57 protein-coding genes, 3 pseudogenes and 1 riboswitch (2 of these 61 running past the window's edge) are annotated in these 55,202 nt (G+C 71.3%); of the genes and pseudogenes, 33 read left to right on the top strand and 27 right to left on the bottom strand.

What is annotated here, in order from left to right; all coding sequences use genetic code 11:
- The 8 genes from ACIA8E_RS23540 to ACIA8E_RS23505 form a co-directional block, all read right to left on the bottom strand.
- Positions 1-827, bottom strand: the 5' portion of a protein-coding gene (locus tag ACIA8E_RS23540) for a zinc-dependent alcohol dehydrogenase family protein (RefSeq protein WP_399301278.1). 217 nt of this gene lie to the left of the window's left edge; the window shows 827 of its 1,044 coding nt (coding positions 1-827); the start codon lies at positions 825-827; the stop codon falls past the left edge of the window.
- A 21-nt stretch (positions 828-848) separates the two neighbouring features.
- Positions 849-1,538 (bottom strand): lysoplasmalogenase, encoded by a 690-nt coding sequence (locus ACIA8E_RS23535; protein WP_399301277.1) that lies wholly within the window; start codon positions 1,536-1,538, stop codon positions 849-851.
- Positions 1,535-2,431, bottom strand: a complete 897-nt coding sequence (locus tag ACIA8E_RS23530; RefSeq protein WP_399301276.1) for a sterol desaturase family protein — start codon at positions 2,429-2,431, stop codon at positions 1,535-1,537. Before ACIA8E_RS23530 ends, ACIA8E_RS23535 begins: the two co-directional genes overlap by 4 nt.
- Before the next feature lie 108 nt (positions 2,432-2,539).
- Positions 2,540-3,253, bottom strand: a complete 714-nt coding sequence (locus ACIA8E_RS23525; protein WP_399301275.1) for a VIT family protein — start codon at positions 3,251-3,253, stop codon at positions 2,540-2,542.
- Positions 3,254-3,284: 31 nt separating this feature from the next.
- Positions 3,285-4,514, bottom strand: a complete 1,230-nt coding sequence (locus tag ACIA8E_RS23520; RefSeq protein WP_399301274.1) for an amidohydrolase family protein — start codon at positions 4,512-4,514, stop codon at positions 3,285-3,287.
- Positions 4,514-5,788, bottom strand: coding sequence for an amidohydrolase family protein (locus tag ACIA8E_RS23515; protein ID WP_399301273.1), 1,275 nt, complete (start codon positions 5,786-5,788; stop codon positions 4,514-4,516). Before ACIA8E_RS23515 ends, ACIA8E_RS23520 begins: the two co-directional genes overlap by 1 nt.
- Before the next feature lie 10 nt (positions 5,789-5,798).
- Positions 5,799-6,683, bottom strand: a complete 885-nt coding sequence (locus tag ACIA8E_RS23510) for an SDR family NAD(P)-dependent oxidoreductase (protein WP_399301272.1) — start codon at positions 6,681-6,683, stop codon at positions 5,799-5,801.
- Positions 6,680-7,480, bottom strand: a complete 801-nt coding sequence (locus ACIA8E_RS23505; protein ID WP_399301271.1) for an acetoacetate decarboxylase family protein — start codon at positions 7,478-7,480, stop codon at positions 6,680-6,682. The genes ACIA8E_RS23510 and ACIA8E_RS23505 overlap by 4 nt, the downstream gene beginning before the upstream one ends.
- Before the next feature lie 114 nt (positions 7,481-7,594).
- Between ACIA8E_RS23505 and ACIA8E_RS23500 the strand changes: the two genes are divergently transcribed.
- The 6 genes from ACIA8E_RS23500 (at position 7,595) to ACIA8E_RS23475 (ending at position 13,182) form a co-directional block, all read left to right on the top strand.
- Complete coding sequence (locus ACIA8E_RS23500) at positions 7,595-8,221, top strand: TetR/AcrR family transcriptional regulator (protein WP_399301270.1); 627 nt, start codon at positions 7,595-7,597, stop codon at positions 8,219-8,221.
- Positions 8,222-8,292: 71 nt separating this feature from the next.
- Positions 8,293-9,318 (top strand): DEDDh family exonuclease, encoded by a 1,026-nt coding sequence (locus ACIA8E_RS23495; RefSeq protein WP_399301269.1) that lies wholly within the window; start codon positions 8,293-8,295, stop codon positions 9,316-9,318.
- 64 nt (positions 9,319-9,382) lie between these two features.
- A complete protein-coding gene (locus ACIA8E_RS23490; RefSeq protein ID WP_078852816.1) occupies positions 9,383-9,616 on the top strand; it encodes a hypothetical protein in 234 nt (77 codons plus the stop codon).
- A 71-nt stretch (positions 9,617-9,687) separates the two neighbouring features.
- Positions 9,688-10,503 carry an SURF1 family protein gene (locus ACIA8E_RS23485; RefSeq protein ID WP_399301315.1) on the top strand — a complete coding sequence of 272 codons (816 nt, stop codon included), beginning with the start codon at positions 9,688-9,690 and terminating at the stop codon, positions 10,501-10,503.
- A gap of 118 nt (positions 10,504-10,621) precedes the next feature.
- On the top strand, positions 10,622-12,421 hold the full coding sequence (locus tag ACIA8E_RS23480) for a glycoside hydrolase family 15 protein (RefSeq protein ID WP_399301268.1): 1,800 nt from the start codon (positions 10,622-10,624) through the stop codon (positions 12,419-12,421).
- A 5-nt stretch (positions 12,422-12,426) separates the two neighbouring features.
- Positions 12,427-13,182: an SDR family oxidoreductase gene (locus ACIA8E_RS23475; RefSeq protein WP_399301267.1), complete on the top strand. Its 756-nt coding sequence runs from the start codon at positions 12,427-12,429 to the stop codon at positions 13,180-13,182.
- A 117-nt stretch (positions 13,183-13,299) separates the two neighbouring features.
- Here the strand turns inward: ACIA8E_RS23475 and amaP are convergent, their stop codons facing one another.
- From amaP to ACIA8E_RS23450, 5 genes are read right to left on the bottom strand one after another with little or no spacing between them, the layout of a single operon-like run.
- Positions 13,300-13,878: an alkaline shock response membrane anchor protein AmaP gene (amaP, locus tag ACIA8E_RS23470; protein ID WP_399301266.1), complete on the bottom strand. Its 579-nt coding sequence runs from the start codon at positions 13,876-13,878 to the stop codon at positions 13,300-13,302.
- A 5-nt stretch (positions 13,879-13,883) separates the two neighbouring features.
- Positions 13,884-14,567 carry a DUF6286 domain-containing protein gene (locus ACIA8E_RS23465; protein ID WP_399301265.1) on the bottom strand — a complete coding sequence of 228 codons (684 nt, stop codon included), beginning with the start codon at positions 14,565-14,567 and terminating at the stop codon, positions 13,884-13,886.
- The gene (locus ACIA8E_RS23460; RefSeq protein ID WP_399301264.1) at positions 14,564-14,917 is read right to left on the bottom strand and encodes a hypothetical protein; all 354 of its coding nucleotides are present in this window, start codon (positions 14,915-14,917) and stop codon (positions 14,564-14,566) included. Before ACIA8E_RS23460 ends, ACIA8E_RS23465 begins: the two co-directional genes overlap by 4 nt.
- Positions 14,918-14,922: 5 nt before the next feature.
- Positions 14,923-15,114 (bottom strand): hypothetical protein, encoded by a 192-nt coding sequence (locus ACIA8E_RS23455; RefSeq protein WP_030920082.1) that lies wholly within the window; start codon positions 15,112-15,114, stop codon positions 14,923-14,925.
- 32 nt (positions 15,115-15,146) lie between these two features.
- The gene (locus ACIA8E_RS23450) at positions 15,147-15,635 is read right to left on the bottom strand and encodes an Asp23/Gls24 family envelope stress response protein (RefSeq protein WP_399301263.1); all 489 of its coding nucleotides are present in this window, start codon (positions 15,633-15,635) and stop codon (positions 15,147-15,149) included.
- A gap of 93 nt (positions 15,636-15,728) precedes the next feature.
- On the opposite strand from ACIA8E_RS23450, the gene ACIA8E_RS23445 reads away from it, so the two are divergent.
- Entirely contained in the window at positions 15,729-16,430 is a 702-nt protein-coding gene (locus ACIA8E_RS23445) for a hypothetical protein (protein WP_399301262.1), read from the top strand.
- 42 nt (positions 16,431-16,472) lie between these two features.
- On the opposite strand, the gene ACIA8E_RS23440 is transcribed toward ACIA8E_RS23445, so the two are convergent.
- From ACIA8E_RS23440 to ACIA8E_RS23430, 3 genes are all read right to left on the bottom strand, one after another.
- Positions 16,473-17,264, bottom strand: a complete 792-nt coding sequence (locus tag ACIA8E_RS23440) for an enoyl-CoA hydratase/isomerase family protein (protein WP_399301261.1) — start codon at positions 17,262-17,264, stop codon at positions 16,473-16,475.
- 158 nt (positions 17,265-17,422) lie between these two features.
- A complete protein-coding gene (locus tag ACIA8E_RS23435) occupies positions 17,423-17,644 on the bottom strand; it encodes a helix-turn-helix domain-containing protein (RefSeq protein WP_007263382.1) in 222 nt (73 codons plus the stop codon).
- 320 nt (positions 17,645-17,964) lie between these two features.
- A complete protein-coding gene (locus ACIA8E_RS23430) occupies positions 17,965-19,563 on the bottom strand; it encodes an ABC-F family ATP-binding cassette domain-containing protein (RefSeq protein ID WP_399301260.1) in 1,599 nt (532 codons plus the stop codon).
- Positions 19,564-19,848: 285 nt separating this feature from the next.
- On the opposite strand from ACIA8E_RS23430, the gene ACIA8E_RS23425 reads away from it, so the two are divergent.
- Both ACIA8E_RS23425 and ACIA8E_RS23420 read left to right on the top strand, forming a co-directional pair.
- Entirely contained in the window at positions 19,849-20,739 is an 891-nt protein-coding gene (locus ACIA8E_RS23425) for a neutral zinc metallopeptidase (protein ID WP_399301259.1), read from the top strand.
- A gap of 500 nt (positions 20,740-21,239) precedes the next feature.
- Positions 21,240-21,349, top strand: a pseudogene (locus ACIA8E_RS23420) (extradiol dioxygenase); the annotation flags it as partial.
- 31 nt (positions 21,350-21,380) lie between these two features.
- Here the strand turns inward: ACIA8E_RS23420 and ACIA8E_RS23415 are convergent.
- The 3 genes from ACIA8E_RS23415 to ACIA8E_RS23405 form a co-directional block, all read right to left on the bottom strand.
- Positions 21,381-22,691 carry a hypothetical protein gene (locus tag ACIA8E_RS23415; RefSeq protein WP_399301314.1) on the bottom strand — a complete coding sequence of 437 codons (1,311 nt, stop codon included), beginning with the start codon at positions 22,689-22,691 and terminating at the stop codon, positions 21,381-21,383.
- Between the two features lie 182 nt (positions 22,692-22,873).
- Positions 22,874-24,001, bottom strand: a complete 1,128-nt coding sequence (locus ACIA8E_RS23410) for an alpha/beta hydrolase (protein ID WP_399301258.1) — start codon at positions 23,999-24,001, stop codon at positions 22,874-22,876.
- An 81-nt stretch (positions 24,002-24,082) separates the two neighbouring features.
- Entirely contained in the window at positions 24,083-24,805 is a 723-nt protein-coding gene (locus ACIA8E_RS23405; RefSeq protein WP_399301257.1) for a class II aldolase/adducin family protein, read from the bottom strand.
- Between the two features lie 292 nt (positions 24,806-25,097).
- Here ACIA8E_RS23405 and ACIA8E_RS23400 point away from each other — a divergent pair, with 292 nt between their 5' ends.
- The 10 genes and pseudogenes from ACIA8E_RS23400 (at position 25,098) to ACIA8E_RS23355 (ending at position 37,194) form a co-directional block, all read left to right on the top strand.
- Positions 25,098-26,378, top strand: coding sequence for an anion permease (locus ACIA8E_RS23400; RefSeq protein ID WP_399301256.1), 1,281 nt, complete (start codon positions 25,098-25,100; stop codon positions 26,376-26,378).
- 12 nt (positions 26,379-26,390) lie between these two features.
- On the top strand, positions 26,391-26,624 hold the full coding sequence (locus tag ACIA8E_RS23395; RefSeq protein ID WP_267005848.1) for a hypothetical protein: 234 nt from the start codon (positions 26,391-26,393) through the stop codon (positions 26,622-26,624).
- Between the two features lie 163 nt (positions 26,625-26,787).
- Positions 26,788-26,919, top strand: a riboswitch (cobalamin riboswitch).
- A 150-nt stretch (positions 26,920-27,069) separates the two neighbouring features.
- Positions 27,070-28,050, top strand: a complete 981-nt coding sequence (locus ACIA8E_RS23390) for a cobalamin biosynthesis protein (protein ID WP_399301255.1) — start codon at positions 27,070-27,072, stop codon at positions 28,048-28,050.
- Positions 28,047-29,746, top strand: a pseudogene (locus ACIA8E_RS23385) (cobyric acid synthase). Before ACIA8E_RS23390 ends, ACIA8E_RS23385 begins: the two are co-directional and overlap by 4 nt.
- On the top strand, positions 29,743-31,767 hold the full coding sequence (locus ACIA8E_RS23380; protein ID WP_399301254.1) for a putative cobaltochelatase: 2,025 nt from the start codon (positions 29,743-29,745) through the stop codon (positions 31,765-31,767). Before ACIA8E_RS23385 ends, ACIA8E_RS23380 begins: the two are co-directional and overlap by 4 nt.
- The gene (gene cobO, locus ACIA8E_RS23375; RefSeq protein ID WP_030920034.1) at positions 31,767-32,375 is read left to right on the top strand and encodes a cob(I)yrinic acid a,c-diamide adenosyltransferase; all 609 of its coding nucleotides are present in this window, start codon (positions 31,767-31,769) and stop codon (positions 32,373-32,375) included. Before ACIA8E_RS23380 ends, cobO begins: the two co-directional genes overlap by 1 nt.
- The gene (locus ACIA8E_RS23370; protein ID WP_399301253.1) at positions 32,369-33,853 is read left to right on the top strand and encodes a cobyrinate a,c-diamide synthase; all 1,485 of its coding nucleotides are present in this window, start codon (positions 32,369-32,371) and stop codon (positions 33,851-33,853) included. Before cobO ends, ACIA8E_RS23370 begins: the two co-directional genes overlap by 7 nt.
- Before the next feature lie 189 nt (positions 33,854-34,042).
- A pseudogene (gene cobC, locus ACIA8E_RS23365) lies at positions 34,043-35,621 on the top strand (Rv2231c family pyridoxal phosphate-dependent protein CobC).
- A 143-nt stretch (positions 35,622-35,764) separates the two neighbouring features.
- Positions 35,765-36,202 carry a DUF302 domain-containing protein gene (locus tag ACIA8E_RS23360; RefSeq protein ID WP_399301252.1) on the top strand — a complete coding sequence of 146 codons (438 nt, stop codon included), beginning with the start codon at positions 35,765-35,767 and terminating at the stop codon, positions 36,200-36,202.
- A 107-nt stretch (positions 36,203-36,309) separates the two neighbouring features.
- Positions 36,310-37,194: a phosphatidylinositol-specific phospholipase C gene (locus ACIA8E_RS23355; protein ID WP_399301251.1), complete on the top strand. Its 885-nt coding sequence runs from the start codon at positions 36,310-36,312 to the stop codon at positions 37,192-37,194.
- Positions 37,195-37,211: 17 nt separating this feature from the next.
- Here ACIA8E_RS23355 and ACIA8E_RS23350 read toward each other — a convergent pair whose 3' ends face one another.
- From ACIA8E_RS23350 to ACIA8E_RS23325, 6 genes are all read right to left on the bottom strand, one after another.
- On the bottom strand, positions 37,212-38,567 hold the full coding sequence (locus ACIA8E_RS23350) for a sensor histidine kinase (RefSeq protein WP_399301313.1): 1,356 nt from the start codon (positions 38,565-38,567) through the stop codon (positions 37,212-37,214).
- Positions 38,568-38,617: 50 nt separating this feature from the next.
- Entirely contained in the window at positions 38,618-39,349 is a 732-nt protein-coding gene (locus ACIA8E_RS23345; protein ID WP_399301250.1) for a response regulator transcription factor, read from the bottom strand.
- A 39-nt stretch (positions 39,350-39,388) separates the two neighbouring features.
- Positions 39,389-39,565 carry a hypothetical protein gene (locus ACIA8E_RS23340; RefSeq protein ID WP_399301249.1) on the bottom strand — a complete coding sequence of 59 codons (177 nt, stop codon included), beginning with the start codon at positions 39,563-39,565 and terminating at the stop codon, positions 39,389-39,391.
- An 11-nt stretch (positions 39,566-39,576) separates the two neighbouring features.
- On the bottom strand, positions 39,577-40,701 hold the full coding sequence (locus ACIA8E_RS23335; RefSeq protein WP_399301248.1) for a S1C family serine protease: 1,125 nt from the start codon (positions 40,699-40,701) through the stop codon (positions 39,577-39,579).
- A 117-nt stretch (positions 40,702-40,818) separates the two neighbouring features.
- Positions 40,819-41,865 (bottom strand): LacI family DNA-binding transcriptional regulator, encoded by a 1,047-nt coding sequence (locus tag ACIA8E_RS23330; protein WP_030925025.1) that lies wholly within the window; start codon positions 41,863-41,865, stop codon positions 40,819-40,821.
- 24 nt (positions 41,866-41,889) lie between these two features.
- Positions 41,890-42,705 carry a response regulator transcription factor gene (locus ACIA8E_RS23325; protein WP_399301247.1) on the bottom strand — a complete coding sequence of 272 codons (816 nt, stop codon included), beginning with the start codon at positions 42,703-42,705 and terminating at the stop codon, positions 41,890-41,892.
- A gap of 306 nt (positions 42,706-43,011) precedes the next feature.
- Between ACIA8E_RS23325 and ACIA8E_RS23320 the strand changes: the two genes are divergently transcribed.
- The 7 genes from ACIA8E_RS23320 to ACIA8E_RS23290 all read left to right on the top strand — a co-directional run bounded on the left by ACIA8E_RS23320 (position 43,012) and on the right by ACIA8E_RS23290 (position 48,433).
- Positions 43,012-43,905, top strand: coding sequence for an alpha/beta hydrolase family protein (locus ACIA8E_RS23320; RefSeq protein ID WP_399301245.1), 894 nt, complete (start codon positions 43,012-43,014; stop codon positions 43,903-43,905).
- A 41-nt stretch (positions 43,906-43,946) separates the two neighbouring features.
- Positions 43,947-44,201, top strand: a complete 255-nt coding sequence (locus tag ACIA8E_RS23315) for a MoaD/ThiS family protein (protein WP_399301243.1) — start codon at positions 43,947-43,949, stop codon at positions 44,199-44,201.
- A 10-nt stretch (positions 44,202-44,211) separates the two neighbouring features.
- Positions 44,212-45,480 carry a hypothetical protein gene (locus ACIA8E_RS23310; RefSeq protein WP_399301241.1) on the top strand — a complete coding sequence of 423 codons (1,269 nt, stop codon included), beginning with the start codon at positions 44,212-44,214 and terminating at the stop codon, positions 45,478-45,480.
- Positions 45,481-45,664: 184 nt separating this feature from the next.
- Positions 45,665-46,354, top strand: a complete 690-nt coding sequence (locus ACIA8E_RS23305) for a DUF2993 domain-containing protein (protein WP_399301239.1) — start codon at positions 45,665-45,667, stop codon at positions 46,352-46,354.
- Positions 46,355-46,806: 452 nt separating this feature from the next.
- Positions 46,807-47,652: a sulfurtransferase gene (locus tag ACIA8E_RS23300; protein ID WP_399301237.1), complete on the top strand. Its 846-nt coding sequence runs from the start codon at positions 46,807-46,809 to the stop codon at positions 47,650-47,652.
- Between the two features lie 50 nt (positions 47,653-47,702).
- Entirely contained in the window at positions 47,703-47,990 is a 288-nt protein-coding gene (locus tag ACIA8E_RS23295) for a DUF1416 domain-containing protein (protein ID WP_399301235.1), read from the top strand.
- Between the two features lie 185 nt (positions 47,991-48,175).
- Entirely contained in the window at positions 48,176-48,433 is a 258-nt protein-coding gene (locus ACIA8E_RS23290; RefSeq protein WP_030925042.1) for a DUF3099 domain-containing protein, read from the top strand.
- A 9-nt stretch (positions 48,434-48,442) separates the two neighbouring features.
- Here ACIA8E_RS23290 and ACIA8E_RS23285 read toward each other — a convergent pair whose 3' ends face one another.
- Positions 48,443-48,805 carry a DsrE family protein gene (locus tag ACIA8E_RS23285; RefSeq protein ID WP_327125699.1) on the bottom strand — a complete coding sequence of 121 codons (363 nt, stop codon included), beginning with the start codon at positions 48,803-48,805 and terminating at the stop codon, positions 48,443-48,445.
- A 105-nt stretch (positions 48,806-48,910) separates the two neighbouring features.
- On the opposite strand from ACIA8E_RS23285, the gene ACIA8E_RS23280 reads away from it, so the two are divergent.
- The 6 genes from ACIA8E_RS23280 to ACIA8E_RS23255 all read left to right on the top strand — a co-directional run bounded on the left by ACIA8E_RS23280 (position 48,911) and on the right by ACIA8E_RS23255 (position 54,015).
- Positions 48,911-49,819, top strand: a complete 909-nt coding sequence (locus ACIA8E_RS23280) for a hypothetical protein (RefSeq protein WP_399301232.1) — start codon at positions 48,911-48,913, stop codon at positions 49,817-49,819.
- Positions 49,816-50,631 (top strand): hypothetical protein, encoded by an 816-nt coding sequence (locus ACIA8E_RS23275; protein ID WP_399301230.1) that lies wholly within the window; start codon positions 49,816-49,818, stop codon positions 50,629-50,631. The genes ACIA8E_RS23280 and ACIA8E_RS23275 overlap by 4 nt, the downstream gene beginning before the upstream one ends.
- Positions 50,628-51,632: a hypothetical protein gene (locus ACIA8E_RS23270; RefSeq protein ID WP_399301229.1), complete on the top strand. Its 1,005-nt coding sequence runs from the start codon at positions 50,628-50,630 to the stop codon at positions 51,630-51,632. The genes ACIA8E_RS23275 and ACIA8E_RS23270 overlap by 4 nt, the downstream gene beginning before the upstream one ends.
- Before the next feature lie 280 nt (positions 51,633-51,912).
- Positions 51,913-52,485 carry an FABP family protein gene (locus tag ACIA8E_RS23265; RefSeq protein ID WP_399301227.1) on the top strand — a complete coding sequence of 191 codons (573 nt, stop codon included), beginning with the start codon at positions 51,913-51,915 and terminating at the stop codon, positions 52,483-52,485.
- 81 nt (positions 52,486-52,566) lie between these two features.
- A complete protein-coding gene (locus tag ACIA8E_RS23260; protein WP_399301225.1) occupies positions 52,567-53,028 on the top strand; it encodes a Fur family transcriptional regulator in 462 nt (153 codons plus the stop codon).
- 21 nt (positions 53,029-53,049) lie between these two features.
- Positions 53,050-54,015 carry a YgfZ/GcvT domain-containing protein gene (locus ACIA8E_RS23255; RefSeq protein ID WP_399301223.1) on the top strand — a complete coding sequence of 322 codons (966 nt, stop codon included), beginning with the start codon at positions 53,050-53,052 and terminating at the stop codon, positions 54,013-54,015.
- Positions 54,016-54,064: 49 nt separating this feature from the next.
- On the opposite strand, the gene dtd is transcribed toward ACIA8E_RS23255, so the two are convergent.
- Positions 54,065-54,514, bottom strand: coding sequence for a D-aminoacyl-tRNA deacylase (gene dtd, locus ACIA8E_RS23250; RefSeq protein ID WP_399301221.1), 450 nt, complete (start codon positions 54,512-54,514; stop codon positions 54,065-54,067).
- Between the two features lie 116 nt (positions 54,515-54,630).
- On the opposite strand from dtd, the gene ACIA8E_RS23245 reads away from it, so the two are divergent.
- Positions 54,631-55,202 carry the 5' portion of an ABC transporter substrate-binding protein gene (locus ACIA8E_RS23245; protein WP_399301219.1) on the top strand. Its footprint extends 49 nt past the window's final position, so the window shows 572 of its 621 coding nt (coding positions 1-572); its start codon is at positions 54,631-54,633; its stop codon lies beyond the right edge, outside the window.

Below are 55,202 nucleotides of genomic sequence, written 5' to 3'. Positions count from 1 at the left end.
GTGCCGCTGCCGTGCGGCACGCCGACGTAGCCGATCGAGCCGCCGTCGCGGGTGATCCCGACCGCCGTACGCATCGACTGCTCGGTGCCGACGGCCTCGATCACGGCATGGGCGCCCGCGCCGCCGGTCAGTTCCCGTACGGCGGCGACGGCTGCTTCGCCGCGCTCGGCGACGACGTCCGTGGCGCCGAAGGTGCGGGCGATGTCCGTGCGCACCTGGTGGCGGCCGAGCGCGATGATCCGCTCGGCGCCGAGCCGCTTCGCGGCCATGACGCCGCACAGGCCGACCGCCCCGTCACCGACGACCGCGACCGTGGTGCCCGGCTTCACGCCCGCGCCGATGGCGGCGTGGTGCCCCGTGCCGAGCACGTCGGACAGCGCCAGGAGCGCCGTGAGCAGGTGGTCGTCGGACGCGGCGGCAGCCGGGAGCTTGACCAGCGTGCCGTCGGCGAACGGGACACGCACAGCCTCGCCCTGCCCGCCGTCGGAGCCGACCGAGCCCCAGAAGCCGCCCTGCGGGCAGGACGTCGTCAGGCCCTCGGCGCAGTACTCGCAGGTGCCGTCGGACCAGACGAAGGGGGCGACGACGAGGTCACCGGGCGCGAAGCCGCTGACCTCCGGTCCCGCCTCCTCGACGATCCCGATGAACTCGTGGCCGATGCGCTGGCCGGGCCGGCGGGCGGCCTCGCCGCGGTACGCCCACAGGTCGCTGCCGCAGATACAGGCCCGCAGGACCCGCAGCACCACATCGGTGGGCTGCTGGATCGTCGGGTCCGGCACCTCCTGGACACGGATGTCGTGGGGGGCGTGGATGACAGTGGCGCGCATGCGTGGGGGTCCTTGCTGATCTCAGATTCTGATAATCCGCTCACCGTACGCCCCAGGGGTGACAGCGGTCCGTTCCGGGCCCGGTGTGAGCACCCCGACGGTCAGCAGGAACTGCGCCACGATGTACGTGAGCATGACCCAGAAGTCCGGCGCGGGCAGCTGCGGCCAGTCGGCGATGCCGGTGGCGATGAGCGCGTCGGACAGCAGGAAGAGCGCCCCGCCCAGCGCGGCGTACCGACCGCGGGTGCTGGACCGGTAGGCCATCGCGGTGAGCAGCAGGCTGTAGCCGGCCATCGGGATCCGCAGGTCCGCCGGGAGTCCGCCCCAGATGAGGACGACGAAGCCGACGAGGACCGTGGCGTACCCCGTGCCGAGCAGCAGGGAGCTGCGGGCCCGCCCGAAGAGCCACAGATAGCAGACATGGCCTGCGGCGAAGGAACCCATGCCGATGAGGAAGGCGGCATCGGCGCCGGGCAGCAGGAATGTGTCGCCGCCCCAGCCGAAGAGCAGCGCGGCGACGAGCAGCCGGGGTCCGCGGCGGGCGGCGGCGTACCCGGCGAGCAGCGGCATCAGCAGCGGCTTGGCGACGAGGTGGGCGAGACGCACATCGGCGAGGACGCCGACGAGGTCGACGGCGGAGGCGACGAGGAACGCGATGAGCAGGGGGCGTACGAACCGTGCCCGGGCGTCCGTGACGGCTCCGGCGCTCATCCGGTGCTCTCCGGGATGGGAACGGCGGTGGAGGCGGAGGCGGTGGCCGAGGCGGCCGTCGACGCCGGCTGCCAGCCCGGCCCGCGGAAGATCCGGCCGGCCCGCTCGCCCCAGCTGTCCGCCGCCCGCACGTCCCGGGCGATCGCGGCGTACTCGTGCGTCGCGACGCGCAGCGGGTTGTGGGTGGCGATGTTCTTGGTGAGTCCGTAGACGGGTCGCTCCGTCTCTGCGGCGAAGGAGCCGAAGAGCCGGTCCCACAGGATCAGGATGCCGCCGAAGTTCCGGTCGAGATAGCCGCCCTGGGAGGCATGGTGCACCCGGTGGTGGGAGGGCGTGTTCAGTACGTACTCGAAGGGCCTGGGCAGTTTGTCGATCCGTTCGGTGTGCACCCAGAACTGGTAGACGAGATTGGCCGACGAGCAGAACGCCAGCGCCGCCGGGTGGACACCGCAGGCGATGAGCGGAACGTAGAACGGCCAGACGGTCAGCGAGGTCCAGGGCTGGCGCAGCGCGGTGGTGAGGTTGAACTTCCGGCTGGAGTGGTGGACCACATGGCAGGCCCAGAGGATCCGGATGACGTGGTGGCCGCGGTGGGACCAGTAGTAGAAGAAGTCCTGCGCGAGCAGCATCAGCAGGATCGTCCACCACAGGACGGGAACGCGGAGCGGGGTCAGCTCGTAGACCGCGGTGTAGATGGCCACGATGGGCACTTTCCACAGCAGATCGAACACGAGACTGCCGAGCCCCATGGTGACGCTGGTGACGGCGTCCTTGGTCTCGTACCCGGCGGCGTCCTCGTCGGGGTGGATGCGGGCGCTGACCATTTCGACAACGGTGAGCAGGACGAAGGCCGGTATGGACCACAGCACGACATCGGGCAGGTTCGGCTCCATGCGAGCACCGTAGAGCGGAGGGTCGGCCGAGGACTAGACGTTGTTACCAACAAGTATGCGAGACGCGATGTCAGCAACCTTTGGTGACTTCTGCCAACACGGGCCGGATCAGACCCCGACCGCTCCCAGCAACGCCCCCGCCGCATAGGTGACCCCCATGGCCACCGCTCCCCCGCCCATGTTCCGCAGCACCGCGCGCCCCACCGCCGCGTCGCCCAGCCGCGCGCTCCACCACCCGGTGAGCGCCAGCGCCGCCAGTACCGCCAGTACCGTGATGACCAGCCGCAGCGGCGCCGGTGGCAGCACGATCGCCAGCAGCGGCAGCAGCGCTCCCGCCGTGAAGGCCAGGAAGCTCGCGCCCGCGGCGTGCCAGGGGTTCGTCAGGTCGTCCGGGTCGATCCCCAGCTCCACCTCCGCGTGGGCGCGCAGCGCGTCGCGTTCGGTGAGCTGGAGGGCGGCCTCGCGGGCGACTTCCCGGCTCAGTCCCTTGCCCTCCAACAGGCCGGTCAGCTCGGCAAGTTCCGCCTCCGGGGTCTCCTGCAGCTCCCGTTTCTCCGTCGCCAGCGCGGCCTGCTCCGAGTCGCGCTGGGTGGACACCGACACGTATTCGCCCGCCGCCATCGACATGGAGCCGGCCAACAGTCCGGCGAGGCCCGCCGTCAGCAGGGCGCCGCGGTCGCCGGTGGCTCCGGCGACGCCGACGACGAGGCCCGCCGTGGACACCACACCGTCGTTGGCGCCGAGCACCGCGGCGCGCAGCCAGTTCAGCCGCGCGCCGAGGCCGTTGCCGTGGGACTCGTCATGCGCCTGGGTATCCGTCACCCGGGGATGGTCTCACTCTCACCGGGTCCCGTCACCAGACGCGGACCGACCCGCCCGGCGCGAAGGCCGGGCTGGTCGCGTCGGCCGGGACCTCCTTCAAGGGCTCGGCGATCTCGTCGACCGTCGGGCCGGCCGTCGCAGCGATGCGGTCGAGCGCGGCCAGGTCGAAGCCGTACACGCGGGCCGCGTTACCGCCGACCATCGCCGCGATCTCGTCGGGCGGGAGTCCGGCGTACGCGATCCGCAGGCCCTCCCGTGAATAGGGAGCGGTGCCCTCGTCGTGCGGGTAGTCGCTGCCCCACATGATCTTGTCAAGGCCGATCCGGTCACGCAGCGGCACCTCGTGGGGGCGCATGAAGCTGGCGCCGACGAAACAGTTGTCGCGCCAGACCTCGCCGGGACTCGCTCCCATCGAAGCGGCAAGCCCCGCACCGAACTTGGACTCGGCGGTGGATGCCCGGGAGGCCGCAGCGACCAGGCGGCCGTGGTAGTAGTCGAGCATCTCGACGACGCCCGGGATCCAGCCGGAGCCCTGTTCGGTGAGGACCAGTTTCAGCCCGGGGTGGCGGCGGAAGGCTCCGCCGAAGATCAGGTGCCACAGCGCCCGGTGGGAGAACCAGGTCGTCTCCACCATGAAGACGGCGCGCGCCGCCGGTTCGTCGCCGAGCGGCGGGGAGGCCGATCCGCTGTGGTGGTTCACCGGTACGTCCAGCTCCTCGCAGACCGCCCACAGCGGGTCGTACACCTGGGAGTACAGCTCCGGGATGCCGGACCCCGGCGGGGTGCCGGGCAGCAGGATGCCGCCGGTGAGCCCCGCCTCCTTGGTGCGGCGGATCTCGCGGACCGCCGCCGCCGGGTCGTTGAGGAGGATCTGCGCGACGCCCGCCCGCCGGCCGGGTGCCTCGGCGCAGAAGTCGGCAACCCAGCGGTTGTGGGCGCGCAGGCCCGCCCAGCGCTGGTCGTACTCCCGCGGTGAGGGCGCGGGGGCCATCAGGGAGGCCGAGGGGAAGAACGGTGGGATGGTGTTGGGGAAGACGACCTCCGCGACGATGCCGTCCGCCGCCAGCTCGGCGAGACGGCGTGCGGAGTTCCAGTTGCGGTCGGCGGTGTCGGCGAGGAGGTCCGCGTACGGATTGACGTACGCAGCGGCCCAGGCGTCGAAATCGTCGTGGTACCTGGCCTCCAGGTACGGCTTGTAGTCGAGCAGGTCGGCGCCCGCGTGGCAGTCGGCGGAGATGACTGTGTAGCGCTCGCGGGACATCAGCCGACCCCCAGGACCGGGAAGTCGTGGTCGGTCAGCCAGTGCCGACCGACGTCGCGCGAGCGTGCCCAGGACGCTTCGACCGCCGCCTGGTCGGCGCTCTGGCCCAGCTCCTGCGGGGTCGGGCCGATGCGCCGGGCGATCGGCGCGAGCTTCGCCGTGTCGAAGCCGAAGACCTCGGCGGCGGCGAGTCCCAGCATCCGGCGGGTCTCGGCCACCGGGATGTCGTGGAAGGTGGTGCGCAGCCAGCCCGCGGTGTTCGGCCAGGTGCCTTCGGGGTGCGGGAAGTCGCTGCCCCACAGGATGTTGTCGACGCCGATCTCGTACCGCTGGGCGAGCTCGCGGCGCTTGGTGTTGGTGGCGCAGATGAAGACCTGGCGGTCCAGGTACTCGTGCGGGGGCCGCGTCAGCTCGGCGAACGGCGAGAGTTTCTTTCCGCCGTGGGCGCCCAGGTAGAGCCGGTCCATGAACCAGAGCAGGTTCGGCAGCCACCAGCAGCCGGACTCGGCGACGCCGAACCTCAGCCCCGGGTGGCGTTCGAAGGCGCCCGACCAGAGCAGGAACCAGAGCGGGCGGGACGGCCACCAGGTGACCTCGGAGACGTAGATCCCCAGATGGTCGCCGTACTCGTGGCGCGGGGCGGCGCCGGAGTGCGTGACGACCGGCATCCCCGTCTCGGCGGCGGCCGCCCACACGGGGTCGTAACGGCGGTCGTGGTACGGGGCCTTGTCCACCCACATGGAGGGGATCATCAGCGCCCCGAGACCGGACTCCTTGGCCCGGTGGATCTCGGCGACGACACGGTCGACCTCGCCCGTTACGGGCAACAGGGCGACTCCGCAGTGCCGTTCGGGGTTCTGCGAGACGAAGTCGGCGAGCCAACGGTTGTGGGCCTGTGCGCCGGCCATGCCGAGCTCCGGGTCCTGGTCGCCGGAGAGACCGAGGCCGACGCCGAACGGGGCGGCGGTGCGGCTGTCGACGGCGTCCGCGTCCGGGAAGACGACCTCGGCCGCCACCCCGTCGCCGTCGAGCTCCTTGAGCCGCTGCGCGGCATCCCAACCGCCCCTCAGCCCCTCCTCGTTGTCGTGGAACCACTTGTCGGCGAAGGCCTCGTTGCGTACGCCGAGGCGGGTCATCTCCTCGCGGCGGCGGTCGCGCCCGGCGAGGAAGTCGTCGAACTCCCGGTGGAAGCGGGCGTCCAGATAGGGCCGGTACCCCTCGGTGGGAAGTCCGGCGTGGCAGTCGGAGGAGATGATCAGATACGGGTCGGTCATCGCTCGCCCCTCAGTCGAGTATGAAGCTCTCCAGGTACGACGGGTTCGCCCGGTCGAGCATCGACTGCGACCTGGCGCGGATCTGCCGGTCGCTGTGCTCGCTCGGCGGCAGCAGCCAGAAGCGGTCGGCGCGGATCCCGTCCACGACCGTGCCCGCGACCTCCTCCACCGGTGTGAACTCGACCTCGTGGCCCGCCGCCCTCATCGCGGACTCCCACTGGTCGAGGCTGCGGTACGGGGTCCGGCGCGGCCGCTCCTTGGCGTACCGCTGGGGCCGGTTGCGGTGCGACTCCCACAGTCCGGTACGGAGCATGTGCGGGCCGGGGAAGAGCACCGAGGCGCCGACCGCCGCGCCCTCCGCCTTCAGATGCGCGTAGAGCGACTCGGTCATCGTGACGACGGCGGACTTGGTGACCGCGTAGACGGAGGCGGTCGGCAGCGGGGCGATGCCGCCGTCGCCGGACGAGGTGTTGACGATCCGGCCGGGCTCGCCGCCCTCGATCATCCGGGGCACGAAGGCCTGGATGCCGTGGAAGACGCCCCACACATTGACGGCGAACGCCCACTTCCAGTCGATCGGCTCGTGCTCCCACATCCGGCCCTCGGCACCGGAGCCGACGCCCGCGTTGTTGCACAGCACATGGACGGCGCCGAAGGTGTCGTACGCGGCGTCGGCGAGAGCCTGGACGGACTCCCGCTCGCTGACGTCGACCACCCGCGCCAGCACCTGCGCACCGTCCTCGCGCAGCTCGCCCGCCGCCTTGTCGAGCGCCCCCACCTCCACGTCGGCGAGGACGACCTTCAGCCCCTCGGCCGCGAACCTGCGGGCCATCGCGAGCCCGATGCCGCTCGCGGCGCCGGTGACGACAGCGACCTGCCCCTCCCCCAGCCTCATCGGACGCTCCCCTGCGGCGGGCCGTCGTGGATCTGCTGCGGGTCGTCGTAGCGCTGGTGGATGTACGGCAGCAGCGCCTCGGCGCTCACCCGCTCGACGGCCCTGCCCCGCTGGTCGCTGGTCTTCTCGCCGATGGTCAGATCGATCAGCCGCTGTACGGGGAGGTCGGCGACCGGGTCGTACATCGACTCGCGCAGCACCACATCGCCCGAGATCCGTTCCAGCTTGCGGACCTTCTCGTGGCGGATGCAGTGGATCAGTACGGGATCGGCGTCGAAGCCCTCACCGTCCGCGGCGGGCAGGAACTTGAAGTAGAAGTCGAGCTTCTCCGCCGGTTCGGGCAGCGGCAGCTGCTCGCCGACCGCGCCGCGTACCTCGACGAACGCGATGCCGTGCCGGACGAGCGCGGCCCGGACGACGGGTCCGTCGCGCTCGACGGTCACCTCGCCCAGCTTCTTCGGTTCGCCGAAGACCTCACGGCCGCCGATCAGTGCCCGCTCGTGGGTCATCGGCATGACGAGCGGATACCAGCCCTCGTACCCGTCGTGGACGGCGGCGACGGCGACGGAGCCCGCGCCCAGCGGATAGCCGGGGAGGTCGACCTTGCTGATGGCGGCGCGGACGAGCGGGCGTTCGGCGGGTTTGAGGGGCGGTGGCAGGACCGCCGCGACCGCGTCGGGGTCACTCTCCCAGACGGCGACCACGCCGGTGGACCAGACGTCGGGGAGTTCGGAACGGGCTGTGCGGGCCGTCGCGATCTCGGCGTCGGTGCGCGCGCCGTACCGTACACGTGCCATGGACGTACCACCCTTCTCGGTTGTCCGTGCCCGGGTTCTGTAACACAGTTACACCGGCTGGAATGAAGGGTAAATAGGCATGCACGCAACGGAGTTCGGAAAGCTGGGAGCACTGTGGCGCGATCGTCGCTGACCCGCGAAGAGGTTCTGGAGGCCGCTGCCGCCCTGGTGCGGCACCACGGCCCGGATGCCCTCACGATGCGCAAGCTGGCCGCCGAGCTGGGCACGGCGGTCACCTCGATCTACTGGCATGTCGGCAATCGCGAGTCGCTGCTCGACGCCCTGGTGGAGCGCACCGTCCAGGAGATGGGCGCCGTCCGGCCGGCCGGCCGGACCCCGGTGGCCCGGATCGTCTCCGTCGCCCGGGGGCTGCGCCGCGAACTGCGCGCCCGCCCCCACCTGATCGCGATGGTCCATGAACGCGGTCTCACGGAGCGGATGTTCCTGCCCGCACAGCAGGCCCTCGTCCACGAGGTGCACGCCGCGGGGCTGCGCGGGGCGCGGGCCGCCGACGCGGTACGGGCGGTCCAGTTCCAGACCGTCGGCTTCCTGCTCGTCGAACGTAACCGGGAACGCTCCCCGGTCCAGTCCCCCGGCGAGGGTGATCTCTGGGACGCGGTCACGGCCGAGCACGACCCGGCGCTGGCCCGCGCGCTCGCCCTCCCCGCCGACCAGGAACGACTGTTCACGGCGTCCATGCGGGCGCTGGTGAACGGACTGCTCGCCACCGGTGGTGGCTAGCGGCCCCTCGTCGGGCGGCTCGAACAGAACGCTCCCGGATGGGGGGCTGTCAGTCCCGGCCCGTATTCTCTGTGACCATGCTCGACGACCGCCAGACCGCAGGACCGTGGCCGACCGCCTACCCACAGGGGTACGCGGTCGTCGACGTGGAGACCACCGGACTCGCCCGGGACGACCGGATAGTGTCCGCTGCCGTCTACCGGCTGGACGCGCAGGGCAACGTCGAGGACCACTGGTACACCCTCGTCAACCCGGAGCGGGACCCCGGCCCCGTCTGGATCCACGGCCTGACCAGCGATGTCCTGGAGGGCGCCCCACTCTTCCCGGAAGTCGCCGCCGATCTGTCCGAGCGGCTCGCGGGCCGCGTACTCGTCGCGCACAACGCCGCCTTCGACTGGTCGATGCTGGCCCGGGAGTACGCGCGCGCCGCGGTCGTCGCCCCGGTCGAGCACCGGCTCTGCACCATCGCGCTCTCCAAGGAGCTCCGGCTGCCGCTGCCCAACCACAAGCTGCAGTCGCTGGCCGCGCACTTCGGAGTCGTACAGCAGCGTGCGCACCACGCGCTGGACGACGCCCGGGTGCTGGCCGAGGCGTTCCGGCCGAGTCTGCATGCGGCGGCACGCGACGGGGTGCGGCTGCCACTGCTGGAGTGCCGCCCGCTGACCGAGTGGTCGGACTCCCCTGTCACCCCGCGGGTCGGCTACCAGCCGTCGTACGGCGGCCAGAGCAGCTGGCGCCCTTCGCGCAAGCGGCCGGCCTGTCCGTATCCGAACCCGGGGCGGTACGACAAGGACAAACCGCTCATGCAGGGCATGCGGGTGGCGTTCTCCGGGGACACCTCCATCGACCGTGAGCTGTTGGAGGACCGGGCGATCGAGGCCGGGCTGCATGTGGCGACCAGCGTCTCCCGGCTGACCAGCCTGCTGGTCACCAACGACCCCGACGCGGCGACGTCGAAGACGGTGAAGGCAAAGGCGTTCGGTACACCGATCGTGGACGAGAGCGCCTTCACCCATCTGCTGCGGGATGTGGCACAGGTGTCGACGACGACCGGGGCCCCGGTGGCTCCCGCCCTGCCGACGCCGTCATCGGAGTGAACCGGGGGCGACTCGCCCATCCGCCGCTCGCCGCCCGGCGCCCCCACATCCCAACCTGTGGCGCATGGCACGTTGTGAAGTTTGCGGAAACGACTACGGCATGTCGTTCGAGGTGCACGCGCAGGGCGCGGTGCATGTCTTCGACTGCTTCTCCTGCGCCATTCACCGGATGGCGCCCATCTGTGAGCACTGCCGGGTCCAGGTCATCGGCCAGGGTGTCGAGGTGGACGGGCACTGGTTCTGCGGCGGTCACTGCGCCCGGGCCGAGGGGAAGGTGGGCATCATCGACAAAGTCTGACCACCGGCCGCACGGCCCGTTCCGCCACCCCCTCCGCGAGGCACCCCATGACGCAGTTGTACCGTCGTGGGGTGTACCGCTTCCTGTTGACCCGGCAGTGGCTGATCCTCGCCCTCCTCACCCTCGTCCTCATTCCCACGATGGTCGAGCTGGGCTTCTGGCAGCTGCACCGGCATGAGCACCGGGTGGCGCAGAACGCTCTGATCTCGCACAACCTCAAGGCGAAGCCGGAGCCGGTCGCCACGCTCACCTCCCCGGGTCACACGATCCCGCGCTCCGACTACTGGCGTGCGGTGACGGCCACGGGGACGTACGACACGGGGCACGAGGTCGTCGTGCGCCGCCGGACCTCCACCGACGGAAGCATCGGTTTCCACGTACTGATCCCGCTCGACCTCAAGGGCGGCGGTACGGTCCTGATCAACCGCGGCTGGGTTCCCGCCGCCGACGACCAGCGCGCTTTCCCGGACGTCCCGGCCGTGCCCAAGGGCGAGGTGACCGTCACGGGGCGGCTCAAGGCCGACGAGACGACGGGAACCAGCGGCATCAAGGACCTGTCGGACCTGCCGGACCGCCAGGTGATGCTGATCAACAGCGCCCAGCAGGCCAAGGCGCTCTCCCGACCGGTCCTCGGCGGCTACATCGAGCAGACCGGCCCCGAACCGTCCGGCGACGTCCCCGAGCTGATCGAGGCCCCCGACGACAGCTCGATCGGTCCGCACATGGCGTATGCGGTCCAGTGGTGGCTGTTCGCCGCGGGCGTCCCGGTCGGATATGTGGTGCTCGCCCGGCGCGAGAAGCGCGACCGGGTGGAGGCGGCGGCCGAGGCCGAGGCCTCCGGGGAGCCGGAGCCGGAACCGGAGAAGCCCGAGCCGGCGACGGCCTGACACGGTGCCCGCGACAGCTCGACCGGTGGCCGCCCGACCGGTTCCGCGGCAGGAGTCTGCGGCCGCCCGTGGGACACCGGCTGCTTAGCGAGGCCCCGGTTCGGGAACACGGCAGAACGTGACCCCACGCATCGAGGACTACGCCCTCATCGGCGATCTGCAGACAGCCGCCCTGGTCGGCAGGAACGGTTCTGTGGACTGGCTCTGTCTACCCCGCTTCGACTCGGGCGCCTGCTTCGCCGCCCTGCTCGGCGACGACGACAACGGCCACTGGCGCATCGCCCCGAAGGGCGCGGACACCTGCACCCGGCGCGGCTACGTGGGTGACTCCCTCGTCCTGGAGACGTTCTGGGAGACCCGCACCGGCACCGTCAAGGTCATCGACTTCATGCCGCAGCGCGACCAGGAACCCGATGTCATGCGGATCGTCGAGGGGGTCAGCGGCACCGTCGACATGACATCGGTGATCCGGCTGCGCTTCGACTTCGGCTCCATCGTGCCGTGGATGCGCCGCTCACAGGGTCACCGGGTGGCGGTTGCCGGACCCGACTCGGTCTGGCTGCGCAGCGAGCCACCGGTCAAGACGTGGGGCCAGGAGTTCTCCACCTGCTCGTCGTTCACCGTCTCCGCGGGCGAGCAGGTGGCGTTCGTACTGACCTGGCACCCCTCGCACTCGCCGCGCCCCGATCTCGTCGATCCGCACGAGGCGCTGAAGAACACCCTTTCCGACTGGGCCGAGTGGTCGGCCCGCTGCAAGTACCGGGGCCCGTACCGGGAATCCGTGATCCGCTCGCTGATCACCCTCAAGGCGCTCACCTTCGCCCCGACCGGCGGCATCGTGGCAGCCCCCACCACATCGCTGCCGGAGGAGATCGGCGGCGTACGGAACTGGGACTACCGCTTCTGCTGGCTGCGGGACTCCACCCTGGCGCTCAACGCGCTGCTCTCGGCCGGCTATGTGGAGGAGGCAGCCGCCTGGCGGGACTGGCTGTTGCGCGCCGTCGCCGGGGACCCCGCCGACCTGCAGATCATGTACGGCCTGTCGGGCGAACGGCGGCTGCCCGAGGCGGAGCTGCCATGGCTGGCCGGATACGAGAACTCCAGCCCGGTCCGGATCGGCAACGCGGCGGTCCGACAACGGCAGCTCGATGTGTACGGAGAGGTCATCGACTCGCTCCGGCTCGCGCGCGAGGCGGGCCTGGCCGATCAACCGCACGCCTGGAGCCTGCAGCTCAGCCTGCTCGGGTTCCTGGAGTCCACCTGGCGCGAGCCGGACGAGGGGCTCTGGGAGATCCGCGGCCAGCGCCGCCACTTCGTGCACTCGAAGGTGATGGCCTGGGTCGCCGCCGACCGCGCGGTGCACACCCTGGAGGCGAACCCGTCGCTGGCCGGGGACGCCGAACGGTGGCGGGTGATGCGGGACGCCGTGCACCGGGAGGTGTGCGAGAAGGGGTACGACCCGGTACGGAACACGTTCACGCAGTCGTACGGCTCCCGGGACCTGGACGCCGCGACGCTGCTGATCGCCCGGACCGGATTCCTGCCGCCGGACGATCCACGACTCGTCGGCACGGTCGACGCGGTCCGGGACGAGCTGGGCAGCGACGGTCTGGTCCGCCGCTACAGCACGGACGGTGTCTCGATCGACGGGCTGCCGGGCGGCGAAGGGGCGTTCCTGGCGTGCTCGTTCTGGCTGGCGGACGCGCTGCGCCTGACCGGGCGCGCAGAGGAGGCCACCGAACTCTTCGAGCGGCTCCTCGAGCTCCGCAACGATGTCGGGCTGCTCGCCGAGGAGTACGACACCGTGGCCCGACGGCAGCTGGGCAATTTCCCGCAGGCATTCAGCCATATCGGACTGGTGGGCACCGCGGTCGCACTGACCGGGGAGGACATGCTGGAGGCCGAGACGGCAGGATAGGGGCCATGGATCTTGAATTGAAGGACCGTGTGTACATCGTCACCGGCGCGACCCGGGGGCTGGGCAATGCCACCGCGCGGGAGCTGGTGGCGGACGGCGCGAAGGTGATCATCACCGGCCGTGACGAGAAGCGGGTCGAGGCGGCCGCCGCCGAACTGGGGCCGGACGCCGTCGGTCTCGCCGCCGACAATGCGGAGCCCGCCGCCGCGCAGCGGCTGGTGGACGCCGCCCATGACCGCTTCGGGCGGCTCGACGGCATTCTGATCAGCGTCGGTGGGCCGGCCCCCGGCTTCGTCGCGGACAACACGGACGAGCAGTGGCAGTCGGCATTCGATTCGGTGTTCCTGGGTGCGGTCCGGCTGGCCCGCACAGCGGCCGCGGCGCTCGGCGAGGGCGGGGTGATCGGCTTCGTGCTGTCCGGCTCGGTCCATGAGCCGATCGCCGGTCTGACCATTTCGAACGGTCTGCGACCGGGCCTGGCCGGATTCGCCAAGTCCCTGGCCGACGAGCTCGGCCCGCAGGGCATCCGCGTGGTGGGCGTGCTGCCCGCCCGGATCGACACGGACCGGGTGCGTGAGCTGGACGCGCTGTCCGGCGATGCGGAGGCGTCCCGCGCGGCGGCCGAGGCGCGCATTCCGTTGCGCCGGTACGGCACACCTCAGGAGTTCGGCCGGACGGCGGCGTTCCTGCTGTCGCCCGCGGCGTCGTATCTGACGGGGATCATGGTGCCGGTGGACGGCGGTGTACGGCACGGGTTCTGAGCGAGCGCCGGGGCCATCCGGTGGCCGGTCTCCTGTCCTCGACCTCCCCCATGGCCTCAGGGGCACGGGAGACCCCCTCGACGAGCAGGATTGTGCTGCTGCCGGACGTCCCCGCCGTCAACTCACCCGTTCCGCACGGTGTTTGACGGCCCGCAGCCGCACCTCGGCCGGTAGCTGGGCCAGCCCCGCCGAGTCCCGCGCATGGGCCAGCGCCTCGTCCGTGAGGCGGCCGAGCGCCTCGCCCGGCGCCGCGTGCGGTTCCATCAGCAGGCTGATCCGGGCCTGCGGCGAAGTGCGCCGGCCGACCAGCATCACCTGAGCACGGGCCACCCCGTCCAGCGTCCCCGCCTCCCCGGCGAGCACGCCCTCCAGGGCCCGGCCGCGCAGCAGCGCCCCCTCGCCGTCGCCGCTCTCGACCAGCACCTCGGCGAGGCGGGCGCGGCGGAACTGGGCGAGGAACCACCACAGCGCGAGGACGACCAGCACGGCGAGGACCACGATCACGGTCGGCCACCACCAGCCGTCGGCGCGCCAGCGGTCCCGGTCGGCCTGGGAGAGCAGCACATCGGTCCTGCCGTCCCACGGCCACCAGGACGGCACGGAGAGACCGAGCCCGGCGGCGAGTACCGCGCCGCCGACGCAGATCAGCACCAGGCCGACGAGCCCGAGCAGTACCCGGTTGACGGTACTGAGCACCGCGGTCACCCCTTCTTGGCCGGACGGCGGACATGCACCGACAGGCTCGGCGGCTTCGCCAGGCCCAGTTCGTCGATGCCCGTGGTCAGTACGGTGTCCAAGTCGGCCCGTACGTCGTCGAGTTCACGGAAGTGCGAAACGGCGCGCACCGCGACCTTGGCACGCCCCATCCGGACCCGCACCGACTGCACGCCGGACACCTCCACCGCCCGGTCGCGCAGGACCAGGGCGGCGGCGGTCCGGTCGAGCCCGGCCCGTACACCGGCACGGTCGCGGCGCATCGGCAGCAGATCGCGCAGGCCGGGCGTGGCGGCGAGGACGATCAGCCACAGGCCGATCGCCATCGCGACCACCGCTCCGGCCAGCACCCACACGTTGTTCAGCGGGCGCTGCGCCAGTTCGTCGGCGAGCGAGCGGCGCCACCGCATCGCCGGATGGTCGGCCCGTACCGCCGCCACGTCGTACAGCAGCAGGCCGGCACCGCCGAGGACCACCAGCGCGACGAGACCGGCAGGGATGCGGCGCGCGGACCAGAAGCGGCCGGCACTGCCGCCGCCCTCCTTCGTCGGCGCCGGGTCGTACGAGGCGGCGGAGGCCGACTGGTCCAGGGCCACTGCTCCACCGTGTTCCACAGGTTCGACGGTGGGCAGGCGCCTCGTGCTGTTCCCCGGGTCCTGGGGTTCGGTCATCGGATCCTCCCCTGTGCCGCGGCGCTCGCTCCCGCGGGGTGCAGACGCTCGACCTGTACGGCCACTTCGGGCACTTCCATCCCCGCCAACGCCCTTACCCGTTCGATGACCCGCCGACGCACGGCACCGCACTGGCTGCCGATGTCGGTCGGATATCCGAGCTCCAGACTGACCCGTACCCGTGCGGTGTCACGGTGCACCGTGACGGTGGCACGCGGGGACGCACCCTCCTTCGGCGGCTCGTCGATCGCCTCCTTCGCCGCCTGCGCGGCGATCTTCGCGACCACCCGGTCGGCGATCCTGGTCTCCCCGCGTTCCGCGGCGGGGATCCGGCCGAGTACCCCCGACAACGCCGTCACCGCCGTCGGTCGCCGCGCTCGCGACTCCGGAAGAAGTCGCCGGGTTCCAGATCGCCGTCGAGGAAACGACCGGCGATGAAGCCGACCGCCCCCAACGCCGCGACCAGCAAAAAGGCCCCGAATCCGCCGAAGTATCCGGCAAACCCGAGTGCCATGCCGGCCACCAGGCCGACCACAGCCATGCTCATCGTGCGCTCCTCAACTGCCTCGGGTGGGAGGCCTACTGGAGACGTGGCTCGGACTGGTCCTCGTCCTCCTCGTCGGGCAACTTCACATCACTGACCGCGATATTGACCTCGACGACCTCGAGGCCAGTCATCCGTTCGACCGCCGCAATGACGTTCTCCCGCACATCACGGGCGACATCGGAGATCGAGACGCCGTAGTCGACGACGATCTCCAGGTCGAGGGCGGTCTGCGACTCTCCGACCTCCGCCTTGACGCCGCGGGTCACGGACTTGCCGCCGCCGGGGACCCGGTCGCGCACCGCGCCGAAGGTACGGGAGAGGCCGCTTCCCATCGCATGGACACCGATCACGTCGCGCGCCGCCATGCCGGCGATCTTCTCGACCACACCGTCGGCGATGGTGGTACGGCCACGGGTGGCGGGATCTCCCCCGCCGCGCTTGGTCAGCGGGCTCCTTCTGCTGTCGTCCCCCGTCGCCTGGTCGGGGTTCTCGGGCCGGTTCCGCTGTGGGGTGTCGGTCATCGCCACACTTCCCTTCAGGGCAGGGTCGGACTTCGTTGCCCACATTAAGTGCGCTTTCCCCATCTCGCGCCGCGGATGCGGCAGGCTGGGGCAATGACGACGGCTGACAGCCCGCACAGGGCCGACGGATGGACAGCTGCGGTACGGCAGAGGCTCGGCCTGGGCCGATTGCTCCCTCTGGGCGGTCCGGCGGACGGCGCGTGGATCTCGGAGCGAGCCGCCGTCGCGGTGCTGCGCCTGACGGCGGACACGCCCCGCACCGGCCCGGTGCTCGGTGAGGTACGGATCGCGCTGGCGGATCCCGGCTCCGCCCCGGACCCGGCGCTGCCGGCCCCGCCCAGTGCGCTGCCCCCCGGGCCGCTGCGGATCGAGGCGACGATGTCGGCAACGGCCGACCGGCCGCTGCCCACCGCCGCTGCCGCACTGCGCTCGGCGCTGCTGACAGCCGCCGCACAGCGGCTGGGCCTGGTGGTCGGCGAGGTGGACCTGCGGGTGACGGAGCTGCTGGACACCGTCCCCGGACGGTCGGCACCGGAGCCGTCCGCGGTGCGTGGAACGGAGCCGGAGGGCGTGGCGGGGACCGCGGCCGCCGGGGTCCCCGGCGTCGCGACACTGACCCGGGTGCTGGGCAGCGCGGTGCATACGGCCCCGGACCATGTGCGGGTCGAGCTGGCGACATCCGGGGGCCACCGGGCACTCGACGTGGCGCTGGCGGTGCGCACGGCGGTCTCCGACGCCGTGGACGGGCACCCGCCGGTCACCGTGCTGGTCACCGCGGTGGTGGAGGAGGACTGAGAAGGCGGCCGGGCGGCTCCTCGCCCGGCCGGTGCCGTGCTCTCAGTCGGTGACGCCCGCCAGGTCACGCAGCCGGCGGCCCTGCGCCGCGCGTTCGGCGGTGCGCTGGTCCTCGTACGTACGCGAGACGGCACCGCTCAGCAGTGCCTTGGTCTCGATGACGGCGTCGCGGGGGGCCGCCAGAAGTGCTGCGGACAGGTCGCGGGCCGCCTCGTCGAGCTGGTCGGCGGTGACGACGAGGTTGGCGAGGCCGGTGCGCTCGGCCTCCTCCGCATGCACGAAACGGCCGGTGGCGCAGATCTCGAGCGCCCGGGCATACCCCACCAGGTTCACCAGAGGGTGCGTGCCGGTGAGGTCCGGGACCAGGCCCAGGCTGGTCTCGCGCATGGCGAACTGCACGTCCTCGGCGACGATCCGCAGATCGCAGGCGAGAGCGAGCTGGAAGCCGGCCCCGATGGCATGTCCCTGCACGGCCGCGATCGACACGATGTCGTTGCGGCGCCACCAGGTGAACGCCTCCTGGTACTCGGCGATGGTCGCGTCGAGCCCGGACTCCGATCCGCGCGCCAGCTCCAGGAACGACGGCTCACCGTCGAACCCCTCAGGGGTGAACGCCTGCCGGTCGAGGCCGGCGGAGAAGGATTTCCCCTCGCCGCGCAGCACGACGACCCGCACGCTGCCGGGCAGTGCCCTTCCGGCCGCCGCCAACGCCCGCCACAGAGCGGGGGACTGAGCGTTGCGCTTGGCCGGGTTGGTGAGGGTCACCATGGCAACCGCGTCATCGACGGTGAGTCGTACGCCGTCCTGGTCGAGCACAGAGTCGAGCGAGGTCATGGGGCGCCTCCGGGATCGGGTGCAGTCAGCAGGTGGAGCTAAGTGACTGAACAGTAACCACCCGGTCGATCACGCGATCTACCGGGTGGCCACCGCCGAAACCGGTGAGCCCTAGGAACGCGTCCGTCCAGCGACGTGTCCCGATCCGCCGACGGCCGTCAGGCCGCGGCGGCCTTCTTGCCTCGTGTTGCTCCGCCACGCCCTCGCAGCGTGACTCCGGACTCGCTGAGCATCCGGTGGACGAATCCGTAGGAGCGGCCGGTCTCTTCGGCCAACGCCCGGATGCTCGCACCGGAGTCGTACTTCTTCTTCAGGTCTGCCGCGAGCTTGTCACGCGCGGCGCCGGTAACCCGGCTGCCCTTCTTCAGAGTCTCGGCCACCCGTGCCTCCTCATGCGAAGTGCGCTCTGGACTCTCATGATCACCCCTCGCGGGCTTCCTGGCCACCCATTCGGCAAGGTCCGTACAACCGGTTTGGCGCCCCGGGAATACGCCATCACAACCGGAATCCTGCATTCCGTAGGGCGATGGGCGCGAGTGGCCGCGGGTCCGGGATGAACGGCCAGGTCAGGGCCGTACGGGGATCTTCGGCCCCACATGGGTGCGCCCGGCAGATATCTGCCGGGCGCACCGCCGAGGTATGAGAGGTCCTCACACAGATGATGGATCACGTCTGGGCCGAATGATCCAGTCGAAGTGGATCAGGCCAGCGCGACCAGGTCCCGGTAGTCCGCGCCCCACAGGTCCTCCACGCCGTCCGGCAGCAGGATGATCCGCTCGGGCTGGAGCGCCTCGACCGCACCCTCGTCGTGCGTGACGAGAACGACCGCGCCCTTGTACGTGCGCAGCGCGCCGAGGATCTCCTCGCGGCTGGCCGGGTCGAGGTTGTTCGTCGGCTCGTCGAGGAGCAGCACGTTCGCGGAGGAGACCACCAGGGTCGCCAGCGCGAGACGGGTCTTCTCACCGCCGGAGAGCACCCCGGCCGGCTTGTCTACGTCGTCGCCGGAGAAGAGGAACGAACCCAGCGTCTTGCGGACCTCGACGAGGTCGAGGTCCGGGGCGGCGGAGCGCATGTTCTCCAGGACGGAGCGCTCCGGGTCCAGGGTCTCGTGCTCCTGCGCGTAGTAACCGAGCTTGAGCCCGTGGCCCTCGATGACCTCGCCGGTGTCCGGCTTCTCGGCGCCGCCGAGGAGCCGGAGCAGGGTGGTCTTGCCCGCACCGTTGAGGCCGAGGATGACGACGCGGGAGCCCTTGTCGATGGCGAGATCCACGTCGGTGAAGATTTCGAGCGAGCCGTAGGACTTGGACAGCCCCTCCGCCATCAGCGGGGTCTTGCCGCACGGTGAGGGCTCAGGGAAGCGCAGCTTGGCGACCTTGTCGGAGACCCGGACGGCCTCCAGGCCGGAGAGCAGCCGCTCGGCGCGCTTGGCCATGTTCTGCGCGGCGACGGTCTTGGTGGCCTTGGCGCGCATCTTGTCGGCCTGCGAGTTGAGGGCCGCGGCCTTCTTCTCGGCGTTCTGGCGCTCGCGCTTGCGGCGCTTCTCGTCGGCCTCGCGCTGCTGCTGGTAGAGCTTCCAGCCCATGTTGTAGACGTCGATCTGCGAGCGGTTGGCGTCGAGGTAGAAGACCTTGTTGACGACCGTCTCGACGAGGTCGACATCGTGGGAGATCACGACGAAGCCGCCGCGGTAGCTCTTCAGGTAGTCGCGGAGCCAGACGATCGAGTCGGCGTCGAGGTGGTTGGTCGGCTCGTCGAGGAGCAGGGTGTCGGCGTCCGAGAACAGAATGCGTGCCAGCTCGACGCGGCGGCGCTGACCGCCGGAGAGCGTGTGGAGCGGCTGTCCGAGCACCCGGTCGGGCAGGCTGAGCGCGGCGGCGATGGTGGCGGCCTCGGCCTCGGCGGCGTAACCGCCCTTGGTGAGGAACTCCGTCTCCAGCCGCTCGTACTTCTTCATGGCCTTTTCACGGGTGGCGCCCTTGCCGTTCGCCATCCGCTCCTCGTTCTCACGCATCTTGCGGAGGATCTCGTCGAGACCGCGGGCGGAGAGGATGCGGTCGCGGGCGAGGACTTCGAGGTCGCCGGTGCGCGGGTCCTGCGGGAGGTAGCCGACCTCGCCGGAGCGGGTGATGGCGCCGCCGGCCGGCACGCCTTCGCCTGCGAGGCACTTGGTGAGGGTGGTCTTGCCCGCCCCGTTGCGGCCGACGAGACCGATGCGGTCGCCCTTGGCGATACGGAAGGAGGCGGACTCGATGAGGATGCGGGCGCCGGCGCGCAGCTCGATGCCGGAAGCGGTGATCACGGGTAAAACTCCAGGGCGGTATGGACGGCGGGCGGGACGACGGGCGGAGTTATCTCGACGCCGTCTAGTGCACAAGGAGAATTGCCATAGGGGTCAGTCTACTGGCGGTGTGCAACTGCTTTTCCGCGTGCTGGCGCCGCCGCCCCCACCGGGACCGCCGGGCGCTCGCCCAGTGCCGCCGGCCCACTGCACCCTGTTACCAAAAAGGGGCAGGTGCGGATGAACTGTCCGATACTCGGCGCAGGGCGGTGAGGCAGCCGCGGCCGGAGCGGAGAGTGGTGTCCCATGCAGTTCGACGACGACGCCGATCTGGACACGTCCGAGGTCCGGGATGTGCGCGGCAGTCGGATCCCGGGCGGCAGGGCGACTGTGGGCGGCGGCATCATCGGTGTCATCGCGCTGATCCTGGGGCTGTTCTTCGGTGTCGGCCCCGACCAGCTGGGCCTCTCGTCGGGCGACTCGGGCACCACGGCGACCGCGTCCTCGGCGGCGCAGGTCCAGCAGAGCTGCCGGACCGGCCAGGACGCGAACACCCGGGACGACTGCCGGACCGTCGCGGTGGTCAACAGCGTGCAGGACTTCTGGCGACGGGAGTTCGCCCGGCGGGGCTCGCGGTACACGGACGCGAAGACGGTTCTGTTCACCGACCGGATCGGCACCGCCTGTGGTGCCGCGACCTCGGCGGTCGGGCCGTTCTACTGTCCGGGCGACCGGCAGGTCTATCTGGACCTCGGGTTCTTCGACGATCTGCGGACGAAGTTCGGATCGAGCGGCGGCCCGTTCGCCGAGGCGTACGTGGTCGCGCACGAGTACGGCCACCATGTGCAGGACCTGATGGGGACGCTGAGCCGGTCGCAGGACGGCCGGACGGGCTCGAACAGCAACGCGGTGAAGGTGGAGCTGCAGGCCGACTGCTACGCCGGGGTCTGGGCGCACCACGCGACGACCACGCCCGACGAGTTGACCGGTCGGCCGCTGATCACCTCGCTGACGCCGGCGGACATCCGGGACGGGCTCGACGCGGCCGCGGCGGTGGGCGACGACCGGATCCAGGAGAGGTTCCAGGGCCGGGTCACCCCCGAGTCCTGGACGCACGGCTCGGCCGCGCAGCGCCAGCAGTGGTTCACCACCGGCTTCCGCAGCGGCGACATGGCCGACTGCAACACCTTCCGCTGAGCCCGTCCGGGCCGTTGTCAGTGGCCGGTGGAAGACTGAGACGCAGATCACAGTGGTGAGCGCAAGAAGGGAGGTGTCGCCATGACGGGCACACCGGCCGGGATTCCTACTCCACAGCCCGCGCCTGGTGGGCATCGAAGGGCCCACAACTGCTGAAAGATCACATCGTTTTGGCGAACGTCAGCACGAATGGGTGAACGGTGTGACGATCTGCGGGTATGCCTGCCGGGGTGTGCGTAACGTACTCGGTGCCATCTGGGACGCCGGGTGTGGCGTCAGCAGTCGGGGCCCCCGTGTCACCAGCGAGATGGTTCGGGGCCTCCCCGTCGCCTCTGGCCACACCCATATGGCCAGGTCGTAGGGATTCCGCCCACCTGACACGGAGCGCATACGGGATATGCGTCGCCGACCGGGACGCGAAAGCGGAGGACCAGTGAGCCCAAGACCGTTCGGGGCGCGCCGGTGAGTCAGGACTCACTCCTGCTCACTGCCCAGGAACGGTGGAGATCCTGATGCCGCCCACGGACCAGGGCTACGGGACTACATGGCGCGGGACCCGGAGGGCAATGTGTGGAGCTTCGGGACGTACGCCCCGGGGTCCGCGGACTGACCGCGTCCGCGTCCCTGGGCACCCCCAATGCCTACGCGCCGCCGGTGTGCACCTGGAACGCCGCCCGGCGGACGGCTTTGGCCAGGGCCGGATCCGGGTGGGCGGCGGCCAGCGCCACCAGCACCTGGACCGTGCGCGGGTGGCCGACGGCCCGTACCTCTTCGAGCAGGGCGGGGACGGTGCCCTGGACGGCCGAGTCGAGATGGCGGACCAGCAGCGCGGTCTCACCGTGGTCGGCGACGGCCGCCGCGGTGTCGACCCAGAGCCAGGTGGATTCCTCGCGGCTGAGGACCTCCTGGGCGTCCTCGGGGTCGGCTCCGTCGTACTCGGCCAGCCAGATCAGTGCGTACGGGCGCAGCGACGTATCGGTGACGACGGAGCGCACCACGGGCTCGGCGGGGGCGCCGACGACCCGGAGCGCTTCGAAGGCGAGTCCGCGCAGCAGTGCGTCCTCGCCGCGGGCGACGGCGAGCAGTTCGGCGACGGCGCTGCCGACGGGGCGGGCGGCGAGCCAGGCACGGTATTCGGTGCGGGCCGGCCCCGGGGTGAGCCGGGCGCAGCCGAGCAGCATGTCGGCGGCGGACTGCTCGATGTTCCCGGCCGGGCTCTGGGCGGCGACACAGATCTGTTCCAGCTTGACCCAGACCGCCCAGTTGCCGAGCGGGGTGAGGGTGGCGTGGCCGACGCCGAGCGTCAGCGCGCCGACGGCTGCCAGCCCTTCCAGGGCCCAGTCGAGGAGGCGCGCCACCAGGGCGGCGGGGTGTGCGGTGGGCGCGGGTTCGGCCGGTTCGGGCGGCACCTGCGGCCCGTACGGCACCTCGCAGCGCTCCTCATGGAGTTCCGCGACGCGCTGGCCGAGAAGATCGAGGAGGGCGGGCACGGTGACCGGACCCGCCGAGAGCTGGAGGAGGGAGAGCACCTGGGGCACGGCCTCGACGGCCTCGGCGACCGCGGTGGCCTCGATGTCCTCGGGCGCCGGGTGGACGAGCGACCAGGCGTCGAAGAGCGCCACCCAGCCGCGGAGCACGGCGGAGTCGTCGCGGTCCCAGGCGCGCAGCCGCCAGCCCGGGCGTGCGGTCTCGCCGTGCAGCTCCACGAGGCCGGCCAGGCGGGCCCGGTCCCAGCCGGAGCGCACCTGTGCCGGGGACAATTCCATTGCGGCCGCGGCCCGTTCGAGAGCATGGGCGGTGAGCAGGGCCGTGCCGGGGCTCGCGCCGTCGGCGGCCCAGCGGGCGATCCGCACGGCGTCGGCCAGCGCGGCCCTGGCCTGGCGGGCCAGTTCCGCACGGGGCGGGGTGCCCTCGGGCGGGCGGGGGGCCGACCTGGTGCGCCGGGTGGTCACGGCCTTGCGGGCGGTGGCAAGGGGTCGCGGGCGGACAAGTCGCAGCCTGGAGTCGCGCGGGGTACGGGACGTCACGGGAGCAGTCTTGCCTCTGACGGCCCGAAAGCCCAAACGGAACCCGAATTCGCGAGGGAAGGGGCGGTGGACCGGGCCGGACCAACCGGTTGATCCATCGCATCAGGTCACATCAGGGGCGTGAGGAAGCGCCGCATGGCCTCTTCGTAGCGGGCCGGGCCGGCATTCCACATTGCCGCATGCGGAGCCTGCGGTACGGGGTGCAGGGCGACCAGGTCGGGGCGGCGCGCGGCAAGATCCCGGGACGGCTGCCAGGGCGCCAGGGTGTCGTCGGGGCCGTGGAAGATCAGCGTCGGGACGTGCAGGGCCTGCGGGAGGGAGGTGTCGAGGAGCCTGGCTCCGTGCAGTCCGGTCTGGCCCTGGGCGGCGCGGACGGCGAGCGGCAACAGTGCGGACGGGACACCGCGGGCGGTGGCCAGGGCGCGCAGGGTGGTGGCCCAGTCGAGCACCGGGGAGTCCAGGACGAGGCCGCAGACCCGGTCGCGGAGCGCGGAGTTGACGGCCGCGTGCAGGGCCATCGAGGCGCCCGTGGACCAGCCGTGCAGGACGACCTTCTCGGCGCCGTACCGCACGGCGAAGCGGATCGCCGCGTCCAGGTCTCGCCATTCGGACTCGCCGAGGTGGGCGAGGCCGTCCGGGGAACGTGGGGCTCCGGGGTCGCCGCGGTAGGCCGGGTCGAGCACCGGGAGCCTCAGCCCGTGCAGGAATTCCATGACATTCATGGGGTGTTCGCGGGTGGTGCCGAGGCCGTGCACGGTGATGACCCAGGTGTCCCGGGGGCCGGGCAGGAACCAGGCGGGCAGGGAGCCGAGTTCGCCGGGGATCTCGACGTCCTGGTGGTCGAGGCCGAGGGCGGTGCCCGGGTCGCCGCTGTACAGCGCGGGGGTGATCCGGACCTGGGTGCCGGGTTCCAGGCTGCCGCTGTTGACGCGTTCCAGTCGGCGCACGACGGCGTCGGCGGCGTGCGGCGCCTGGTCGATCACCGGGCCGACGACGGCGTGGACGCCGTCGCCCATCAGTCCGTACGTACCGGGCCGGAGCGCGGCGAAGGAGCGGGTGAGCGTGACCTGTCCGGCCGCCGTGGCGTGCACGGTGAGCCTTCGGTCGGCGGGGAGAGGACGGCCGGACGGCACCCCGAGGGCGGCGTCGCTGGCGTACCGGCCGGCCGCGACCACTGCCGCGCCGACGCCGAGGACGGTGATGACGGCCGCTGCCGTCGCTGTAGCCGGGCGCACCGCTTCAGTGTCGGGGGGTGTGCCGCACCCTGCCAGTGGGCGGGGGCCGTCCGGTGGCGGGGCGCGGCGCACCCCTCCCGGTCAGCCGGGCTGCCCGTATCCCTTCAGGGCCTCCTGCACCTCGTCCAGCTGGGCCGGGGTGAGCAGGGACGGGGAGTGGCCGGGGACGGAGCCGGCGGTGAGCCAGAGCCTGCACATCCATTCGAGCTGGGCGGTGCGGTCATAGGCCTCGTCGAGGGTGGATCCGTAGGTGACGGTCCCATGGTTCCGGAGCAGACAGCCGGTGCGGTCGCGCAGGGCGCCCAGCATGTTGTCGGCCAGCTCCTGCGTTCCGTACCGCGCGTAGGCCGCGGTGCGGACGGGGCCGCCGAGCATGGCGGCGGCGTAGTGCACGAGCGGAACCTCGAGGACGAGAGTGGAGACGGCCGTGGCGTGTACGGCGTGGGTGTGCACGACGGCGGCCGCGTCGCTGTTGCGGTAGACCGCCAGATGGAGCGGGAGTTCACTGGTCGGGGCCAGTTCGCCGAGGACCTGCCGGCCCTCCAGGTCGACGGCGACGGTGTCGCCGGGGCCGAGCCGGTCGTAGGGCACACCGCTCGGTGTGACCAGGACGAGGTCGCCGACCCGCGCCGACACATTCCCCGAGGTCCCGACGACCAGGCCCTCCGCCGCGGTCCTTCGGGCGGTGGCGACGACGCCGTGCCAGGCCTGCTCGACGGCATCCTGTGCGTCATGTGCGGCGTGTGCATCCTGTGTGTCCTGCGCGGCTGTTGCGCCGCTTCCGTCCTCATCCCGATCGCTCATGGGGCAATCCTGTCAGCGGGGCGGGCGCGGCAGCAGACCGTCGGGTGACCGACATCTCTTTGTGGGATTTTCCGGCGGATTCACCCTCGGAATCGGCGGTCCACGGGACGGGGCGGCGCGGCGAATTCCGTCCACCGCACGCCCTGCGGTGGCCTCAGGCTGTCGCGTGGCGGACGAAACGATCCACACCACTCCGTTTTGAGTCACCGCAGAGCCCCGTCCAGTTCATCTTCCGTTCACTCAGGTTGCCTACGGTCCACGAGCCAATGACGTCGAACGATTGCCTGGGTAAATGGAACACATCACGCTGCTCCTCGCGATTGTGATCGTGACAGCTCTAGTGTTCGATTTCACGAACGGTTTCCATGACACCGCCAACGCGATGGCTACCACCATCTCGACCGGCGCTCTCAAACCCAAGACAGCGGTGGCCATGTCCGCCGCTCTCAACCTGGTCGGCGCGTTCCTGTCGGTCGAGGTCGCCAAAACGATCTCCGGCGGGATCATCAACGAGAACGGGCTGCGGACAGAAGTCATCTTCGCGGCCCTCGTCGGCGCCATTCTGTGGAATCTGCTGACCTGGCTGGTCGGCCTGCCGTCCAGTTCCTCCCACGCCCTCTTCGGCGGTCTCATCGGCGCCGCGGTGATGTCGGCGGGCTGGTCCTCGGTCGACGGCGGCACCGTCGTCACCAAGGTGCTGCTCCCCGCGGTCGCCGCCCCGGTCGTCGCCGGTCTCGCCGCACTGCTGGCGACCAGGCTGACGTACCGGATCGGCGGCAAGGTCCGTAACGACGCCCAGGGGAAGGCCACCGCGAAGGGCTACCGCGCCGGCCAGATCGCCTCGGCCGGACTGGTCTCGCTCGCCCACGGCACCAACGACGCGCAGAAGACCATGGGCATCATCACCCTGGCCCTGGTCACCGGCGGCGTTCTCTCCCCCGGCTCCAACCCGCCGGTCTGGGTCATCGTCTCCGCGGGTATGGCCATCGCGCTCGGCACCTACCTCGGCGGCTGGCGCATCATCCGCACCATGGGCAGTGGCCTCACCGAACTCAAGCCGCCGCAGGGCTTCGCCGCCCAGACCAGCGCGGCCACGGTCATCCTGGCCTCCTCGCACCTCGGCTTCTCCCTCTCCACCACCCAGTCGTGCTCCGGCGCCGTGATGGGTGCGGGGCTGGGCCGCCGGGGCGGTGTGGTCCGCTGGTCCACCGCGACCCGGATGTTCATCGCCTGGGGTCTGACCCTGCCGGCCGCCGGTCTGGTCGGTGCGGGCGCGGAATTCCTCACCAAGCAGGGCACCTGGGGTGTCGCCGTCGTCGCCATGCTGCTGATCGGCGGGTCCGCCGCCATCTGGCTGCTGTCCCGCCGCAAGCCGGTCGGTCACGGCGATGTCGCTCCCGCCGCCGAACCGGCGGGTGTCATCACCACCGCCATGGCGGCCGTCACCCCGCCGCCCACCGGGGCCGCGGCTCCGGCCACCACGGCGGACGCGACCGCAGCCACGGACCTCAAGACCACCATCCCGGCCCCGGCCGGAACCGTCGCCGATCCGGCGCGGCCCGCCACGGTGTAAGGACAGATCACCATGAACATCGACTGGGCAGCTCTCGGCTCCGTCTTCGGCGTCTCCCTCGTCGTCACCGTGGCGCTGGTGGGCCTCTTCACCCTGGGCATCGTCGGCCTCTCCAAGCAGCCGGAACCGGCGGCGCAGGGCGGCTCGACCTCAGGCTCCCTGGCACTCGCCCGCACCGGCGCGTACCTCTGCTTCGGGCTCTGCGCGGCCGCGGTCGCGTACGGGATCTATCTGATCGTCGCCTGAGCACCTGACCGCACTCCGTCATCGGGGTCCCGTCGGGCCGGACACACCTCGCGTGTGTCCGGCCCGATGTGCGTCTGCGCACACTGCGCCGCCGCAGGTCAAGGCCAGGTTGACGGGCATTCGCGGAGCGTGGTGGACTGCCGGAGCCATTTACGGCGACAGCAGAGGAAGCCGGTGCGAATCCGGCGCGGTCCCGCCACTGTCACCGGGGAGCAGTCCCCCACACCGGAAGTCACGGCTCGCGCAGGCGGGCTGGAAGGCCGGGGGAACTGCGGATCCGGGAGCCAGGAGACTCTCGCCGCCGGTCACGTCGAACCAGGGCGCGGACCCTGAGTGAGGACATATCGCCATGCCCGGCTGCCGTGCGTCGTCGTCCGTTTCTGTGCCGCTCCCGCCGGGAGCCGGCTGTACGAAGGTCCTTCGAGGCGCAACGGCCGGCTGAGCGGTGCGAGCCGACCGCATCTTCGCGTACGGCGCCACGGCCGGTCTGATCGGCGATCAGCTGCTCGGTGATCCCCGCCGACGGCATCCGGTCGCCGCGTTCGGACGGGCCGCCGCGGCCGTCGAGCGCCGCCTGTGGCGCGACCACCGCGGGTGGGGCGCACTGCACACCCTGGTCTGCGCCGGAGGAGCCGCGGCTGGAGCCGCGCTGGCCGCCCGTGCCCTGCGCCGTCATCCCGCCGCCTCCGTCGCCCTCACCGCGGCCGCCACCTGGTCGGTCGTCGGCGGCACATCGCTGGGGCGGGAGGCCCGCGCCATCGGCGGCGCGCTGGCCGCCGATGACATCGCACTGGCCCGTGAGCGGCTCCCCCATCTGTGCGGCCGCGACCCGCACTCCCTCGACGGGCCGCAGATCGCCCGCGCCGTGGTGGAGTCCGTAGCCGAGAACACCTCCGACGCGGTGGTCGGCGCGCTGGTGTGGGGCGCACTGGGCGGCGTGCCCGGACTCGTCGCTTTCCGGGCCGTCAACACCCTCGACGCCATGGTCGGGCACAAATCACCCCGCCATCTGCGCTACGGCTGGGCCTCGGCCCGGCTGGACGACGTCGTGGGCTGGCCCGGTGCCCGGCTCACGGCCGCGCTCGCCGTGGTTGCCGGGGGCCATCCACGTCGGGCGGTACGCGCCTGGCTGGCCGACGCCGGCAAGCACCCGAGCCCCAACGCGGGTCCGGTGGAGGCCTCGTTCGCGGGCGCGCTCGGTGTACGGCTCGGCGGGACCCTCGCGTACGGCGGCCGTGTCGAGCACCGGCCGGTGCTGAACGGCGCGGCCGGCCGTGCGGTGGAGACCGAGGACATCGAGCGCGCGGTGCGGCTGTCGCGCCGGGTGGGGGTGCTGGCCCTCGGCGTGTGCGCGGCGGGCCGGCTGATCGCGGGACGGCGGTCGTCCACGGGGCGGCGCCGGGCCGCGGGACGGAGCGGAGAATGAGCGGCGGACTGCTGGTCGCCGGAACCACGTCGGACGCGGGCAAGAGCGTCGTGACAGCAGGCATCTGCCGCTGGCTGGTGCGCCAGGGGGTGAAGGTCGCGCCGTTCAAGGCGCAGAACATGTCGCTGAACTCGTTCGTCACCCGCGAGGGCGCGGAGATCGGACGTGCACAGGCGATGCAGGCCCAGGCAGCCCGGGTGGAGCCGACCGCGCTGATGAACCCGGTACTGCTCAAGCCCGGCAGCGACCGCTCCAGCCAGGTCGTCCTGATGGGCAGGCCGGTGGGCGAGATGAGTGCACGCGGCTACCACGGAGGGCGGCAGGAGTCGCTGCTCTCCACGGTCGTGGACTGTCTGGAGCAGCTTCGGGGCACGTATGACGCGGTGATCTGCGAGGGGGCGGGCAGCCCGGCCGAGATCAATCTGCGCCGCACCGACATCGTGAACATGGGGATCGCGCGGGCCGCGCGATTCCCGGTGGTCGTCGTCGGCGACATCGACCGCGGCGGTGTCTTCGCCTCCTTCTTCGGTACGACGGCGCTGCTCAGCGCCGAGGACCAGGCGCTGATCGCGGGCTATCTGGTCAACAAGTTCCGCGGCGACGTGTCGCTGCTGGAGCCGGGGCTCGACATGCTGCACGGGCTGACCGGGCGGCCGACGTACGGGGTGCTGCCGTTCGCCCATGGCCTGGGCATCGACGAGGAGGACGGACTGCGGGTCTCGCTGCGCGGAGCCGTACGCGAGTCGGTCGTCGCGCCGCCGCACGGCGAGGACGTGCTGCGGGTCGCGGTGTGCGCGGTGCCGCTGATGTCGAACTTCACCGATGTGGACGCGCTGGCCGCCGAACCGGGTGTGGTGGTGCGGTTCGTGGACCGGGCGGAGGAGCTGGCCGACGCGGACCTGGTGATCGTGCCCGGCACGCGCGGCACGGTGAAGGCGCTGGCCTGGCTGCGCGAACGGGGGCTGGCCGACGCGCTGCTGCGGCGGGCTGCCCAGGGGCGTCCGGTGCTCGGCATCTGCGGCGGGTTCCAGGTGCTCGGTGAGCGCATCGAGGACGAGGTGGAGTCGCGGGCCGGGCAGGTCGACGGGCTCGGGCTGCTTCCGGTACGGATCCGGTTCGACCGGGAGAAGACCCTGGCCCGGCCGGTCGGTTCGGCGCTCGGGGAGCCGGTGGAGGGGTACGAGATCCATCACGGGGTCGCCGATGTGCGGGGCGGCGAGCCGTTCCTGGACGGGTGCCGGGTGGGGGCGGTGTGGGGGACGCACTGGCACGGCTCGCTGGAGAGCGATGGCTTCCGGCGGCGGTTCCTGGTGGAGGTCGCGGAGGCTGCCGGGCGGCGGTTCGTGCCGGCGCCGGACACGAATTTCGGGGCGCTGCGGGAGGAGCAGTTGGACCGGCTGGGGGATTTGATCGAGGAGCATGCGGATACGGGGGCGCTGATGCGGCTGATCGAGGCGGGGGTGCCGGAGGGACTGCCGTTCGTGGGCCCCGGTGCCCCGGAGGTACCGGCGGCCCGTGGGGTGCGAGGCGCTGGGGTGGCTGGGGGGTTGGCGTGAAGGGAACGCCTGCGGCGGGCTTTCCTCCCCGCCCCGCCCCTTCCCGTAACCGGGGCTCCGCCCCGGGCCCCGGTCCTCAAGCGCCGGACGGGCTGGAATGCGGTCCATGGATGGATGACGTCGTCAAGGAGACCTTGTGAGTACCCCGTACCCCTTCACCGCCATCGTCGGGCAGGACGATCTGCGGCTCGGATTGTTGCTGAACGCCGTTTCGCCCGCTGTCGGTGGTGTGCTCGTGCGTGGGGAGAAGGGGACCGCCAAGTCCACCGCCGTGCGGGCGCTTGCCGCGCTCATGCCCGAGGTCGACGTCGTCTCCGGGTGCCGGTTCTCGTGCGACCCGGTGTCGCCCGATCCCGCGTGTCCCGATGGGCCTCACGAGGCCGGGGCCGGCGTGTCGCGGGCGGCTCGGACCGTGGAGCTGCCGGTGGGCGCCTCCGAGGACCGGCTCGTCGGGGCGCTCGACATCGAGCGGGCGCTCGCCGAGGGGGTCAAGGCGTTCGAGCCGGGGCTCCTCGCCGACGCACACCGCGGAATCCTGTACGTCGACGAGGTCAACCTGCTCCACGACCACCTGGTGGACCTGCTGCTGGATGCGGCGGCCATGGGCGCCTCCTACGTGGAGCGCGAAGGCGTCTCCGTGCGGCATGCCGCGCGGTTCCTGCTCGTCGGGACGATGAACCCCGAAGAGGGCGAGCTGCGGCCGCAGTTGCTCGACCGGTTCGGGCTGACCGTCGAGGTCGCGGCGTCGCGCGAGACCGACCAGCGGGTCGAGGTGGTGCGGCGGCGGCTCGCGTACGACGACGATCCGGCCGGGTTCGCCGCCCGGTGGGCCGATGAGGAAGGTGCGTTGCGGGAGCGGATCGTTGCCGCGCGGGCGCTGCTTCCTCAGGTGGCGCTCGGGGACCGTGCGCTGCGGCAGATCGCCGCCACCTGTGCGGCCTTCGAGGTCGACGGGATGCGCGCCGACATCGTGATGGCCCGTACCGCGTCCGCACTGGCCGCGTGGGCGGGCCGTACCGACGTGCTCGCCGAGGACGTCCGCCAGGCAGCGCTCCTCGCGCTCCCGCACCGCCGCCGCCGCAACCCGTTCGACGCGCCCGGTCTCGACGAGGACAAGCTCGACGACACGCTGGAGCAGAACAGCGGTGAAGGGGACGGCGGCGGGGACGACCCCGATCCGGACGGGCCGGGTGGGGGTGGGCGGCCGCCGCAGGGGGACGGGCCCGACACGCCGCCGCAGCCCGAGGCGGGGGACGGCGACACGCCCGGACTCCCCTCGCAGGGCCGCCCGGCCGGGGGCGGTGAGCAGCAGCCCGTACGAGCTGCAGAGCCGTTCCGGACGAAGATGCTCAGCGTGCCGGGGATCGGCGAGGGTGCCGCGGGGCGGCGGTCCCGGGCGCGTACCGAGCACGGTCGCACGACCGGTGCGCGGCGGCCCGAGGGGCTGCTGACCAAGCTGCATCTGACGGCGACCGTGCAGGCCGCCGCCCCGCACCAGCATGCGCGCGGACGCACCGGGCGCGGCCTCGTGGTGCGGCGCGACGATCTGCGGCAGGCCACCAGGGAGGGGCGCGAGGGGAACCTGGTGCTCTTCGTCGTGGACGGATCCGGGTCGATGGCCGCCCGGCAGCGCATGGGCGCTGTGAAGGGCGCGGTGCTGTCGCTGCTGCTGGACGCGTACCAGCGGCGGGACAAGGTCGGTCTGATCACCTTCCGGGGCAAGGGCGCCGAAGTGGCGCTGCCGCCGACGTCGTCCGTGGACACGGCCGCCGCACGCCTGGAGACCCTGCCGACCGGTGGACGTACCCCCCTCGCGGCCGGGCTGCTGAAGGCCCATGACGTGCTGCGGGTGGAGCGGCTGCGTGATCCGTCGCGGCGGCCGCTGCTGGTCGTGGTGACGGACGGACGGGCGACCGGTGGCCCCGACCCGGTGGCGCTGGCCGCGCGGGCCGCCCGGCTGCACGAGGCCGAGGGCACGGCGTCCGTCGTCGTGGACTGCGAGTCGGGGGTCGTGCGGCTCGGGCTGGCCGGCCGGTTGGCGCGCGATCTCGGCGGCACCGCCGTCACGCTCGACGAGCTGCGGGCCGACTCGATCGCCGGACTCGTCAGGGACGTTCAGGGAACCCAGGGAACCAACGGATCCAACAGGAGGGCAGCTTGATGCCGCAGGGACAGCCGACCACCGTGCCGGACGACGGGCTGACGACTCGCCAGCGCCGCAACCGTCCGCTGCTCTTCGTCCACACCGGTATCGGCAAGGGCAAGTCGACGGCCGCGTTCGGACTCGCACTGCGCGCCTGGAACCAGGGCTGGCCGATCGGGGTGTTCCAGTTCGTCAAGTCGGCGAAGTGGAAGGTCGGCGAGGAGAACGCTCTGAAGGTGCTCGGCGCGAGCGGTGAGGGCGGCACGGTCGCCTGGCACAAGATGGGTGAGGGCTGGTCGTGGGTGCAGCGCGGCCTGCACGGCGACAACGCGGACAACGAGGAGAAGGCCCGGGAGGGCTGGGAGCAGGTCAAGCGTGACCTGGCTGCCGAGACGTACAAGCTGTATGTCCTCGACGAGTTCGCGTACCCGATGCACTGGGGCTGGATCGACACCGACGAGGTGGTCGAGGTGATGCGCAACCGTCCCGGCACGCAGCATGTGGTGATCACCGGGCGCAATGCCCCGGAGAAGCTCGTCGAGGCCGCCGACCTGGTGACCGACATGTCGAAGGTGAAGCACCCGATGGACGCCGGGCAGAAGGGCCAGAGGGGCATCGAGTGGTGACGATTCCGCGACTGGTGATTGCCGCGCCGGCCTCCGGCAGCGGCAAGACCACCGTGGCGACGGGTCTGATGGCGGCCTTCACCCGGCGCGGTCTCGCCGTGTCGCCGCACAAGGTCGGACCCGACTACATCGACCCCGGCTATCACTCGCTGGCCACCGGGCGGGCGGGGCGCAACCTCGACGCGTACATGTGCGGGCCCGAACTGGTCGCTCCGTTGTTCGCGCACGGGGCGCGTGGGTGCGACCTGGCGATCGTCGAGGGCGTGATGGGGCTGTACGACGGTGCCTCCGGGCAGGGCGAGTTGGCGTCGACCGCCCATGTCGCGAAGTTGCTGCAGGCGCCGGTGGTGCTGGTCGTGGACGCGTCGTCGCAGTCGCGGTCGGTCGCCGCGCTGGTGCACGGCTTCGCCTCGTGGGATCCGGAGGTACGGATCAGCGGGGTGATCCTCAACAAGGTCGGCTCGGACCGGCACGAGATGCTGCTGCGGGATGCGCTGGACGAGTCCGGTGTGCCGGTGATGGGGGTGCTGCGGCGGGCCGAGCAGGTGGCCACGCCCTCGCGGCATCTGGGACTGGTGCCGGTGGCCGAACGGCGCGGCGACGCGGTGGCCGCGGTCGCGGCGATGGGCGCTCAGGTGGGCGACGGGTGTGATCTGGACGCGTTGATGGCGTTGGCGCGGTCGGCACCCCGGTCGCCTGCGGGCTCCGGGGCGTGGGATCCGGTGGAGGCCGTGCGGGGTGCGGTGGGGGGCGGGGATGCCTGCGACACGGCTGTTCCCCTGCCCGGTCCCGCCCGGAACCGGGGCTCCGCCCCGGGCCCCGGTACTCGGACGCCGGACGGGCCGGAGGGTGGTGGCCCGGACGGGTCCGGTCGTGACCGGCCCGTCATTGCCGTCGCCGGGGGGCCCGCGTTCACCTTCTCCTACGCGGAGCACAGCGAACTCCTCGCCGCCGCCGGGGCCGAGGTCGTGACGTTCGATCCGCTGCGGGACGTGGCGCTGCCCGAGGGCACCCGGGGTCTCGTGATCGGCGGCGGGTTCCCGGAGGTGTACGCCCCCGAGCTGTCCGCCAACGAGCCGCTCCGCAAGGCCGTTGCCGATCTCGCGGCCGCCGGCGCACCCGTCGCCGCCGAGTGCGCCGGGCTGCTCTATCTGTCGCGTTCGCTCGACGGACTGCCGATGTGCGGGGTGCTCGACGCCGAGGGCCGGATGTCGAAGCGGCTGACGCTCGGTTACCGGGAGGCCGTCGCGATCACCGACAGTGCGCTGGCCGCGGTCGGCACACGGCTGCGTGGGCACGAGTTCCACCGGACGGTGCTGGAGCCGGGTGCCGGTTCCGCGCCTGCATGGGGCATGCATCTGCCGGAGCGGCGTGTGGAGGGCTTCGTACAACAGGGCGTCCATGCCAGCTATCTGCATACGCACTGGGCTTCGGCGCCAGGCATCGCCCGGCGGTTCGTCGAGCGGGCCGCGGGATGACACCGTCCGTCCGCGATGCCCACGGTGGCGGCGGTCGGTGACGCGATGGGCGCCCCGGCCGCCCGCCGAGCTCTTCAGGAACGCGCCGAGCGCGACGAACACCGCCACGGCCCCCTGCCGGCCGATCGACCCCGCTGCCCGCATCCCCTGACCCGCCCGGTCCCTTGAGTTCGCGAAAGGATTTCTCCCATGACTCTGCTGGTCGTCGGGGTCGGGGCGGGCAGCGGTGTGACGGTCGACGAAGTGCTGGGGCTCGTCCTTTCCGTACTGCGCGAGGCCGGTCTCCCGCCTCGCAGCGTCGTGGAGTTGGCGACCGTCGACGCCAAGGCGGACGAGCCGGGGATCGTCGGCGCTGCGGCGCGGCTGGGCGTACCGGTGCGTGCGTACCGCGCGGACGAGCTGGCCGCGGTCGTCGTGCCGAATCCGTCGGGTGTGTCACTCGCAGCGGTCGGCACGCCGTCGGTCGCGGAGGCGGCGGCGCTCGTCGGCGCGGACGAACTGCTCGTACCGAAGCGGAAGTCGACCCCCCGGGGGCGGACCGGGAAGGTGACGTGTGCGGTGGCCCGGCGGGCGTAGCACGCGCATCCGGATCCGACCGTTGCGTGGAGCCCGGTGGCGGGCACATAGTCGTCCTGCTGTCGCTCCACCCACGGTCATGAACTCGCCCCCCCACACCCCCCTGGAAGTCATGCACACTCCCACTGAGAGTCCCGACGTGAACAGCGCGGGCGGGCACGATCTGCGGCATCACGGTGACGCGGAGGTACGCGGCCGGGATCTGACGGATCTCGCCGTCAACGTACGCACGGATACGCCCCCGGCCTGGCTGAGGGAACGAATATCCGCCTCTCTCTCCACGCTCGCCGTCTACCCGGACGGGGGCCCGGCGCGGGCCGCGGTCGCGCAACGGCACGGGTTGCCGGTGGAGCGGGTGTTGTTGACGGCGGGTGCGGCGGAGGCGTTCGTGCTGATCGCCCGGGCGCTGCCGGCCCGGCGGCCGGTCGTCGTCCATCCGCAGTTCACCGAGCCCGAGGCGGCGCTACGCGCGGCCGGGCACGAGGTGGGGCGGGTGCTGCTGCGCGCCGAGGACGGCTTCCGGCTGGATCCGGCGGCCGTGCCCGATGAGGCGGATCTGGTGGTGGTCGGCAATCCGACCAACCCGACGTCGGTCCTGCATCCGGCGGCCGCACTGGAGAAACTGGCGCGCCGCGGACGGACGTTGGTGGTCGACGAGGCATTCATGGACGCGGTCCCGGGCGAGCGCGAGGCGCTGTGCGGGCGTACGGACATCCCTGGCCTCGTCGTGCTGCGCAGCCTCACCAAGACGTGGGGGCTGGCGGGGCTGCGGATCGGTTACGTACTGGCCGCTCCGGAGACCATCGGCGCACTGCAGGAGGCCCAGCCGCTGTGGCCGGTGTCCTCGCCGGCGCTGGCGGCGGCCGAGGCGTGCATGGAGCCGCGGGCACTGGCCGAGGCGGCCGCCGCGGCGGACCGGGTCGCGGTGGACCGGGCCCATCTGGTCGCGGGTCTCATGGAGTTCGCCGAGGTGCGGGTGGCTGAGCCTGCCGACGGGCCGTTCGTGCTGGTCCGGCTGGAGCGGGGCGCGCAGGTGCGGGAGCGGCTGCGTACGCTCGGGTTCGCGGCGCGGCGCGGCGACACTTTTCCGGGGCTCGGCCCCGAGTGGCTGCGGCTGGCCGTACGCGACCGTGTGACCACCAACCGCTTTCTGCAGGCGCTCGATCAGGCGCTGGTGCTCGTCGGCCGCTGACGGCCAGGGGTCCGGCGGCTGATCTCGCGCACGGGCGGGGGGGGGGGGGGGGGGGGGGGGGGGGGGGGCGGGCCCCCCCCCCCCCCCCCCCCCCCCCCGCTGTCGTCACGGGTTCGGGCCCGGGCCTCGCCTAGTGTCGGAACATGACTGCAGAAGCCGAAGCAGACGTGGACGTGGACGACGGCCTGGTCACCGTCGCCTGCAACGGGTCCGTCCGCGAAACGATCGACCGGCTCCAGGAGGCGATCACCGCCTCGGGCTTCCAGGTGTTCGCACGGATCGACCATGCGGACCACGCCGCCCGCATCGGTCTGGAACTCAGGCCGACCGAGCTGCTCATCTTCGGCAAGCCCGAGGGTGGCACGCAGTTGATGCAGGACCGGCAGACCGCCGGCATCGACCTCCCGTCAAAGGCGCTGGCCTGGCAGGATGCCGCCGGCGACACCTGGGTGACCTGCAACGACGCCTCATGGCTCGCCGCCCGCCACGGCCTGGGGCCGGCGAGCGAAGCGGGCGTCGCCGCGGTGGAGGCGAGCACGGTGGCGGCGGTACGTCAGGCGACGGGCCCGGCCGCGGTCTAGGGGCGGCCGGGCTCCCGTGTCCCGGCGGTGCGGCCCCGTTCCTGTTATGGCGTGTACCCGTCATACTCCGAAGGCTGACCCCCCACGCAGCCGACGGAGGCACCCGTATGAGCACTCGCAGAACCTTCTTAACCGGCGCACTCGCCCTCTCCGCCACCGCTCTCGTCGGGACGGAACCCGCGACCGCCGCAGCCCGGCGGGCAGCTCTCACCACGCAGGACTGGATGGCCGGCCTCGCCGACGCCACCCCCGTACAGCGCCTGACCATCCCCGGAACACACGACTCCGGCGCCCGCTACGGCGGCCCGTGGACCGAGTGCCAGAACACCACCGTCGCCGAGCAGCTCAGCAGCGGCATCCGCTTTCTGGACGTACGGTGCCGGGTCACCGGCGACTCCTTCGCGATCCATCACGGAGCCTCGTACCAGAACCTGATGTTCGGCGACGTCCTCGGCGCCTGCTGGGACTTCCTGGCCGAGCGGCCGACCGAGACCGTGCTGATGCGGGTCAAGCAGGAGTACTCCGAGGCGAGCGACGCCGAGTTCCGGCGGATCTTCGACCTGTATCTCGACGCCAAGGGCTGGCGGCCGCTGTTCCGGATCGACCCCGCGCTGCCCGCGCTGGGCGAGGCTCGCGGCAAGGTCGTGCTGCTCGCCGACAACGGCGGACTGCCCGGCGTCCGCTACGCCGATCCCGCACTCTTCGACATCCAGGACGACTACATGGCGGAGCCGTTCGCCAAGTACCCGAAGATCGAGTCCCAGTTCCGCAAGGCCGCGCAGCAGCCCGGGAAGCTGTTCATGAATTACGTGAGCACGGCGGCCCTGATGCCGCCCCGCTGGAACGCGGACCGGCTGAACCCGCAGGTGCAGTCGTTCCTCGACGGTTCCGAGGCGTCCGGCTGGACAGGGCTCGGGATCGTCCCGCTGGACTTCCCCGCCACCCGGCCCGGCCTGGTCGCATCACTGATCCGGCACAACTCCGGGGCCTGAGCGGTCGCCGGGGCGGCTCAGGTGGACTCCGGCGGCGGCTGCGGGGCGCCCGGCAGCCGGATCGCTGCCTCCGTGCCGCCGCCGGGCGCCTGGCGCAGCGCGACCTCGCCGCCCGCCTGCTGGACCGTGCGCGCGACGATCGACAGGCCCAGGCCCGAACCCGGCAGCTGGCGGGCGGACGGGGAGCGCCAGAAGCGCTCGAAGACGTACGGGAGTTCCTCTTCGGGGATGCCCGGGCCCTGGTCCAGTACGGTCAGCTCCCCGCCGTGCAGGGCCACGGCGATCGTGCCGTGCTGCGGGCTGAACTTCACCGCGTTGTCGAGGACGTTGACGACCGCCCGCTCCAGTGCCGCCGGCTCGGCCCGTACGTACCAGGGTTCGAGGTCCGCGGTGATGGTCAGCTCCGGGCCGCGGAGCCGTGCCCGTTCCAGTGCGGCGGAGGCGATGTCGTGCAGGCCGACGACCTGGAGCGGGCCGGGCTGGGCCGCGTCCGGGCGGGCCAGTTCCTGGAGGTCGCCGATGAGCGACGCCAGCTCGGTCATCTGCGCCGTGACCGACTTCATCAGCGCCCTGCGGTCGTCCGGCGGGATCGGCCGGCCGGTCTCCTCGCTGCGGGCGAGCAGTTCCACGTTCGTACGCAACGAGGTCAGCGGGGTCCGCAGCTCGTGCCCGGCGTCCGCGATCAGCTGGGCCTGCCGGTCGCGGGACGTGGCGAGGGAGGCGGTCATCGAGTTGAAGGAGCGGGACAGCCGGGCGATCTCGTCCTCGCCCTCGACCGGGATGCGGAGTGCGAGGTCCTCGGTGCGGGCGACATGCTCGACGGCCTCGGTGAGCTCGTCGACGGGGCGCAGGCCGGTGCGGGCGACCCACAGCCCGGCGGCGCCCGCGCCGATGACACCGATGCCGGAGACGGAGAGGAGGACGAGCGCCAGCTGGTCGAGGGGGTCGGTGACCTGTTTCATGGGCAGGGCCACGGATACGGCGATCCCGGGCCGGCTTCCCGGACCGTGAACGGTCGAGGTGTAGACGCGCATCTCGGTGCCGTCCTTCGCCTCGGTGGTGTGCACCGCGTCCCTCCGCACCCCGGCGGCAACGGCCCGGTCGGCGAGCAGCACCGGGATCGGGGACTTCTCCGGCTGGGTGCAGGGCGTCGTACTCGTCGCCAGCACCAGCTGGAGCGTGTAGGACGTGGGGAAGACCAGTACTGCGTCCGGCTCGGCGCAGGCCCGCGTGAGAACGTCGACGTCGGCCCCACTGGGACGGACCTGTCGCAGACTCGAGTCGAGCTGCTCGATCAGCCGGTCCCGCGTGGTCAGCCAGCAGGCCAGGGCCACCGCCGCCACCGCGACCGCCACCGCGGTCGCGACCAGCATCGCCAGCCGGGAGCGCAGCGGCAGCGCGCGGATCCGGTGCAGCGGGCCCGTCACCCGTCACCTCCGCCGGCCCGCAGCGCGTACCCGACGCCCCGCACCGTGTGCACGAGCCGCGGTTCGCCGCCCGCTTCCGTCTTGCGGCGCAGGTACATCACGTACACGTCCAGGGAGTTGGAACTCGGTTCGAAGTCGAAGCCCCAGACCGCCTTCAGGATCTGCTCGCGGGTCAGCACCTGCCGCGGATGGGCCAGGAACATCTCCAGCAGGGTGAATTCGGTCCGGGTCAGCTCGACGCGGCGCGAGCCGCGGGTGACCTCGCGGGTGGCGAGGTCCATCCGCAGATCGGCGAAGGACAGCACATTGTCGTCGGGGACGTCGCCGCCCGCCGCGGCCGCGTACGAGCTGCGGCGCAGCAGGGCCCGGATGCGGGCGAAGAGCTCGTCCAGTTCGAAGGGCTTGACCAGGTAGTCGTCGGCGCCGGCGTCGAGTCCGGTGACGCGGTCGCCGACCGTGTCGCGGGCGGTGAGCATCAGGATGGGTGTGGTGGCGCCGGTGGAACGGATGCGGCGGGCGGCGGTCAGGCCGTCCATCCGCGGCATCTGGATGTCGAGGACGATCAGATCGGGAGCGTACGACTCCGCCCTGGCCAGCGCGTCGATTCCGTCGACGGCGACCTGTGTGCCGTATCCCTCGAAGGCGAGACTGCGTTGCAGGGCCTCGCGCACGGCCGGCTCGTCGTCGACGATCAGGATGCGCTGCGGATCGTCTTCGGCGGGGGTCATCGCTCGTCGTCCTCTTCTCTCTGCTCTGCCGGGGTGCCTTCAGCCTCGCACGGTCGCGGCGCGGCGTCGCGCGGCCCGGCGTCCGCGGCCGGTGGTGACCGTGGTGCTCGCACTGAACTCCGGGGCGCGCCGGTCTGTCGCGGCGGACCGAGCCGCCAGGGCGAGCGGCAGCGCCAGGTCCGCCGGGCCGATGGGGGTGTCGGACGGGTGGTTCATGGCTGATCTCCTCAGGAGCCGTTGCCGTCCCGCAGGGTGTCGAGGTCGGCCTTGAGCGTGTTCACCGGGATGGCGAAGCCGAGACCGACGCTGCCCGCACCGGAGCTGCTCGATCCGCCGGACGAACTCGCGGAGTACATCGCGGAGTTGATGCCGATGATCTCGCCGTTCATGTTGATGAGCGCACCGCCGGAGTTGCCCGGGTTGAGCGAGGCGTCGGTCTGGATGGCCTTGTACGTGGTGGTGGAGTTGCCGGTGTCGCCGTTGAACTGCCGTCCGCCGAACTCGAACGGCCAGTCACTGCCGCCGCCCTGCTGCCCCTGCTCCTGACCGCCCTCACTGTCCTTGGCGACGGTGACATCGCGGTTCAGCGCGGAGACGATGCCGCTCGTGACGGTGCCGGTGAGGCCCTCGGGCGAGCCGATCGCGACGACCTGGTCGCCGACCTTGATCCCGGAGGAGTCGCCGAGCGTGGCCGTCTTCAGCCCGCTCGCGCCCTCCAGCTTGATCAGCGCGAGATCCTTGTCGGCGTCGGTGCCGACGATCTTCGCGGTGTACGTCCTGCCGGTGCTCAGCGTCACCTTGATCGACGAGGCGCCCGCGATGACGTGGTTGTTGGTGACGATCTCGCCGTCGGACGTGATGATCACGCCGGAGCCGGTGGACTCGCCCGCGGTCGACGTCGCACCGATCTCGACGATCGTCGGCGACACCGCTTTCGCGACACCGGCAACCGTGCCCGTGCTGCTCTGCGAGACGGTCGTGCCGTTGACCACCGAGCTGCTGTCGGTGCCGTTGGAACCGGTGCCGATGAACTGACCGACGGCGGTGGCGGTGACACCGCCGACGACCGCCGCCGCGACCGCGACGGCCGCCAGCAGGGCGACCGGCCGCCTGGCCCGGCGCCCGTGCCGGGACGGCTGGGGGGCGGGCTGCGGCAGTCCCTGACCGAAGCCGCCGTGGCTGTCGCCGCCACTGTGACCGGCGCCGCCGCTGCCGGGCCACACGGTGGTTCCGGGGCCCGTGGAGATCGGCTGCGCGGGCTGGTGCGCAGGCGGCGGCGGGTAGGCCGCGTCGCCGTTGCCGTACGAGGGGTACATCGGGTACTCGCCGCTCGGGCGCTGGCTCTCAGTCATGTCCCCGACTGTGTCCAGCGAACATGAGAGAAGCCTGAGCACGTCCTGAGAAGCCCGGCAGAACCTCGTATGCCCGATATAAAGGCCCCGATATAAAGGCCGTAGAGGCGTCGCCGCCTACCGCCCCTGACCGGCCGCCGGCTCGCCGCACCCGCACGACCGCCGCACCACCAGCGCCGACGGGAACTGCTTCAGCCGCTCCCGCCGGGACCCCGACACCCGCAGCGAGTCGTCGAGCACCAGGTCCACCGCTGCCCGCGCCATCGCCGGGCGGTCCGAGGAGATCGTGGTCAGCGGCGGATCGGTCAGACCCGCTTCCTTCACGTCGTCGAAGCCTGCCACCGCGAGCTCCCCGGGCACATCGATCCGCAGTTCGCGCGCAGCCCGCAGCACCCCGATGGCCTGGTCGTCCGTCGAGCAGAAGATCGCCGGCGGGCGGTCCGGGCCGGCGAGCAGCCCGAGCGCCACCCGGTAGGCGTCGTAACGGTTGTACGGGGCCTGGAAGAGCCGGCCCTCCGTCGACCGTCCCGACTCGTGCATCGCCCGACGCCAGCCCTCGACGTGGTCGGCGACCGGGTCGCCGACCGCCGGGGTCGTCTCCATGCCGCCGAGGCACGCCACGTAGGCGTTGCCGTGTTCGAGCAGGTGCCGGGTGGCCAGCTGCGCGCCGCCGATGTCGTCCGTGACGACCGCGACGTCGTCGATCGCCTCCGGCCGCTCGTGCAGCAGCACGACCCGTGCGTCCCACGCCTCTATCTCGGCCGCCGCCCGCTCGCTGGGGCCCTGGCTGACCAGGATCAGCCCGGAGACCCGCATTCCGAGGAAGGCCCGCAGGTAGTGGACCTCGCGCTCGTCGCGGTAGTCGGAATTGCCGACGAGGACCATTTTCCCGCGCTCGGCCGCGGCCTGTTCGACCGCGTGCGCCATCTCTGCGAAGAACGGCTGCCGGGCGTCCGGAACAATCATTCCTATGAGATCGGTCCGCCGCGACGCCATCGCCTGCGCGACCCGGTCGGGCCGGTAACCCAGCTCTTTGATCGCGCCGAGTACCCGCTCGCGCGTGGCCGGGGCAACCGGCCGGGGTCCGTTGTTGATGACGTAGCTGACGACCGCGGTCGACGTCCCCGCCAGTCTCGCCACATCGTCCCGCGTCACCTTGGCCACGCGCGGCAGTCTACGCGGATGGAACTACCTCTTGGCAGGCCGGACCGGGGCTTCTTCCGTGACCTCGGATACCTCCGAGTGCTCCGGACGGGTGACGGGTTCGGCCGGTGCGGCCGCCGCGGTCCGGGCCGCCTCCTGGGCCTTGGCCTCCCCGGCCGCGCGCTCCACCTTTTCCGGTGCGACGAAGCGGTAGCCGACGTTGCGGACCGTGCCGATCAGCGACTCGTGCTCGGGGCCGAGCTTGGCGCGCAGCCTCCGGACATGGACGTCGACCGTCCGCGTACCGCCGAAGTAGTCGTAGCCCCAGACCTCCTGGAGCAGCTGGGCGCGGGTGAAGACCCGGCCCGGGTGCTGCGCGAGGTACTTGAGAAGTTCGAATTCCTTGAAGGTCAGGTCGAGGACCCGTCCCTTCAGCTTCGCGCTGTACGTCGCCTCGTCGACCGACAGGTCGCCGTTGCGGATCTCCATCGGGGAGTCGTCGGAGGTGAGCTGCTGCCGGCCGGTGGCGAGCCGCAGCCGGGCCTCCACCTCGGCCGGTCCCGCCGTGTCCAGCAGCACGTCGTCGATGCCCCAGTCGGCGGTGACGGCCGCGAGACCGCCCTCCGTCACGACGAGGATCAGCGGGCAGCCCGGTCCGGTGGACCGCAGCAGCTGGCACAGCGACCGCACCTGCGGCAGGTCACGGCGGCCGTCGACCAGGATGACGTCGGCACCGGGGGTGTCGACGAGAGCGGGTCCTTCGGCGGGGGCCACCCGCACGCTGTGCAGGAGCAGACCGAGGGCGGGAAGCACCTCCGTCGACGGTTGGAGGGCATTCGTCAGAAGCAGCAGTGAACTCATCGCCGCCCACCTGCCTGGCTCGTCGGTCGATGATCGTGCACGGTTTGCTCGCCTTGCTCGCCCATTACGTCGGTCCTCCTCGTTCCCTGCGAGAGGGGCACTCCCGGGCGGGGCCCGGGGGAGTATGCGGCACTTCTTCGTACGGTTCGGTGCGGCCGTACGACGTCTGTCATACGGGTTTTACGGTGCGGCCCCACGCCCTGGGACCGCTGAGCTTGTCGAAACGTCGTCGTAACAACGCGCGGAAAGCACAAAAGGACCCGGGGGCTGCGTTGCCCGGATCCTCTTCCCAGCAGAATAGCCCACATGAGTTCTGTGTCCGAGAGTCCGTTTCGGAGTTCTTCTGTTTGCTTGATCACCCCGGGAGCTCGGCGTACGACATTGCGGACCGATGACGGGCTGTCGATCGAGGCGGTGTACGAACCGTGTACGGCCGGTGCCGAGCCCGCCGCCGACCCGGTCGCCGCCGATACGGCGATCGTGATCGCGCATGGTTTCACCGGATCGGCGGACCGGCCCGCCGTACGGCGGGCGGCGGGTGTGTTTTCCCAGCGTGCGGCCGTGATCACGTTCTCCTTCAGGGGGCACGGAGGGTCCGGCGGGCGGTCGACGGTGGGTGACCGCGAGGTGCTGGACCTGGCCGCCGCGGTGGCCTGGGCGCGCTCCCTCGGGCATCGCCGGGTGGTAACGGTCGGATTCTCGATGGGTGGTTCTGTCGTGCTTCGGCACGGCGCGCTGTATACGGCGCCCGACACGACTGCGGCCGAGGAACTGCTCCCCCTCACAGTTCCCGCGCACGGGGGGCGCACAGAAGCGCACGCGGATGCAGTGGTTGCTGTGAGTGCTCCCGCCCGTTGGTACTACCGGGGTACGGCTCCGATGCGACGTCTGCACTGGGTGGTGACCCGGCCCACCGGCCGGCTGGTCGGCCGGTACGGCTTCCGCACCCGGATCGACCGCAACGAGTGGAACCCCGTGCCGCTCTCCCCGGTCGATTCGGTCCCGCTCATCGCCCCGGCCCCGCTGCTGATCGTGCACGGCGACAAGGACCCGTACTTCCCGCTCGACCACCCGCGAATGCTGGTGGACGCGGCACAGGGCGGCGCCGAGCTGTGGCTGGAGCGGGGCATGGGGCACGCCGAGAACGCGGCGGACGAGAACTTGCTCACCCGTATCGCGGACTGGTCGGTCGCCGCGTGATTCATGATGGACAGCTGACGCGAGACGAAGGGAGCGCCGCCATGCCAGCGGGAACGATCCGCTACTGGGCCGCCGCCAAGGCGGCCGCCGGAACCGCGGAGGAGCCGTACGCAGCTGCGACGCTCGCCGAGGCACTCGACGTGGTGCGTGAGCGGCACCCCGGTGAGCTCACCCGAGTGCTGCAACGGTGCTCGTTCCTGATCGACGGCGACCCCGTCGGGACCCGCAGCCATGAGACCGTACGCCTTGCCGAGGGCGGCACGGTCGAGGTGCTCCCGCCGTTCGCAGGAGGGTGAACCGCAGAACATGAGCAGCAGCGATCAGCAGCATCCGTACGGACAGGAGTCCGGGTCCGGATACGGGCACGCGTACGGACACGGGCAGGAGCCGCAGCCGTACGGCGAGCAGCCGTACGGGCAGCAGGCCCCGTACGACCCGGACGACCAGGCGTTCCAGGACCCCGGTGCCACGCAGACGTGGGAGGGGCAGACCTGGGACACCCAGTACCAGCCGACCGTCCGGCCCGCACAGCGCGGGCCGCAGTACCAGCAGCCGCCGTACGACCAGCAGCAGTACGACCAGCAGTACGGGCAGCAGCAGTACGAGCAGCCGTACCCGGGCCGCCCGGCACAGCCGCAGCAGCCGGTCGCCGCCGACGCCCGTCCCACTCCGCAGGGTGCCTCGGGCTCGTATCCGCTGCCCCCCGAGGTCCCGGCCGTCGCGGTCGCCGAGGCGGCGCAGGCCGATGTCGCCCCGGACACCGCGGCGGGGCCCGACACCTCCGGTTACAGCGCGCCCACCACCCTGGGCAACAGCCGCGTCACCGACGCCCAGCGCGCCCGCGCCGAGGGCCGCTCGCCGATCATCGCGCCGGGCATGCAGCCGGCCGCGATCACCGCGGGTCTCGGGCTGCTGCTCGCCCTCGGCGCCGCGATCGGCCAGTACGCCCTGTTCGTGCCGCTGGTGCTGCTCCAGGCCGTGACCGCGGCGGGCTGGTTCCGGCTGAACGGCATGTGGCCGGCCCGGCAGGGCATCGCACTCGCCTTCGCCGGTGGGTTCGTCGCCGATGTCGTGCTGCTCGTCGCAGGGCGGGACAACGCTCCTGCGGCGATCCTCGGCACCCTCGGTATCTGGGTGCTGCTCACCGTCGTCCTCCAGCTCCGCAGCCATGCGGGCGCCGACGAGCGGATGTACGGGCTGATGGCCACCGTCGCCTCGGCGGCCCTGGCGATCCTCGCCGCCGGGCATCTCGCGGCGGTGCCGGACGCGGTGACGGTGGGCGGAGTCGCCGTCGCGGTCGCCGTGCTCGCCCGCGCGCTGCCGCTGCCCGGACCGGTCTCGGTCGTGGTGGCACTGCTCGCCGCCGCGGGCGCCGGTGTCGCGGCAGGCGGGTTCACCGACCTCGGCGCCAAGGGTGCCCTCCTCGGGCTCGCGGCCGGCGGCTGCGCGCTGATCGGGCTGCGGGTGGCCAGCTATGACTACCCGTCACGTTTTGTGCACATGACTGCCGGTGTGGCGCTGCCGCTGACCGCAGCGGCGCCCGCCGTCTATCTGATCGGCCGCGCCCTCTCCTGACCCGGCATGATTCCTGCGGCCCTCCCGCCCCGGCCCCTCCCGGTCCGATACCTGTGCATCGGCCCGGGAACCGGGGAGGGCCCCCGGCTCGTCGATCACCCCGGGGGTGCCGTGCAGCCGCAGTAGGCTCACGGACACCGGGCGGGTCCGGCCGGATCGGGTGCAGGGTGGGGGAAGAACAGGCATGCGCGCACTGCGAATACTGCTGGTCATGGTGGTGGTTCTGGGCGGCATCTTCATCGCCGTCGACCGGGCGGCGGTGTACTTCGCCGAGTCGGAGGCCGAGGGCAGGGTCGAGATCACCGGCTCCACGATCGACTCGACGGACATCTCCATCAAGGGTTTCCCGTTCCTGACGCAGGTCGCCGGATCCTCGCTCGACGAGGTCGACATCGAGCTCACCGGCATCGAGACCGACGCCGGCGGCCGCAGGATCCGGATCAGCGGGATGAACGCCGAACTCCACGACGTCACGCTGGCCGACGGCTTCTCCAGTGCCACCGCCGCCCGGGCCACGGGCACGGCGACCGTCTCGTACGAGGACCTGACGCAGGCGGCCGACGACGGCGTCGTCGTCCAGTACGGCGGCAACGGCAAGGTGAAGGTGACCGGCGCCGTCGAGATCCTCGGCCGCACGCTCACGCGCAGCGTGACCTCCACCGTCAGCCTGGTCGACGGCCGCACCATCCGGGTGCACGCGGACAAGGTGCCAGGTGAAGGCATCCCCGGCCTCGAAGGCCTGGTGCGCAGGAAGACCGACTTCGAGCGGGAGATCGGGGCCCTGCCGAACGGCCTGAAGCTGCAGAGGATCGAGCCGACGAAGAACGGCCTGGAGATCTCCGTGACGGGTTCGGACATCCCGCTCGGCGGATAGGTGGCCCGATACGTAAGGCGTGCCGCGGCTGGGTAGGAGCCCTGACAGCCACTGCGCCACATAATGAGACGGACGCGTCCGACCAGTAGATGCCCGAGGGACCCGATCGGCCCCGGTCCGACCCGCGCGGCGCGGCAAGCTTGCTCTCATCCCGCATTGTGGACGATCGTGTCTCAATAGGCGACACAACGGTGACATGCCTGCCCGTACGTCCCTACGATCGGACCCATGAAGCGACAGGCGGATCTCACGAAGCGGCGGGCAGTAGACCTGTGCCGCATCGCCGCCATGCTCTGTCGCACCGTCTGAGCTGGATCGTCGCATCCCGCGTTCCCGGCCCTTCGACCACTGTCAGGGCCCACCCCCGTGCATGTGTGTACGCGCAAATACCGCGCCCCGTACATCTCGCATCACGCACCATCTCGCCGCAGACTGCCCCGGAGGAGAACAGAATGAGCCGCAGTGACGTCCTGGTAGACGCCGACTGGGTCGAGGCCCACATCGACGACCCGAAGGTCGCCCTCGTCGAGGTCGACGAGGACACCTCGGCATACGAGAAGAACCACATCAAGAACGCCATCCGGATCGACTGGACCAAGGACCTCCAGGACCCGGTCCGCCGTGACTTCATCGACCAGGCCGGCTTCGAGAAGCTGCTGTCCGAGAAGGGCATCGGGAACGACACCACGGTCGTCCTCTACGGCGGCAACAACAACTGGTTCGCGTCCTACGCGTTCTGGTACTTCAAGCTCTACGGTCACCAGGACGTCCGTCTGCTCGACGGCGGCCGCAAGAAGTGGGAGCTGGACTCCCGCGACCTGGTCGACGGCGACCAGATCCCGTCCCGCCCGGCCGCCGAGTACAAGGCCCAGGCCCAGGACGAGTCGATCCGCGCCTACCGCGACGACGTCGTGGCCGCGATCGGCAACCAGAACCTGGTCGACGTGCGTTCGCCCGACGAGTTCAGCGGCAAGCTGCTCGCCCCGGCGCACCTCCCGCAGGAGCAGTCGCAGCGCCCCGGCCACGTGCCGAGCGCCCGCAACATCCCGTGGTCGAAGAACGCCAACGACGACGGCACGTTCAAGTCGGACGACGAGCTCAAGGCGCTCTACGAGGCCGAGCAGGTCGACCTGGCGAAGGACACCATCGCGTACTGCCGCATCGGTGAGCGTTCCGCGCTCACGTGGTTCGTGCTGCACCAGCTGCTCGGAGTCGAGAACGTCAAGAACTACGACGGCTCGTGGACCGAGTACGGCTCCCTCGTGGGTGTGCCGATCGAGCTCGGCGCCAACAAGTAACTCCGCACGGACTGGACCAGCACGACCCCCGACCAGAAGGACAGAACACCATGTGTGGAGCAAAGGCCGGCGGCCCCGACGCTTCGGCCATCAAGCCTGGTGAGACCACCATCCAGGGCAGCGTGACCCGCGACGGCGAGCCCGTCACCGGCTACGTCCGTCTCCTGGACTCGACCGGCGAGTTCACCGCGGAGGTCCCGACCTCGGCGACCGGACAGTTCCGCTTCTACGCGGCCGAGGGCACCTGGACGGTACGCGCCCTCGTCCCGGGCGGCAGCGCCGACCGCACAGTCGTCGCACAGACCGGTGGCCTCTCCGAGGTGGCCATCGCCGTCTGATTCGCGGCACACAGATCGGCCGGAGGGCCGTACCCCAGGGGGTTGGACGCCTTCTGAACCGGGGTACGGCCCTTCGCGCCGTTCACGGTGGTGTCGGCGGTGGTGTTCGCGGGCCCGTGCGCGGTGCGGTCCGCGGTGCCGTCCACGCCGTTCGCGTGCGCCCGGATCGGGCCTACGCTTGAGTCATGTACGCCCGGCGCCGTCGCGGCTATTTCCTGCTGATGGGCGGATGCATCGTCCTGTTCGTGTCCGCCTGGGCCGTCGTACGGCTCTGGTCGATGCCTGTCGCCATAGGGATGTGCGTGGTCGCCATGGTCATCCCGCCGATCGCGGCGATGGTCGCCAACCGGCGGGGGCCGGAGGACCGCTGGTGGGACGACCCCTCGGGCGACCCGAAGTCGGACGAGTGGTGGGACGAGCTCGACGGCAAGAAGCGCCGGTAGACAGCTGCTTCAGTAGACGAGGGCCTGGACGCCGTCGGCCATGATCTCGCTGACGAAGACCTGGGCACCAGCGATCCGTACGCCTTCGAGGACATCGCTCTCGGTGATGTCGCGACGCGCGGCGCACTGCGTGCAGAGGGTGATCAGGCCTGCCGCCTGAATCGACTCGATCAGGTCCGGCAGCGGTGCGGCGTGCGGCAGTTCGAACTCGGCGGCGCGGCCCGGCAGCGAGAACCACGAGGATTCGCCGGTCAGCCAGAGCGAGACCTCCACACCGCTGGCGACGGCGACCGCCGCCACCGTGAACGCCTGTGAGCAGCGCTCGGGGGAGTCGGCACCTGCGGTCACCTTGATCACGAGCTTCTTCTGCATATGCCGAACTGTAATCGTCGCCGGTACAACCCCACCCCCTTGTGAGGGGTCAGTTGTGTGCGCAGGTAATGGAATCTGCGCCTCAGGTCTCGTGGGGGGACCCTCTTGGAACCGAAAGACACCATTCCTGACGGGTCGGCCGAGCCGCCCGTGCAGGCCGAGGCGCAAGTTCAGGCCGCGGAGCCGCCCGCGCCCGCGCCGATGATCGCGCCCGTGACCGAGCCGGTCGTCGGGCCCGCGACTGTTCCGGTTGCCGAGTCCGATGCGCCGGTGACGCCGGTCAAGCCGCGGCCGCGTGGCCGTACCGCACTGCTGATCGCCGCCGCCGCGGTGCTCGGGATCGCCGGTGGCACCGCCGTCGGTTACGGCGTGCAGGCCGACCGCGCCCCGACCCCGCTGGCCGCCCTGTCGCAGCCGAACCTCGCCTACCCGGCGAAGGCGCTGCCCGCGGACAAGGTCCCGACCCCGCTGCCCGTGTCGCAGGACCGGCAGCGGAAGACCGAGGGCGATCTGCGCGAGCTGCTCGTCAGCAAGCCCTCGGGGGCGCGCAACGCCAGGTTCCCGTTCCCGACCAAGGGCTGGATGTCCCTTGACGCGTACGCGCGGGAGTTCAAGAGCGAGGACTACATGTTCGAGACGCTCGCGGAGGCCGACGTCCGCCGGATCGCGGCCGCCAACTGGTCGCAGGGGCAGTACCGCGATGTGGGCATCCGCCTCGTGCAGTTCCGCTCCGGCGCAGAGCTCGGGGCGTCCGACCATGCGAACGATCAGCTGGGTTACATGCCCTACGCCAAGGACGGCGCAGGCAACGAAGGCGATCCGATCAAGGGCAGCGGCAACGGCCGCTACTTCCTGTACAAGGCTGTGAACAAGCCGGGCTACCTGCCTGTCTACCAGGCGCGGGCCATCGCCCAGCGCGGCGACGTCATGTTCGACATCAACATCTTCGACACCGTGCCGATCAGCAAGAAGGACATCCGGACCCTGGCCGAGCGACAGCTGGAGCGGCTGTGAACGACGACATGACACCCGACACCGCCCCGCCCGCCGACACCGCCCCGGCCGCCGAGCCGGCCCCGGCCGCCCCGAAGGGCCGGGCCCGGCGCGTGGTGCTCGCCGTGCTCCCCGCGGTCCTGGTCCTCGGCGCCGTCGGCGGTGCGGCCGCCTACACCAAGGTCACCGTGGACAGCGCCGACCGCACCGTCACCACCAAGGTCTGGGGTGAGGGCGCGCCCAAGCCCGCCAAGGACCCCGCCGGGGACGTCGGCCGGGGCAGGACCGATACCGAGCTCAGCAAGCTGGTGCTGCCGGTCCCCAAGAACTACCGTCTCGGCCCGGACATGGGCGAGTACGGAAACGACGACGAGATCAGCGGCAAGAAGGCCACGGCCCAGATGAAGGAGAGCGGCCGGGGGATCGCGGGCAAGCAGCGCCGCGAACGGGACCAGCGCATCGACCGGCTCCACCTGCAGGGCATCGCGCAGCGCTCGTACACCTCGGACGACAGTGATCTGACGGTCGAGATCCAGATCGTGAAGATGAAGGACAAGAGGGCTGTCCACGACATGTTCGGCTTCCAGACGGAGCTGATGGACACCATCGGCGGCTTCCGCGAGGGGCCGAAGATCGAGGGCCACAAGAAGGCCAGGTGCTTCCGGGAGCCGCAGACCAAGGCGAAGCTCGACGCCCTGTCCTGCTTCGCGTACGACGGGGAGCTGTTCCTCACCGTCGACGCGTACGGCACGAAGCCGCTCAGCGCGTCCGACGTCGCCGATCTCGTGAAGGACCAGCTCGACCACATCGAGTCCCCGGGGGAGTACGTATGACCGAGCAGACGGCGACACCGACCGCCGCGACCGAGGAGCCCGCTGCTCCGGAGCAGGCGCTTCCGCCGACGGGAGCGGAGCCCGCAGCGGCTGCCGAGCCCGCCCCGGCCACGGAGCCCGCCCCGGCCACGGAGCCCGCCCCGGCCACGGAGCCCGCAGCGGCTGCCGAGCCCGCCCCGGCCACCGAGCCCCTGGTGGTCCCCGAGCAGGCACTCGCGGTGGCGGAGCCCGTACCGGCTCCGAAGCCGTCCCGCCGCGTCCTGCGGGCCGTCGCCCGCTGGACCGCCGCCGTGCTGGTGCTCGGCGGTCTCGGCACCGGTACGGCCCTCGGCATCACTTCGATGGAACGCACCGACGTACCGGGCCTGGCCACCGAGGGCGACGGGCGCTGGGACTACCCGGAGCTCAGCCTGCCCGCGCTGCCGGCCGGTTCGCCGCGCCCGTTCAACGAGGCCAATGTCGCCGAGATCCACCACGCCGACCTGCGGAAGCTGCTGATCCCCGCCCCGGCCGGAGCAACCGCGGACAAGAAGCTGACGGGCGGCTGGGTGAGCACGGCGCAGTTCGTCAGCGAGTTCCGCAAGGACAAGCGCGGCGAGCTCACGCAACTGCTCGACGACTCGGCCCTGCGCCACATCGCGGCGCGCGGCTGGACCATGCCGGACGGCACGAGGTCCAGGGTCTATCTGCTTCAGTTCAACTCGACGGCGTACGCCCAGGGGCTCCGGGACGACACCTATGTGAGCAGCACCCCGGGCATACCGCTCGACTGGCCGACGGAACTGCAGATGGACGAGAGCTGGAACTCCGGCGGCAAGGTGCCGGAGACCGTGGTCTACGCGTTCGGCGAGACGAAGACCGGGAAGGGGCGGATCCACGAGGCCTACATCCAGGCCGGTGACACGCTCGCCCTGGTCATCCACTCGCAGCAGGGCAAGAAGATCGCCGAGCAGATCCCGTTCCGCCAGACGCTGATCCTGCAGAACGAGCTGCTGGGCTGATCCGCACGCCGGGGAGCCCCGCTTCCTCGGCAAGCCCCGAACCATCGCGCCGGGCCCCTACCCATTAGGCTGGGGCCCGGCCCTGTACTGCCGCCATACCGCTCGTTATCGCTCGTCCGAGGAGCTCCCGTGCTTGAGGCATTCTTCTCCACCCTGCTGGTCCTGGTCTGCGTCGGTGTTCTCGCCTTCGCCGGCCTGACCGTGAAGAAGCTGTACCAGGGCCAGCGCTGACCCGCGTCCGCACCGCTCATCACCCCCTCACAGATCGTCTGAGCCGCTCATGATCGAGATCCCGTCCGACCTCCACCCGGACCTCGTCCCGCTTGTCTTCCTGCTCGGCAACTGGACGGGCGCGGGCGTGTCCGACTTCCCCGGCGCCGAGAAGTGCAACTTCGGCCAGGAAGTCTCCTTCAGCCACGACGGCCGGGACTTCCTGGAATACGTCTCGCACTCCTGGGTGCTCGACGCCGAGGGCAACAAGGTCAAGCCACTGGAGACCGAGTCCGGCTACTGGCGCATCGACAAGCACCGCAAGGTCGAGGTCGTCATGGTCCGCGACCAGGGCGTCATCGAGATCTGGTACGGCGAGCTCGCCCACCAGAAGCCGCAGATCGACCTGGTCACCGACGCGGTGGCCCGGACCGCGGCCTCCGGCCCGTACAACGGTGGCAAGCGGCTCTACGGCTATGTGAACAGCGACCTGATGTGGGTCGGCGAGAAGGCCACCCCCGAGGTGGAGCTGCGCCCGTACATGTCGGCGCACCTGAAGAAGGTCGTCACCCCCGAAGAGGTCGAGGAGATGGCCAAGAGCCTCGGCGACCTGCCGGACGACGGCATCGCGTTCTTCAAGTAGGCGCGCCACCCGCACGCAGCCGGACGGCCAAGTAGTCGTGCGGCCTGCGGGCGGGCGCTCCTCCGGTCCTACACTGGGCCTGTGGTGAGCACCGACTGGAAGAGCGACCTTCGGCAGCGCGGCTACCGGCTGACGCCGCAGCGGCAGCTTGTCCTGGAAGCGGTCGACAGACTGGAACACGCGACGCCGGACGACATCCTCTGCGAGGTGCGCAGGACGGCGTCCGGCGTGAACATCTCCACGGTCTACCGGACTCTGGAGCTCCTGGAGGAGCTGGGGCTGGTCAGCCACGCCCATCTGGGGCACGGGGCACCGACGTACCACCTGGCCGACCGCCATCACCACATCCATCTGGTCTGCCGGGACTGCACGAATGTCATCGAGGCCGATGTCGACGTCGTCACCGAGTTCACCACGCAGCTGCGGGACACGTTCGGGTTCGAGACCGATATGAAGCACTTCGCGATCTTCGGACGCTGTGCGGACTGCACGACGAAGGCGGCGGCGGCCGGACCGGCGCCTGCTCCTGGTTCCGAGCAGTAAATCGAGTCGTACGCTGGTCGCATGAAGAGCCCTCTGCTGTCCCTGCCCGGCGCCGTTCCCGCCGAAGGCCGCGACGAAGGCGTCGCCGCGCACTACGGCGACCTGTTCCGCGAGCAGCGCGCCCTCGCCGACGGCACCGGCCTCGTCGACCTCTCGCACCGCGGCGTCGTCACCGTCACCGGAAGCGATCGGCTGGCCTGGCTGCACCTGCTGCTCACCCAGCACGTCAGTGAACTCGCCCCCGGGCAGGCCACCGAGGCGCTGATTCTCACCGCGAACGGGCACATCGAGCACGCCCTCTACCTCGTCGACGACGGCGAGACGGTGTGGGCGCACGTCGAACCGGACACCCAGGGTGAACTGGTCGCCTATCTGGAGTCGATGAAGTTCTTCTACCAGGTCGAAGTCGCCGACCGTACGGAGGACTTCGCCGTCGTGCACCTGCCGGCCGGCTCGATCGAAGAGGTGCCGGAAGGTGTCGTCGTGCGGGAGGCGCCGCACGGCCGCGATCTGTTTCTGCCCCGCGCCGACCTGGAGCAGTACGCCACCGAGCACGGCCCGGTGGCCGGCATCCTGGCGTACGAGGCGCTGCGCGTCGAGGCGCACCGCCCCCGGCTCGGCTTCGAGACCGACCACCGCACCATCCCGCACGAGCTGGGCTGGATCGGCACGGCCGTCCACCTCCAGAAGGGCTGCTACCGCGGTCAGGAGACCGTGGCCCGGGTGCACAACCTGGGGAAGCCGCCGCGCCGGCTGGTCTTCCTGCACCTGGACGGCAGCGATGTGCTGCTGCCCGGGCACGGGACGCCGGTGCGGCTCGCCGCGGACGGGGCGGACGGCCGCCAGCTCGGCTTCATCACCACGTCCGCCCGCCACCACGAGCTGGGCCCGATCGCACTGGCGCTGGTCAAGCGGAACGTGGCGGTGGACGCGGAACTGCTCGCCGGTGACACGGCTGCGGCCCAGGAGACGGTCGTCGAGCCGTAGATCTTCCGCGGCCCTCCGTGCGCGCGTCCGGCTCCCCGCCGGACTCCGCTCAGACCTCGACGAGGAGGGTGAACGGGCCATGGTTCGTGAGCGAGACCCGCATGTCCGCTCCGAACCGGCCCGTCTCCACGTGCGCCCCCAGCGCCCGCAGCTGCGCCACCACCTCGTCGACCAGTGGTTCGGCGATCTCGCCGGGTGCCGCGGCGTTCCAGGTGGGCCTGCGGCCCTTCCGGGCGTCCCCGTAGAGAGTGAACTGCGAAATCACCAGAAGCGGTGCATTCACGTCGGAGCAGGACTTCTCGCCCTCCAGGATGCGGACCGACCAGAGCTTGCGGGCGAGCTGCGCCGCCTTCTCCACGGTGTCCCCATGGGTGACTCCGACCAGCACACACAGTCCCTCGCCGACGATTTCGCCCACCACCGCGGGCCCGCTTCCGTCGCCCGCGCCGTCGGCCACCGTGACGCTCGCGCCGTACACCCTCTGTATCACTGCACGCATACAGACCAACCTATCTTGGGCTGAACGGGTACAGAGCACCTGCGTAGTCACCGTACGGAATGGCACGATGCACGGAGGCGGTGTGCCGACGCACCGGTCGAGGGGATGGACAAAGCATGAGTACATATGGAGCCGGGCACCCAGCCGGTGCCGTACCGGTCACGCGTGCCACAACCAGTACCGATACCACCGCCGGCGCCATGCGGCCACCCGTGCAGCGGACCGGTCCGGGCATCGACGAGCGACTGCCGGGGCAGTCACCGCCCGAGCTGGGCGCCCTGCAGCTGCCGGAGCTGCGAAGCCTGCGCCGTGACTCGCAGCGCGACGAGGCCGACCTCAGTTACGTACGCCGTCTGATCCAGGGCCGTATCGACATCCTGCGGGCCGAGCTGGCCCGCCGCCGGGACCCCGAGACGCCGGTCGTGGACCGGCTCTCCGAGATCCTCGCCGACACCCCGTCCCGGCACCGTTCCTCCGCCCGGCATGTCACGCTCACCACACCGCGCAGCGACGAGTTCCGCCGACTGGCGGCCGAGACGCTCGCCGAGGTCGAACTCTCCGACCTCGACGCCCGCACCGACGAAGAGCTGTACACCGCGATGGGGCGGCTCGTCCGCTACGAGCAGCAGGTCTCCCGCCGCCGTCACCAGCTGCAACGTACCGCTGACGATTGCAGCGCCGAGATCGC

The sequence above is a fragment of the Streptomyces sp. NPDC051664 genome (assembly GCF_044453545.1).
Taxonomy (GTDB): Bacteria; Actinomycetota; Actinomycetes; order Streptomycetales; family Streptomycetaceae; genus Streptomyces.
Note: the sequence above shows the minus strand (reverse complement) of the source record. Positions and strands in the feature narration are given on the sequence as shown.

Excerpts from the sequence above, each read along its gene's own strand:
- ACIA8E_RS23535 (WP_399301277.1), bottom strand. The coding sequence starts at position 1,538 with ATGAGCGCCGGAGCCGTCACGGACGCCCGGGCACGGTTCGTACGCCCC.
- ACIA8E_RS23530 (WP_399301276.1), bottom strand. The coding sequence starts at position 2,431 with ATGGAGCCGAACCTGCCCGATGTCGTGCTGTGGTCCATACCGGCCTTC.
- ACIA8E_RS23520 (WP_399301274.1), bottom strand. The coding sequence starts at position 4,514 with ATGTCCCGCGAGCGCTACACAGTCATCTCCGCCGACTGCCACGCGGGC.
- ACIA8E_RS23515 (WP_399301273.1), bottom strand. The coding sequence starts at position 5,788 with ATGACCGACCCGTATCTGATCATCTCCTCCGACTGCCACGCCGGACTT.
- ACIA8E_RS23510 (WP_399301272.1), bottom strand. The coding sequence starts at position 6,683 with ATGAGGCTGGGGGAGGGGCAGGTCGCTGTCGTCACCGGCGCCGCGAGC.
- ACIA8E_RS23505 (WP_399301271.1), bottom strand. The coding sequence starts at position 7,480 with ATGGCACGTGTACGGTACGGCGCGCGCACCGACGCCGAGATCGCGACG.
- ACIA8E_RS23490 (WP_078852816.1), top strand. The coding sequence starts at position 9,383 with ATGGCACGTTGTGAAGTTTGCGGAAACGACTACGGCATGTCGTTCGAG.
- ACIA8E_RS23475 (WP_399301267.1), top strand. The coding sequence starts at position 12,427 with ATGGATCTTGAATTGAAGGACCGTGTGTACATCGTCACCGGCGCGACC.
- ACIA8E_RS23465 (WP_399301265.1), bottom strand. The coding sequence starts at position 14,567 with ATGACCGAACCCCAGGACCCGGGGAACAGCACGAGGCGCCTGCCCACC.
- ACIA8E_RS23455 (WP_030920082.1), bottom strand. The coding sequence starts at position 15,114 with ATGAGCATGGCTGTGGTCGGCCTGGTGGCCGGCATGGCACTCGGGTTT.
- ACIA8E_RS23450 (WP_399301263.1), bottom strand. The coding sequence starts at position 15,635 with ATGACCGACACCCCACAGCGGAACCGGCCCGAGAACCCCGACCAGGCG.
- ACIA8E_RS23445 (WP_399301262.1), top strand. The coding sequence starts at position 15,729 with ATGACGACGGCTGACAGCCCGCACAGGGCCGACGGATGGACAGCTGCG.
- ACIA8E_RS23440 (WP_399301261.1), bottom strand. The coding sequence starts at position 17,264 with ATGACCTCGCTCGACTCTGTGCTCGACCAGGACGGCGTACGACTCACC.
- ACIA8E_RS23425 (WP_399301259.1), top strand. The coding sequence starts at position 19,849 with ATGCAGTTCGACGACGACGCCGATCTGGACACGTCCGAGGTCCGGGAT.
- ACIA8E_RS23405 (WP_399301257.1), bottom strand. The coding sequence starts at position 24,805 with ATGAGCGATCGGGATGAGGACGGAAGCGGCGCAACAGCCGCGCAGGAC.
- ACIA8E_RS23400 (WP_399301256.1), top strand. The coding sequence starts at position 25,098 with ATGGAACACATCACGCTGCTCCTCGCGATTGTGATCGTGACAGCTCTA.
- ACIA8E_RS23395 (WP_267005848.1), top strand. The coding sequence starts at position 26,391 with ATGAACATCGACTGGGCAGCTCTCGGCTCCGTCTTCGGCGTCTCCCTC.
- cobO (WP_030920034.1), top strand. The coding sequence starts at position 31,767 with ATGCCGCAGGGACAGCCGACCACCGTGCCGGACGACGGGCTGACGACT.
- ACIA8E_RS23360 (WP_399301252.1), top strand. The coding sequence starts at position 35,765 with ATGACTGCAGAAGCCGAAGCAGACGTGGACGTGGACGACGGCCTGGTC.
- ACIA8E_RS23355 (WP_399301251.1), top strand. The coding sequence starts at position 36,310 with ATGAGCACTCGCAGAACCTTCTTAACCGGCGCACTCGCCCTCTCCGCC.
- ACIA8E_RS23350 (WP_399301313.1), bottom strand. The coding sequence starts at position 38,567 with ATGCTGGTCGCGACCGCGGTGGCGGTCGCGGTGGCGGCGGTGGCCCTG.
- ACIA8E_RS23345 (WP_399301250.1), bottom strand. The coding sequence starts at position 39,349 with ATGACCCCCGCCGAAGACGATCCGCAGCGCATCCTGATCGTCGACGAC.
- ACIA8E_RS23340 (WP_399301249.1), bottom strand. The coding sequence starts at position 39,565 with ATGAACCACCCGTCCGACACCCCCATCGGCCCGGCGGACCTGGCGCTG.
- ACIA8E_RS23335 (WP_399301248.1), bottom strand. The coding sequence starts at position 40,701 with ATGACTGAGAGCCAGCGCCCGAGCGGCGAGTACCCGATGTACCCCTCG.
- ACIA8E_RS23325 (WP_399301247.1), bottom strand. The coding sequence starts at position 42,705 with ATGAGTTCACTGCTGCTTCTGACGAATGCCCTCCAACCGTCGACGGAG.
- ACIA8E_RS23320 (WP_399301245.1), top strand. The coding sequence starts at position 43,012 with ATGAGTTCTGTGTCCGAGAGTCCGTTTCGGAGTTCTTCTGTTTGCTTG.
- ACIA8E_RS23315 (WP_399301243.1), top strand. The coding sequence starts at position 43,947 with ATGCCAGCGGGAACGATCCGCTACTGGGCCGCCGCCAAGGCGGCCGCC.
- ACIA8E_RS23310 (WP_399301241.1), top strand. The coding sequence starts at position 44,212 with ATGAGCAGCAGCGATCAGCAGCATCCGTACGGACAGGAGTCCGGGTCC.
- ACIA8E_RS23305 (WP_399301239.1), top strand. The coding sequence starts at position 45,665 with ATGCGCGCACTGCGAATACTGCTGGTCATGGTGGTGGTTCTGGGCGGC.
- ACIA8E_RS23300 (WP_399301237.1), top strand. The coding sequence starts at position 46,807 with ATGAGCCGCAGTGACGTCCTGGTAGACGCCGACTGGGTCGAGGCCCAC.
- ACIA8E_RS23295 (WP_399301235.1), top strand. The coding sequence starts at position 47,703 with ATGTGTGGAGCAAAGGCCGGCGGCCCCGACGCTTCGGCCATCAAGCCT.
- ACIA8E_RS23290 (WP_030925042.1), top strand. The coding sequence starts at position 48,176 with ATGTACGCCCGGCGCCGTCGCGGCTATTTCCTGCTGATGGGCGGATGC.
- ACIA8E_RS23285 (WP_327125699.1), bottom strand. The coding sequence starts at position 48,805 with ATGCAGAAGAAGCTCGTGATCAAGGTGACCGCAGGTGCCGACTCCCCC.
- ACIA8E_RS23270 (WP_399301229.1), top strand. The coding sequence starts at position 50,628 with ATGACCGAGCAGACGGCGACACCGACCGCCGCGACCGAGGAGCCCGCT.
- ACIA8E_RS23265 (WP_399301227.1), top strand. The coding sequence starts at position 51,913 with ATGATCGAGATCCCGTCCGACCTCCACCCGGACCTCGTCCCGCTTGTC.
- ACIA8E_RS23255 (WP_399301223.1), top strand. The coding sequence starts at position 53,050 with ATGAAGAGCCCTCTGCTGTCCCTGCCCGGCGCCGTTCCCGCCGAAGGC.
- dtd (WP_399301221.1), bottom strand. The coding sequence starts at position 54,514 with ATGCGTGCAGTGATACAGAGGGTGTACGGCGCGAGCGTCACGGTGGCC.